We start from the raw sequence: 57,671 nt of genomic DNA, 5'->3' as shown, positions 1-57,671 counted from the left end.
TATGTCACACAAATCATTTGATTATCTGATTCAGAAGTATCAGTTAAAATCGGAAGACAGATTTATTATCTATACAAAAGATTTAAAATATCAGGACGGAATTATGTATATACCAATTTATATGACGATGTTACTGTAGGATTCGCAGGAGGACTTTCATGGAACCATTCTATTATACCAAAATGACGAAACAGCAGCAGGCAGCATACCATGTAATCATGCAGGGAGCAAATGCACTTGCGGATGAATTTCAGATACCGCGCATAGAAAGTGCGGAGCTTTATGATGTCTTTTTCAGGCTTCGGCTGGATCATCCGGAGATTTTCTGGATGACAGGATATAAGTATAAATACTATCAGGACTCTCCGAATCTGATCTTTGTACCGGAGTATCTGTTTGACAAAAATAAAATCCGGGAGCATCAGAGGGCAATGTCCTCCAGAGTAGAAAAACTTGCGCGGGCGGCAAAAGATTTGTCTGAATGGGAAAAGGAGAAATATATTCATGATTTTATCTGTGATAATGTGACTTATGATAAGCTGAAAAAGGCGTATTCCCATGAGATCATCGGTCCACTTGGACATGGAGTTGGCGTATGTGAAGGGATTGCAAAATCTGTGAAAATACTCTGTGATGCGCTTGGAATCTGGTGCATGATCGCAGTCTGTGGTAACAATCCGGAAAAAGGGATCAAGTACCGTCATACTTGGAATATCGTAAAAATTGGTGGTACATATTATCATCTGGATGCAACTTTTGACAATACGCTTGGTAAACACAGTGCGGCAGGACAGGAGATCCGCTATGATTATTTCAATCTGGACGACAAGAAGATTTTCCGGGATCATGAACCGCTGATCGCACCGGCACCGGTCTGTACGAATGGGGATCATTTTTATTATCGGGAGAAGAAACTTTCCTTTACAAAAGAAGAAGATGTCTATAAACGGTCGCTGCAGGCGGCTAAGAAGGGCAGGATATTGACCTTTCAGTGGAGAGGCGGCTATCTGACAAGAGAAGTTTTGGAGAAACTTTTGGATCTGCTCCGGAAAGCCGGAGAAGAGAAGCAGAAGGCTGCCAGGATCAGCCTCAACTGGTCGCAGGCAGTGATCCGTGTCAGTTATGTGGAGGACAGAGGACTTGCCTGTGTGGATATGGAAGAGGCAAATGAAGGAGAAAAGGAATAGATGAGTGAACTGGAAATACAGGAAAATATGTCAGCAGAGGAAGCGTTCATGGATACAGAAAATGCATATGAAGAAATTCCGGAGGCCTTCCAGAAGCTTGCCCAGTTACTCGGTCAGGATCAGTTTGAACTTCTGTTTCCAGACAAAGATGTGGAAAACCAGGATGAAATGCGTCTGGTGTATCTGATGAATGATGCAGTGGAAAGCTTTCTGGTATTCTCTGGTGCAAGAATGACCGGACATTATCAGAAAGATTATGAAGGAGAGCTGGACGCAACTTTAAGCCAGGAGGATGGAGAATATGTACTTGTCGTATATCAGGGCGAAACGGTTGTGACCATTTTTTTCCAGGATCTTTCGTTGGAGGTGAACCTTTATAATTACGGAGATGTGGGACATTTCTGGGTGAAAGGGTATGAGTATCTGCGGATTCTGGAATATCGTCTGGCGATTCTGAGCGATAAATGTGAATACCTTGGAGAAAAGGCAACAAGTGATACAGAACGGAAACTTGCAAAACTGGTACATTTTCCTCCGCTGAACTATACCTGTTATCCGGCAGTTCCGGCAAAATATATTGTCCCGATGGAAGATCCGTGGAATCCGACCGAAGAGGCAATGGATGTAATGGAAGAGCTTGTTAAAGAAGCAGGGGATAAAAGTCTGTTGTGGTGGCTGCAAAGATACCGGAGATATCATGGAAAAAGAATGAGCAGATGGATTGCCCGACTATTACATCGGGAGAAACATGCGGCGGTTGTAGACTTGCTAAATAAAAAACTTGCCAAAGAAGCGGAAAATTATCCACGGAGGGATTTTGGGGAGAAATTTAATCAGAAATATCAGAACATTTTGAAAAAAGCCGAAAAAAGAAAAGCAGAACTGGAGTCGAACGGACAGAAAGTTACACTTGTACGTGAGGAGCCATTTGCTGCGGCGAGAGATTCGGTAGATTTCAAAGTGTACCTGATGATTTGGAAAGAAAAACAGGGGAACCGTGTTGCTGAAATAGAGGAATTTTAGCAATGGATGATATGAGAACTTAGAAAATAGAAACAGGTCAACGGAGTGAGACTCAATTGATATTCAAAGAGAGGAACAAATACAAATGATCAACCGAGAAGATATGCTGGAATTGACGCGGCGGATGACGCCTGCGAGAACATCATTCACAAGAATAGCAGGCTGTTATGTAGATGCAGACGGAGATTTTGACGGAAGCTTTAACATCAACTTCCTCAAACTCTCTGCGTCAGAAAAAACAAAAAATCTCGCAATCGCCAAAACAATTCCATTTGCAGAGACAAACACAAAACTGAAAAAATACGAGATCCAGCCGGAAAATCAGAAAGCCGGAAGTATGTGGCAGCTTTTGATGGCGCTCAGAGACTGTGAACTTAAAAACGATGCCCTAATGGATACTCTTTATGATATCATCATGGAAAACATCCGGATCACCACCCCTTACGCGATCTATGTTTTCCATGATAACTACGATATCCCAGCCAAAGCCACCGACAAAGAACGCCTCGGAGAATCCGAAGAGATGTTCCCTTACCTCATCTGCGCCATCTGTCCCCTTGTCGGCGAATACGAACCCGGATCCCCAACATCCGGCTTCCTCTTCCCCGCCTTTACAGACCGCAGCGGTGACCTGAACCATATAAATATCTATGGCATAACTGAAAAGAAACGTGAAGAACTTGGTAGACTTATATCTTTATAATAATGTGTTGTTGGAAATATTTTAAAGATACAAATTTTTAAAAACTAAAACAAATCATTATACTCAAATTTATTTATCCGTTTTTTCGTCCCCCTCCAACACCTTAAAACCTACCTTATTCATCCATCAGCAAGCTCCGGAACTCCGTAAAGAAACGTCCCTGCTCTTCTTTGGTCATCTTAACCAGCATCTCCAGGCTTTCCATACTGATCCGCCCAGCTGAGAACAGCAGTTCCGTATAATCCCATTTCGTATATCCATACTCTTTTTCCCAGTCGCAGATTTTCTTCATTCCATAATAATAGCAGGTGAAATATCCCGGCGCATTCTGGTGTGCCTGTACCTGGGCGCGGGCAGTTACGCGGTCAAAGCCAAGCTCTTCTTCGTAGATTTTTACAGCATCTTCCAGTGTCGCTCCAAAATAATACAGCTGCAGATCAACCAGGATACGGACAGAGGCATGATGACGGCGGAATGCAACGAACAGAGGGAAGAACGGGTCTTCCGCAAAGATAAAGGTAAATGCGCGTTCAGTCCGAATACAGGTTCCCTCTTCCAGAGGTACACTTTTTGCTCCTATTTTTACAGTTTCCGGTGTTGGATCGATCGCTGCACGGATAAACTGGACATGGTGTCCCGGATAAGTTTCGTGCATGGTATTCATCTTGATCCAGCCATCGGTAATGTTCTGATAATTATATTGATTCAGGAACATCTGGCCGCGGAGCGGTTTGACACGGAAATCACCACCCTCATAACCGCCCCAGGGGTAAGAATCCTTATAGCAAGGCGGAAGAGGAACGCACAGACAGGTTTCATCTTCCGGAAGACGTACATATTCATGAGCGACAGCACGGGTACGTTTCAGATAATTTCTGGCACGTGTATACATTTCCTCGGCACTGTCACAAGGACCAGCATAGCGGAAAAGCACATCACTGACTTCTTTCATTGTCTTCGGAGTTCCTTCCGGAAGCTCTAATTTGGAGGCGATTTCGAATACTTCAGCACGGGTCTTTTCAATTTCTTCTTTATGCCATGCAAGCAGTTCGTCGAGAGATACACCAAGACGGTTTTTCAGAAGGCTGCGGTAAGCTTCCGGATCCATCTTGATGGTCTTTGAGAGATCATCCTTTAATAATTCTTCAGAGTCAGACTGGCAGTCTGAACCGAGTAAATCTGCCATTTCCTGAAGCTGATCGATAAAAATCCGGAAGGACTGTGATAAAGACGCAATCTGTTCTTCTGTGAAATCCGGGAAATATTCATTTAACAGTTTCAGGTCGCGCTGCATATCCAGCCTTGCGCGGGCAAAGGCAGAAGAAAGGGAAGCTTCATTTTCTCCGTATTGTGTATGGATCAGATTAAGGATCAAATCCTGATTTTCATGGAATGTCTGTAATTTTCTGGTCAGGACATCGAGACGTACTTCATTAGAACGCCTGTCACAGCGTGCGATTTCCTGAAGATAATAAACAAAATTCAGGAAAGGTGCTTCCGGACTGTGTTCTTTTTCTTCGATAGTAAATTTGAGAGAATCCAGGAAGTCTTTCAGATGATGCTTCACCAGACGATAGACATTGTCCGGTGCATCCAGGTTTTCAACCTGTGTTTTTAAATCGTTCCATTTTTCGCGGACCGACCTGATCTTTTCGGGAGTCGGGAGAAAAAGGATATTTTCAAAAGAACGGTGGCTTTCGAGTTGGTCATGCAAAATGGCAAGTTCTCTGTCAAGTTCGCGGTAAGTATTGGTTAAGTCAGTATTTTTCATGAGTAAATGGCACTCTCCTTTTTTAGAAATTTGTTCTAATTGTATCTTACCGCAGAAAATGTCAAATGAAAAGCAGGACAGATAAAAAGATTCGCGTGTCGACTTATGCCCCTTTCTGTGATATGATAATCAAGAGATTATTATGAGCAGAAAGGGGCATTTTTTCGATGGCAGCAACATCTGAAAATAAGCCAAAACAATATATATCTGTCGGGATCCTGGCACATGTGGATGCTGGAAAGACGACGCTTTCGGAAGGAATCCTTTATCTTACCGGTCAGATCAGGAAGCTTGGAAGAGTTGACCACGGAGATGCGTTTCTGGACACGTATACGCTGGAGAGAAGCCGGGGGATTACCATTTTTTCCAAGCAGGCGAATTTTGCGCTTGGAGACAAGCAGGTGACTCTTCTTGATACACCGGGGCATGTGGACTTTTCAGCAGAAATGGAGCGTACCCTGCAGGTTCTTGATTATGCAATCCTGGTTGTCAGCGGAGCGGACGGTGTGCAGGGACATACACGAACCCTGTGGAATCTTCTTGCAAGGTATCAGGTTCCGACCTTTATTTTCATAAATAAGATGGATCAGGACGGTACGAACAGACAGGACAGACTTGCTGAATTAAAGCGGAAGCTCAGCGGAGAGTGTGTGGACTTTACAGAAGCGGGTGAAGAATTTCTGGAAGAGCTGTCTATGTGCGATGAGACGGTAATGGAAAGCTATCTGGAAAATGGAAAGATCACGACAGGTCAGATTCAGACGCTGATCCGGGAACGAAAGGTATTTCCATGCTATTTCGGTTCTGCACTGAAGCTGGAAGGTGTGCAGGAATTACTGGACGGACTGGAAAAATACATGGACGGACCGGTAAGCGGGACGCATGCTGAAGAAGCTTTTGGAGCGAAGGTATATAAGATATCCAGAGATTCACAGGGCAGCCGCCTGACACATATGAAGATCACAAACGGAGTACTGAAGGTCAAAGAGATCCTGGAATATATGGCAGAGGAAGAACTTTTGCAGGAGAAAGTCAACCAGATCCGGATTTATTCCGGGGACAAGTACGAGATGGTGCAGGAAGCAGAAAAAGGCTGTATCTGTGCTGTGACAGGACTTACCCGGACTTATCCGGGACAGGGGCTTGGGATGCAGCAAAGTTCTTCGGCACCGATACTGGAGCCGGTTCTGAATTACCGGGTGGAGCTGCCGGAAGGCTGTGATGTCCACCGGATGCTGCAGAATTTCAGACAACTGGAGGAAGAAGATCCGATGCTCCGTGTAGTCTGGAATGAAGAGGCAGGAGAGATTCAGGTCCAGCTGATGGGCGAAGTGCAGACGGAGATTCTGCAAAGTCTTGTAAAAGAACGGTTTGACGTGGATATTTCTTTTGGAAGTGGGAATATTGTTTACAAAGAAACGATTAAAAATACAGTTGAAGGAGTAGGGCATTTTGAGCCGCTGCGTCATTATGCAGAAGTGCATCTGATACTGGAACCGGGAGAGCCGGGAAGTGGAATCACGATCGATACGATCTGCAGTGAGGATGTGCTGGACAAGAACTGGCAGCGACTGATCCTGACACATGTGCTGGAAAGAGAGCACCGGGGCGTTCTGACGGGATCGGTGCTCACTGATGTGAAGATCACACTTGCCAGTGGACGTGCACATCTGAAGCATACAGAGGGCGGAGACTTCCGCCAGGCGGTGTATCGTGCGATCCGCCAGGGACTGATGCAGGCAGAGAATGTACTGCTTGAACCGTATTATGCATTTCGTCTGGAAATTCCGTCAGAGATGACAGGTCGTGCACTTACGGATATTCAGCGGATGAATGGAGAATTTGACGGACCGGAGACGGAAGATGATATGGCTGTGGTCACCGGAAGTGCACCGGTGTCTGAAATGCAGGATTATCAGAGAGAAGTAACCACATACAGCAGAGGAAGAGGGAAACTGTTCTGTACGCTGAAGGGATATTTTCCATGCCATAACCAGGACGAGGTTGTAGAGGCGATTGGTTACGATCCGGAGCGGGATGTGGAGAATCCGACGGGCTCTGTATTCTGTGCTCATGGAGCAGGATATAATGTACCGTGGCAGGAAGTGCCGGAACATATGCATATTGAGGCACAGCTTCCGAAGATCCTGGAAGAGCGGAAAAGGCTGGCAGGAGAGACAGAAAAAAGTCTGGATGAGACTGTACCGGTAAATTTACGCAAGGAGAAAAGCGGATCAGCAGAAGCAGCAGCCAGAGGCGGCAGGCATTATGCGCGTAATGCCAGAGAAGACAGGGAACTGGAAGAGATTTTTATCCGGACTTACGGACGGGTAGAGAGAAAAGCCGATCGTCTTCCAAAGACTGTGACTGCAGGGAAAACGCCAAAAGCAAAGAAAGATGAAGAAGGCGTACAGGAATATTTGCTGGTAGATGGTTATAATGTTATTTTCGCATGGGATGATCTGAAAGAACTGGCAAAAGAGAATATTGAAGCAGCAAGAAATAAACTGATGGATGTGCTTTGCAATTATCAGGGGTTCAAGAATTATCCTCTGATCCTGGTATTTGATGCCTACAAGGTTGAAGGCGAAGCAATGGAAATCTTCAAATACCACAACATTCATGTTGTGTATACAAAAGAAGCTGAGACGGCGGATATGTACATTGAAAAGGTAGTACATGAAGTCGGAAGAAAGTATCATGTGACGGTAGTTACATCAGATGGTGTGGAACAGGTGATCACACAGGGACAGGGAGGTACGATCATATCTTCCCGGGAGTTCCTGGAAGAGGTGAAGATCGTGAACCGGCAGATTCAGGAAGAATGGGAGCTGCACAAAGAGAGTGCGAAAAATTATCTGTTCGATCATATGGACAGAGAGCTTGCCGGTCATATGGAAGAGGTCCGCATGGGCCGGAAAGAATTGGGTGAGAGAGCAAATGATCAATAAAGAGGAATTTCTGAAAACCTGTAATCTGACAGAGGATGACCTTACGGCTGCCCGGATTTCCTGGGAGGAGCTGACAGAGATCTATGAAGATTATATGTCAAAAACGAAATTGTTCCGTCATCTGGGAAAAGAATTTGTAGATGAATATATTTATGATATTGAGCGGGCAGGGATCCATTCCTATCGTTACAGAACCAAGAATCCAATGCACCTTCTGGAAAAGATCATCCGGAAGCGGAAAGAAAATTATGCAAAATTTGAACATATCAACAAATCGAATTACCACAAATACATCACAGATTTGATTGGTATCAGGGTTTTCTTCCTTTACCGGGAGGACTGGATCCATTTTCATAAGTTCATCACTTCGATGTTTGAAAATGATCCGAACAATTATGTAGAGGACAGGCTGCGGGATTTTGATGAGGATCCGGAGCACTGCTATATCGCAGAACGTCCAAAAGTATACAAGCGTTCCGGGGATACGAGGATTTATGACAGTACGCAGATTGAAGTGCGGACAGGCGGGTATTACCGTTCACTGCATTATATCATCAAGTATCACGGATACTATCTGGAAATCCAGGGCAGAACGCTTTTTGAAGAAGGATGGAGCGAGATTGACCATGATATTGTGTATCCGTATTACAAGGATGATGAGATGCTGACGGAGTTTTCCGGACTGCTGAACAGGCTTTCGGGAGTGGCAGATGAGATGAGTTCGTATTTCAGAAAGATGAAAAAACTCAGAGAAGAAGAACCGGATAAAAAATAAAGGATCTCTTATAAAAAATTAAAAATAAAAAGCAAAAGACGTTTAAAACAAAAGGAAATAAAGTATTGTAAAATTTGTTTGACAAATAAAAATTGTCTAATTATAATTACATCCTATTAAACGCGACGGGGCATAACAAAAAGTTATGTTCCGTTTGTTTTATATATTGGGAAATTGCATTTTAAAGTATATAAGAACAGAAAGGTCAAATGCCAAGAGGCATAGCTGCAGAAAATTGCGGTTATGCTTTTTTTGTTAGGTTAAGGGCCTGTTTTCATTGTGGAGTTTTTCGTTGATCCGAAAAACGGAACTTTGAAAACCAAAAAACCACCTGCAAGGTGAGTCAGCATTGCTTTAGCTTACAGAAAAATCTCCTGTGATACAATAATGATGGTTCGCCAACCACATGAAAGTACAAGGAGGTATCCAAATGGATATAAATAGTTTATCACATACGAAATGGAATTGTAAATATCACATAGTTTTGCACCGAAATTTAGAAGAAAAATAATATATGGACAATTAAAAAGAGACATAGCAGGTATTTTAAGCATGTTATGCAAAAGAAAAAGGGTCAGGATAGTAGAAGCAGAGATGTGTCCAGATCATGTACATATGTTAGTAGAATTACCATCAAGTATAAGTGTATCAAGTTTTGTAGGGTATTTAAAGGGGAAGAGTACGTTAATAATCTTCGAAAGACATGCAAATTTGAAATATAAATTTGGGAACAGACATTTCTGGTGCCGAGGATATTATGTAGATACAGTAGGAAAAATGCGAAGAAAATACAGGAATATATTCAAAATCAATTAAAAGAAGATTATGAATATGACCAGATGACGTTGCGGCTGACGAACCATTTCGATGAGTCTTTAGACTCCAGCGCCGGGAAAAAGCCCTTATAGGGCGTGAACAAACCACCGGCTAAGCCGGTGGTTCTGATTAAAACTTTTTGTCAGAATGAAAAATTGAATCATTTAGTATAAAACAGGCAATAGTTGACAACCCCGCAAAAATCAGTGTAATAACAGCAAGTCCCAAAAAGAAAAATCCAAGAGAAATCTGATCAAATACCTTTCCCATAATTCCATAGCACAAAGCAGTGGTGCAAGTGCGCAGCATAGAAACAACGGACAAGATAGTGGCACGATATTTGGAGTCTATATAATCCTGGATAATACTGTCAGAAACAGCAAAAAGTATTTCCGGTATAAAACAGGCAATAATTGTAAAAATCAGGAAAACAGAAGGATTTTTCATGCGCATCAATAGCAGAAACAGAAATCCCTGTATGAATAAACCATATATAAATATCTGTTTCCGATTTAATATTTTCAAAATAAATCCAACTAACAGGTAGGCTGCTGAATTGATAAAATACGATGCGGAAAAGAAAAGTCCGATTGTTGCAACAGTAATGTGAATTCGATCTAAAAACAATTGATTCATATTATAATATCCGCAAAATATACCATCTGTTATGCTGGAAATGAGAATGAAAAAGCATAAGATTGTTCCAGGTCTGTATTTTTTGAAATCGGTTTTGAGATGAACTGTTTTGGAATTATGTTCCGGTTCATCAATATTTTTTAAAAATACAATTGCAAAGAGCATGGTAATTATCTGAATACCATAAACAAGATTCCATGAATATGCAGCCAGTTCTCCACCGATAAAGATTGAAATACCAATTGTCAGTGATTCAAGTGAAAGAACTTTTGAATTTATTTTCAAATAGTCATTTTCAGTATGCTCTCTTTTTAAAATATCATATAATAATGCACTGTTACTACCGGTGACAAATGTGTAGGCAAATCCTTCCAATCCTGCCAGAATCATAAAAGCAACCGGTTTTTTGGAGATTATCATTGTAAATGAATGAAGTGCGAGTAAAAAGCATCCGAGCATCAGGGAGTTCCGTTTTCCGAATTTATCACCAAAATAGCCGGTAGGTATTTCAAAAATGGTGATGGAAATATTTAACACAATGGAATAAAGTGCCACTTCGGAAACGCTTAAACCTTTGTGGGTTAAAAACAGCAGAAAAATTCCGCGGGTCAGGGCGATGGAAGTTAGTACCGTATATAGTGTGTAAAAAAGTAAGTTTTTGCTTTTATAAAATGGTTTCATGAGTGTACCTTTTTGTGATAATATTTGTGAATGAAATACAGTTATTCTTTAGTATATCATGCATGAATTTATAAAGAAAGAAATATATAGGGAAGTGGGAAGCGAGCGTTGCTTACTTCCCACTTCCCGGTTATAATTGGAATAACAGAAATTAAGTCAGAAAGGATGGATTCAATGGAATATATAACATCTCTACAGGCAGCAGATAAATGGAATCTTTCAAAACGTCAGGTAAATGCGCTGTGCAAAAGCGGATAAATATATGGTGCAGTAAAAAAAAGGACAGCGTTGGATGATACCGGAGGATGCAACTTTTGAAAAATATCTCAATCATTACGATGTGATTTATCTGGATATTACCTTGTAGGAATTAATTACAAAAAAGCAACGAAAGAACATACCTGTAAAATAGAAGTGATTATTCTTTAATCAGGCATTTATGGAGGAAGAAAACCATGCGATTTCTTCATTTATCAGACCTGCACCTCGGTAAGCGTGTGAATGAATTTTCCATGCTGGAGGATCAGGCATATATTTTAAAAGAGATACTGAACATTATCGATGCGCAGAAGGTGGAAGCGGTTCTGATCGCGGGCGACATTTACGACAAGGTGATTCCGTCCGCAGAGGCGGTGAGGCTTCTGGATGATTTCCTGACAAGGATCGCCGCGAGGGAGCTGCCGGTGTTTCTGATCAGTGGAAACCATGATTCTGCAGAAAGAATTGCTTTCGGTTCAAGACTGATGAGCAGCAGACAGATCTATCTTTCACCGGTATTTGAGTCGGATGTAGAACCGATAACGATAAGTGACCGGCACGGTGAGATCAATATTTACATGCTTCCATTTGTGAAGCCGTCTTTGGTAAAAAGAGTGTATCCGGAGGAAGAAATCATCACCTATCAGGATGCTGTAAATGCGGCAGTGCAGCATATGCAGATCGACACAGACAAACGAAATATCCTGCTTGCGCATCAGTTCGTGACCGGTGCGGCAAGATGTGATTCAGAAGAACTGTCTGTAGGCGGTGTGGATGATGTGGACGCATCTGTCTTTGACGGATTTGATTATGTGGCGCTTGGACATCTCCATGGCCCGCAGAAGATCGGGAAAGAGACAGTGCGGTATTCGGGAACGCCGCTCAAATATTCTTTTTCTGAAACCAATCATAAAAAAGCAGCAGTCATCGTTGATGTAGAAGAAAAAGGCAAAATAAATATTCAGCAGATTCCATTTTTGCCGAAACATGATATGCGGGAGATCAGAGGAACTTACATGGAAGTGACTGCACTGGATTTTTACAAGGATATGAACACGGACGATTATCTTCACATTACGCTGACTGATGAAGAGGATATACCGGATGCAATCGGGAAGCTCAGAACGATTTATCCGAATATCATGAAGCTGTCTTATGACAATCTGCGGACGAGAGCGGCAGGGACAGTGAGAGGAACGGCAGAAGTAGAGGAGAAATCCCCGATGGAGCTTTTAAGAGAGTTCTATGAGCTTCAGAACAACCAGCCCATGACGGATGAACAGGAAGAGATTGCCAGAGGAATGATGGAAGAAATATGGGAGGATGAGAGATGAGACCGATAAAACTTACGATTTCTGCATTCGGACCGTATGCAAAAGAGACAGAGATCATTCTGGATGAACTTGGTGAGCGGGGACTTTATCTGATAACCGGCGATACCGGTGCCGGAAAGACCACAATTTTTGATGCAATCGCATTTGCACTTTACGGAGAAGCGAGTGGAAATGAAAGAGAGCCGGGGATGCTTCGGAGTAAATATGCGGATCCGAAGACGCCGACCTTTGTGGAATTGGAGTTCTTCTATCAGGGGCAGAACTACCATATCCGGAGAAATCCGGAGTACATGCGTCCAAAGGACAGGGGCGAGGGCATGACGCTGCAAAGAGCGGATGCGGTACTGGAATTTCCGGATGACAGGCTTCCGGTCACAAAGGCAAAAGAGGTCACAAAAGCAGTGACAGAACTGATCGGGCTCGACCGCGGACAATTTACTCAGATTGCAATGCTGGCGCAGGGAGATTTTATGAAGCTTCTGTTTTCAAAAACTGAGGAGCGGAGCAAAATTTTCCGGGAAATTTTCCATACCAGACCGTATCTTGCGTTTCAGGAGAAAATGAAAAATGCAAGCGGCAGACTGCAGGAACAGTATGAGGATGTCAGCAAAAGCATTTTGCAGTACATGAAGGATATCAGCTGTGATGAGGATGACGTGCTTGCTGCGGATGTGAAAAAGATCCGTGAGAGCAAAGCGGTGGTTCATGCGGACAAGGTTCTGGAACTTTTGGAAACTCTGACAAATCAGGATGCAGATTCGGTGAAAGAAAAGAAGAAGAATTTAACAAAGATCGAGAAAGATCTGGAAGAGCTGAACCAGAGAATCGGAAAGGCAGAGGCAGTGATCCGTGCAAAAAAGGAACTGGAAAAAGCAGAGCAGACGATAGCAGAGAAGACACCAACGCTGAAAGAACTGGAGATGGCACTGAAGAAAGAACAGGGAAAAGTGCCGGAAAGAGAGCAGTTAACAGAAGAGATCGGAAAGAGGCAGGAAAAGCTTGCAGAGTATGACGAATTAAAAAAACTTCAGAAGCAGATTAAAGAGCTTGAAAAACAGATTGAGATATTAAAGGGCCGGGAAAGCCGGTATCAGGAAAAGAAAGCGCAGATGCAGGCGCAGCTGGAACAGAAAAGGAATTTACTGGAACAGCTGAAGGATGCGGAAATTAAAGTTCTGAAAGTTACAGCAGAACAAAAAGAGGTTTCAGTAAGAAAAGAAACGGCAGAAGACATTCTTATTCAATATAAAAGATACCAAAGACAGAAGAAAAGTGTGGAAGAGGCGCAGAAAGCATACCTTGTCATGCAGGAGGAATGTACAGAGCGAAAGACACAGCTTGCCTGGATGGAGAGGGCATTTCTGGATGAGCAGGCGGGGATTCTTGCAAAGGTTCTGAAAACGGGAGCGCCGTGCCCGGTGTGCGGATCGGTCCACCATCCATGTCCGGCACAGATGACGGAGGGTGCACCGGAAAAAGAAGAGCTTGAAAAATACCGGAAAGAGACTGCCGATGTGGAGAAAAAGACGAATGATGCAAGCTTTAAGGCAAATGAAAAGCTGGTCCAGTTAAAAGCGCTGGAAGAAGAAATCCAAAAGAGTGTGAAAAACTTTGACAGCAGCATACAGGAAGAAGAGATTGAAAAATCGCTGGCGTTGATCGGTCAACAGATGGATGCCCTCGAAAAGTCAGAAAAGGAATTACAGAAAAAGCTGGAAGTAGCTAAAGAAGCAGTGGCAGAAAAGCAGAAGCTGGAAGCTGAGATCCCGGAACTGGAGCAGATGCAGAAAAAGCTTCAGGAGGAAGAACAGGAGCGAAAGGATCAGCTCCTTGTGTCTGAGAGAGATAAAGCAAATGCAGAAGAGCAGGCTGTGAAGGTGCGTGGCAAACTGGAATTTCCGGAGAAAGCAGAAGCAGAACAGAAGATCAAAGAGCTGGATAAGCAGAAAAAAGAAATCGATAAGAATCTGAATGCTGCCCAGAAGGCATTCCAGGACTGCAGTCAGTCGGTAGAAGCGGCAAAGACGAAGAAGAAAACGCTGGAGAAGCAGATTGCGGGTAATAAAGAAACCGATATGGAAGAACTTGTCCAGGCACGACAGGAAGTATCAGGTGCGAAAAAAGAGCTTCAAAAACAGATGGAAGAGATCAGGATCCGTTATGAAAACAATCTGAAAATCAGGAATGCGATCGACAAGCAGAGTGCAAAGCTTCTGGAGCTTGAGCGGAACTGGACACAGGTGCGTGAGATTTCCGATACGGTAAACGGAAAAATCAAAGGAGGTTCCAAAGAAAAGATCAAATTTGAAACCTACATCCAGACCAATTATTTTGACCGGATCATTGCCCGTGCAAATACGCGGTTTATGGTGATGAGTGGAGGACAATATGAGCTGAAACGCCAGACTGATACGGATGACCGGAAGAGTCAGAGTGGTCTGGAACTGAACGTAATCGATCACTACAATGGTTCTGAGCGAAGTGTGAAGACGCTTTCCGGCGGGGAATCCTTTAAAGCTTCTCTTTCGCTGGCACTCGGACTTTCTGATGAGATCCAGGCATCGGCAGGCGGAATCCAGCTGGATACCATGTTTGTCGATGAAGGATTTGGTTCACTGGATGAAGAGTCACTGGAACAGGCGATGAAAGCACTGAATGGTCTTACGGAGGGCAACCGTCTGGTGGGAATCATTTCCCATGTACAGGAATTAAAAGCAAGGATTGAGAAACAGATTGTGGTGACAAAGGAAAAAGCAGGCGGAAGCAGAGTGGAACTTAAGATTGACTGATCTGTACCGGAGAAGAATTTCATGCTGAGATGAAGCGGAGCACCAATGGAGGTGGGGAAAATTCACCGAAACTGGAAGGAGAAGATGATTTTTATGAGCTGTTTTTTGCAGGACTGGAGCAGAAGGAAAATAAAAATCTAAATGAATAAAAATACTATGAAGAAATGGTTTTGACTTTCAGATATGCAACAAGTGTGTTAAGATAGGTACAGACTATTCATAAAATGTGCAAGAATATACAATTTGAAAAGAGCGAATATAAAAGGAAAAAGGAGCAAAAATCATGCCAGTTTTTGATTTTAAACACACACCAGATGAAAAAAAGACCCAGGAATGTACTTATACAACATTCCGCTCGAATGAGACAGAAGCGACAGCGGAGAAACCGATGCTGGTTCTGGATAACAGCAACCGGAAATGGAAGCATCATTCCTGTGGTGTTTTCACCAACCCGATTAAGAAGACATCCTTTGAATTTGATGAGGAAGATGGAATTGTAAGTGCGGACATTCTCCAGATCGATGCGAGATTTGTAAGCCTGATCAAATGGCTGGGCGAGAATCATATCAATGTCCGTCTTTCCGGTGAAAACCGTGCAGACGGCTATGCAGTATACAAGATCCGGGAGATCGCATTCGGTGGGGCAACCAAGCTTTCAGCTGAAGATGGTTTCCTGCAGTTCATGATCGAGCGTCTTTTCGCAAGCAGTGCACCGACAGAAGAAGCAGTGGATGAGGAAATGGAAGAGGACGGCGACAGCATGAAGCTGACAAGCCTGCAGAGTATCACCGATTTTATGAACTGTGCAGGAAGAACCCTTCCGGACAATATCCGTCTGTGGGCAAGAAGAAACCTTGCTGTTGCAAGATCACATGAAGTGTCACCGGAAGAAAGAAGACATGCGCAGAGAGCTCTTTCAATCATGATGAATATTCAGTGGAAGAGCAATTATTTTGAATCCATTGATCCAGATGAGGCAAGAAGAATCCTGGATGAAGAACTTTACGGAATGGAACGTGTCAAACAGAGAATCATAGAGACGATCATCCAGATCAACAGAACGCACACTCTTCCAGCGTATGGAATCCTTCTGATCGGACCAGCCGGAACCGGTAAATCGCAGATCGCTTATGCAATTGCACGTATCCTGAAGCTTCCGTGGACAACTCTGGATATGAGTTCCATTAACGATCCGGAACAGCTTACAGGAAGTTCCCGTGTATACGCCAATGCGAAACCGGGAATTATTATGGAAGCATTTGCGGCAGCAGGAGAATCCAACCTGGTATTTATCATCAATGAGCTGGACAAAGCAGCATCCGGAAAAGGAAATGGGAATCCGGCGGATGTACTTTTGACACTCCTTGATAACCTTGGATTTACGGATAACTATATTGAGTGTAACGTTCCGACAGTTGGCGTATATCCGATTGCAACTGCCAATGAAAAAGATCAGATCAGTGCACCGATCATGTCCCGTTTTGCAGTTATCGATATCCCGGATTATACACCGGAAGAGAAGAAGATCATCTTCTCCAGATTTGCACTTCCGAAGATCCTGAAGAGAATGAGCCTTCGTCGGGACGAGTGTACGGTGACAGATGAAGGTCTTGATGTGATAATTGAACTTTATTCCAATACATCAGGAATCCGTGATCTGGAGCAGGCAGCCGAACATATTGCGGCAAATGCACTGTATCAGATTGAGGTTAATCATGTAAAAGAAGTTGTGTTTGATGGAGAAGCAGTGAGAGCATTGCTTTCATAAGAAAATTAAAATATGAAAATGTAAATGATGATACCAAGGTCAAAAGATTCTATTTCTGTTAATATTTATAGATGCAGTAAAATTGCAGAAGGAGCCGGAAAAGAAAAATAGGGTACGGGTGACTTTGCACTATAGAGATGAGATCCAGTCAATTGTGGAAGCCATTGCTGACACAATTGACGGTTTCGGGAGCTCATCGGAATGCCCAGTGCAACGGAACCCGTACCCTATTTTTCTTTTCAGGTGGTGCCTGTCATTTTACTACCCCTGTCTATAATAACTCAGGAAATCAGAAATTTTCCCCACTGCTTCTTTCAGAACTTCAATTCGTGGCAGATATACTACCCGGAAATGATCCGGCTGTTTCCAGTTAAATCCACTTCCCTGTACGATCAGGATTTTCTTATCCTGCAACAGATCCAGTGCAAACTTTTCATCATTTATAATGTTGAACTTCTTCACATCGATCTTCGGGAACATATAAAATGCAGCCTGCGGTTTAATGGCAGTGATTCCCGGAATGTCAGTTAGTGCTTTGTAAATATATTCGCGCTGTTCGTAAATACGTCCGCCCGGAACGAGGTAGTCGTTGACGCTTTGATTGCCCCAGAGAGCGGTCTGAACGACAGACTGTGCCGGAACATTGGAGCAGAGACGCATATTGGAAAGCATCTTGATTCCTTCGATATAATCTTTTGCGATTGCTTTATTTCCGCTGAGAACCATCCAGCCAATACGGAATCCGGCGATCATATGGGATTTTGAAAGGCCGCTGAAGGTGACGCAGAACAGATCCGGTGCCAGTGAAGCAATGGAAATATGTTCTTTTCCGTCCATAACAAGGCGGTCATAAATTTCATCTGAGAAAATGATCAGGTGATGTTCCCTTGCGAGATCAACAATCTTCTGCAGAACCTCTTTCGGATAAAGTGCTCCGGTCGGGTTGTTCGGATTGATGATTACAAGAGCTTTGGTACGGTCTGTGATCTTACGGCGCATATCTTCGATGTCCGGATACCAGTCAGACTGTTCATCGCAGATATAATGAACGGCTTTGCCGCCGGCAAGTGTGGCACAGGCAGTCCACAGAGGATAGTCTGGTGACGGAATCAGGATTTCATCTCCGTTGTCAAGAAGAGCTGACATACACAGGTTGATCAGTTCGCTGACACCATTTCCGGTATAAATATCATTGATTGTGACATTCGGCAACTTTTTGATCTGGGAGTACTGCATGATTGCCTTCCGTGCAGAGAAAAGTCCCTGAGAAGGAGAGTATCCTTCACAGTCGGAAAGCTGCTGACTCATATCATAGATGACTTCGTCCGGTGTGCGGAAACCAAATGGAGCCGGATTACCGATATTGAGCTTCAGTACGTGGGTACCGCGTTCTTCCATACGGGCAGCTTCTTCAACAACCGGTCCACGGACATCGTATAATACATTATCGAGTTTTGATGATTTTTTGAATATATGCATGGCAGAACTTCCTGCATTATCATTTTTGTCGGTTATTGTCTTTTTCATCGGTGTAGTTCCCCTTTTTGAAGAGTTTGAAGTTCCGACAGAACCAGAAGTCTTAGTGGTAGACGGAGCTTTTGGGGCAACGGAGTTGTTTTCCCGAGCAGTAAAGTTTTCCTGACTGTCACCGAGCAGCCAATCGGCATCTACGTGAAGCGTATCTGCCAGAAAATGGAGGATATCATTTCTCGGAACAGTTTTTCCGCTCACGTACTGGCTTACATGGCTTTTACCTAATTTTACATTATTTTCTGCGGCGATATGAACCAGATCAATCTGTTTCAGGTTCTGTGCATACATCGCCTCTTTAAGTCTATCTGAGAAAGTTGTCATTTGAAAATCTCCTTTCAAACTAAAAAAGTTCAATTTAAAAATAAAATAGTGAAGTTCAAAACTTAAATTGATTATAGCACTTCGAATGATTTGGTTCAATAACAAATATTATTTTTGGTTCAAAAAGTTTGATTCTGGCAACGGCACCCTGAAAAAAGGCGGTATCCCGCCAAAATTCAGATGCTCTGGTAACTTAGTTGCCGAGTAGTTTACAAATAATGATAAGTATTACGTTTCAGGACGATAAAAGTTCCGGTAACGCATAAAGTTAAAAGTTCAGCAATTGCAACCGAGCACCAGACTCCGTTGATCCCGAGAAGCAGTGGAAGTAGCAGAACCACTGCCATCTGAAAGACCAGTGTTCTGAGAAACGAGATCAGCGCAGAGAGCAGACCGTTGTTCAATGCGGTAAAAAATGCAGAGCCATAAATATTGAACCCGTTGATCAGGAACGCAAAGCTGTACAGACGGAAGCCACTGCGTGTCAGTTCAAAAAGCCCCTGGTCATAACCGACAAACAATGTGGCGAGTGGTGTTGCAATGAGCTGCGCGATGATAAATAAGGAAACAGCCCAGGTTCCAATCAGCCTGATACTCTTGTGAAAAAGATTCTTTAGTTCATTCTGATTGTTGGCACCGTAGTGATAGCTGACGATCGGGGCACTTCCAATCGCATAACCAAAGAAGATCGAAACAAAGATAAAATTGACATACATGATCGTTCCGTAAGCTGCAACGCCGTCTTCACCGGCAAATTTCATGAGCTGCATATTATAAAGAGCATTTACAACAGAGCTGGAAAGATTGGTCATAAGCTCGGACGAGCCATTGGTACAGGTCTTTAATAAGATTCTGCCATGAAAATGTGTTTTTTCAAGCTTTAATAAGCTGGAATTTTTCCGTCCAAAGTAGAATAACGGGAAAAGTCCTCCGATAAACTCTCCGCATACAGTCGCAAACCCGGCACCGGGAAGCCCAAGGTGGAGTACAGCTACAAATAAAAAGTCGAGAACCATATTTGTCACGCCGGCGATCACAATTACGCGAAGTCCCAGATGTGGCTTTTCGGCAGTTACAAAAAAACTCTGAAATACATTCTGGAGCATAAAAGCAGGCAATGAAATACAAAGAATACGTCCATATAAAATACAGTTGTCAAGAAGTGCACCATTTGCACCGAATAAAATGGCAACAGGTTTTACAAGGAACATACTCAGGATTGCGATAATGATTCCCCCGATAGCAGTGATATAGACGAGCATGGAAAAATACTCATTGGCTTTTTCTGTCTTTCCTTCACCAAGCGTCTTTGCAACGATGGCACTACCACCGGTTCCGATCATGAAGCCGAGAGCGCTGATGCCCATCAGGAAGGGCATGATCAGATTCACCGCTGCAAAAGCGCTTTTTCCAACAAAGTTGGAGACAAAGAGTCCGTCAACCACACTGTAAATGGATGTGAAAATCATCATTATAATAGATGGAAAAACAAATTGCAGAAGTTTTTTATAAGTAAAATGTTCGGATAATTGAATTTTCATAGTTTATAGATCCTCCTCAAGTTTAGAAAGCCTAGAACGTAAGGTCTGATTATATTTGGCATTCAGGCGCAGAAGCTGTTCACATTCTTCGGGGCTGAAAGAAGCTAAAGTATCATTTTCAATCTGGATGAGAGGAAGCAGCTTTTCCTGAATAAGTTTCTTGCCGGAATCTGTAAGATGGATATGCATACTCCGTCCTTTTCCGGGAGAAAGAGTGAGATATCCGTCGGCCTGCAGTTTCCGGATGGATGAATTGATCGTCTGCTTTGGCAGGCAGGAAGATTTGCAGATATCACGCTGCAGACAGTTATCACCCATATCAAAAAGTGCATAGAAAATCTCAAAAGCGCTGTCAGACAGATGCAGTCTGCGGGCAGCTTCGTGGTAAATTTCATTTGCTTCTTTATATAAGCAATTGTATTCTTTTAAATATTTGCTGATCAGTGTAGTAGAATCCATAATTTTCTCCATTTATACAATTATATAGACGAATGAATTTTCGATCATACAAAGTAAGTCCGAAATCATACTTACAAGAGTATAGTCTGAAATCGGACTTATGTCAAGCGCTGATTTTGCAGGTGAAGGATGAGGAAGTTGTGGATAATGCATAGAAGGTGTAGCTTTACATAAAAGAATAAGAACTGCTTTTGCATAATATTAAAGAAGATAACAGGTATACAACTGTGTGTATTGTATACATTTACAATACAAGTAATGTATAAATCAAAGTTGTACTGTCAGTTCATAAAAATTTTACACATAACACACAAAAAACTGGTTTTTATCGAAAAAAATCGGTTCAAATAATGGCATAATGCACAAAATAGATAAAAAACACTAGTTTTTGATGGGTGAAACATATAGTTACAATACAACTTTGGAAGAAAACTTTCTTGTATTTTCTTGAAAAAACCATAGTCAAATAATATAATCAAATCATCAAGAAAACGGAGATGGAGGAGAAGATATGAAAAAAGTTTTCAAAAAAGTAACAGCAGCTACAATGGCAGCTACAATGGTAGTCGGACTTGCTGCATGTGGTGGCAGCGGAAGTGGAGCTTCTGACAAGAGTGCTTCAAAATCAGGCAAGATCAAAATTGGTGTTTCTATTTGGTCTTCAACAGACGTACTTGGATCACAGTGTAAGAAGATCCTTGATGAAGCAGCAAAAGCTCTTGATGTCGAAGTACAGTATGTTGACCAGGGACATGTTTCTGAAAAAGTTACAGCATCTGTAGAACAGCTTGCAGCAGCAGGATGCCAGGGAATCATCATCTGTAACTCATCTGATACAGAAATGACATCTGCTATCAAGACATGTAATGACAACAAAGTTTATCTTGCACAGTTCTTCCGTGTAATCAGTGAAAAGAACAGCGCAGATATTTATCAGGCAGCTAAAGATTCTGATTACTACATCGGAGCTGTACATGAAGATGAACCGGCAAACGGTGAAGAACTTGTAAACATCCTTCTTGAAAAAGGAGATCGTAACATCGGTCTTATTGGCTGGGAGCAGGGAGATGCTACATGGCTTGGAAGATGGGAAGGTTACAAAGCAGGCGTTGAAAAATGGAATAAAGAAAACCCGAACGATAAGGCAACTCTTTCTGAACCACAGTATGCAGGTACAACTTCAGAAGGTGGATCAAAAGCAGCAGAAGCTTTAATGGCAGCAGATCCAGATCTTGATGCACTGATCCCAGCTGGTGGTGGTGGAGATCCACTTCAGGGAGCAATCGCAGCAGTTGAACGTGCAGGCAAGACAAGTGATATTGATATCGTTTCTACAGACTTCCTCCCAGACCTTGGAGAAAGACTTGAAAATGGATCTATGGCTGGTGAATCTGGCGGACATTACTGTGACCCGCTGATTTCCTTCATGATGGTTTACAATGCAATCAAAGGAAACTACAAAGACTTCGGTGGCAAATTCGAAGATGTTCCATTCCCATATCTGTATGTATCATCACCAGATGACTACAAAGCATATGAGAAATATTTCGTAGACCAGCTTCCATACACAGATGAAGAACTGGTTGATATGTCTAAACTCAGCATGGAAGACTTAAAGGCAACAGCTGCTAAGTTATCTATTGAAGATGCAGCATCACGTGCAGGTAACTAGGATAGACAAATAGTAACGACTATTAACTCAGAAAGGGTGACGTCGCAAAGGCGATGCCACCTTTTCTAAATCAGAAATGACAATTATGAAGAGGTAGATAATATGGGCACTAGTAAAAAACTTTCAGGGAAAGTGATGGGATATCTGATCTTAATCGGTCTGGTCGTACTTTCCTGGCTGATCTTTAAAATCTTGACACCACATAACTTCGGTTCCTTTTCCAATATGCTCAATTACTTTCAGGCGAGCCTGATTGCTACCGTAGGTGCAGTTGGTTTTTATTTTGTAATGGTAATGGGAATGTTCGATTTCTCAATTGGTGCAAACATCATGCTTTCCGCAATCGTTGGATGTGTATTTGCAACCAGATTTAACATGGGCTATTTGGGACTTATTATTGGATGCGTTCTTACAGGCGCAATCGTTGGAATACTGAACGGTATCTTCTATGTAAAGCTTCGTATTCCATCAATGATCGTAACAACCGGTCTGGCTCTTATTTATGAGTCAATCGCAAACTATATTGCAGGCGGTGTTGAGCAGACACTTCCGGCAAACATTCGTGCATTTGGTCAGATGCCATGGGATATCATCCTTGCATTAGCGGCTTGTGCAGTAGCTTACATATTCTTAAACTACACTAAAATCGGAACTTATACCTATGCAATCGGAAGTGATGAATTCGTTGCAAAGAATATGGGTATTAACGTAAATAAATATAAAGTACTTGCATTTATCTTAAGTGGTGCGTTCCTTGGGGTTATGGCAATCCTGACAATCAGCTATGGTTCATCTATGGTAGCTGTTACCGGAATGGCATCTATGAGCCGAAACTTCGTTCCGACAATGGGATGTTTCTTCGGCCTTGCATTTAAGAAATACGGAATGCCGCTTCCGGCAATCATCATCGGTGAGTTCGTAATCAACATCATTTTCTTTGGTTTCATTGCTCTCGGAGCACCGACTGCAATTCAGGATGTTATCACAGGACTTGCACTGCTTATTATCATTACTGTGACAACAAAGGCTACTAAGGGCGAAATCGTCAAGTAATGAAGGGAGGAAGACAGCAATGAGTGAAGTAAGATTACAGGTAAAAAATCTTTGTAAAAACTTCGGTATTACAAAAGCAGTTCAGAATGTATCCTTCAATGTAAATAAAGGAGAGGTTCATGCACTGATCGGAGAAAATGGTTCTGGTAAATCCACTCTGACCAACATGCTGACCGGTATCTACAGCATTGGAAGCGGACAGTTCATTCTGGACGGAAAAGAAATCCATCCGAAGAATCAGGTAGAAGCAAATAATGAAGGTGTATCTATCATCGTACAGGAACTTGGAACTCTGTCAGGGCTTACAGTTGCAGAGAATATTTTCCTTGGACATGAGGATCAGTTCGTACATTTTGGAATTAAAAATACAAATGCTATGAACAAGAAAGCAACAGAGCTTTTAAAGAAATATGGTTTTGACAGAATCAAAGCAGCTGATATGATCGATCATTACAATTTTGAAGACCGTAAGCTGGTTGAGATTGTAAAGGCTACATACTTTGATCCGAAGATTGTTGTTATTGATGAGACAACAACTGCTCTTTCACAGGAAGGACGTGAAGAGCTTTACAAACATATGGAAAGAATCAAAAAGAGTGGAAATACAGTTATTTTCATTTCTCATGACCTTCCGGAAATTCTTGACAAGTCTGATACAATCACAATTCTTCGGGATGGTGTTTACATCGATACCGTTAAGAGTAAAGATGTAACAGAAGATGATCTGAAGAAGCTGATGGTAGGACGTGAAGTAACAGGTGATTATTATCGTGCAGATTATGGTGAAAAAGTATCTGACGAAGTTGTATTATCAGTAAAGAATGTTACTGTTCCTGGATTGATCGAAGATGTAACATTTGATCTTCATAAAGGTGAAATCCTTGGATTCGGTGGACTTTCAGAATCTGGTATGCATGAAATCGGAAAAGCTATTTTCGGTGCATCTTATGACCGTACAGGTAGCGTAACACTGGCAGATGGAACACAGATTAATGATATTCCGACTGCGATCAAACACAGCATTGCGTACACATCAAAAGACCGTGATAATGAATCTGTTGTTCTGAATCAGAGTATCGGAGACAATATCTGCCTCCCATCACTGGATGAACTGGCAGGAAAGTCACATCTTTTAAGTGATAAGAAGCGTAAAGAATTTGCAGACAAATATGCAAAACAGATGTCTGTAAAGATGGTAGATGTAAACCAGTTTGTATCAAATCTTTCAGGTGGTAACAAACAGAAAGTCGTTCTTGCAAGATGGATCGGAAAAGATTCTGACATTGTTGTACTGGACAGCCCGACACGTGGTATTGATATCAAAGTTAAACAGGATATTTACCAGTTAATGAATCAGATGAGAAAGAATGGAAAATCCATTATCATGATTTCGGAAGAGCTGATGGAGCTGATTGGTATGTGCGACCGTATCGTAATTATGAAAGATGGAAAAATCAGTGGTCAGCTGGATAGAGATAAGAACCTTGATGAAAACGGTCTTATTTCTATGATGGTATAAGGAGGCAGCTATGGGAAGTCAAGTAAGTGCAAAAACAAATGATAAAGAGCAGCAGCTGAAAAAGGCATCTAAAATGGCCTTAATTCGTTCGCTCCTGCCAATCGTAGGATTGGTTGTTATTTTCCTGTTATTCAATGTCCTGACAGATTTCCGTATGATGGGAAATATGTCACTGGTACTTTCACAGGTATATGTAACTATGATTGCAGCTATGGGTGTTTTCTTCATTATGACAATGGGAGGTCTGGATTTCTCTCAGGGATCTATCCTCGGTATTTCATCCATCGTTGTATGTATTCTTTCACAGAAAAGCATTCCACTCGCAATTATCGGTGGCATTGCATCTGGTGCGGCAATTGGAGCTCTGAATGGTTACTTCTATGTATTCCGTAAGATTAAATCCTTCATTGTTACAATTTGTACCATGTTCTTATTCCGTGGATTTATCAAATACCTTACAACAAATGCACCTGTTGCAGGTTCTGCAAAACTGATCAACTATGACAGTACAGGACTTAAGGTTGCATGTACGGTAGTTATTTTGATTATTGGATTCATTGCATTCCGTTATACAAAGTTCGGAACTTATCTGAAAGCAATCGGAGCCGGTGAAAAAGCAGCAATGTTCTCTGGTATCCGTACAGATAAGATGAAATTCCTCATCTATGTACTTGCAGGTGCAATTACAGGATTTGCGGCATTTATCAATGTAATCAAAGTCGGATCGGTTACATCTTCAGGTGGTAACCAGCTGGAAACACAGATTCTGATCGCGCTGGTATTAGGTGGTATGCCGATTTCCGGTGGCGCAAAGGTTCGTTTTGAAAATATTGTTGTTGGATCTTTACTGTACATCGTACTGAACAGTGGACTGACAATGATGGGATTCACAACACAGATGATGCAGCTCATTCAGGGTATTGTATTCCTGATCTTCGTGGCAGTATTCGCAGACAGAGAATCTATCCAGGTAATCAAATAATAATTTACATATTGGGGAACTGACAGCTCTCGTTTACGAGAAGAATTTTCCGGATGTATACAGATCGAAAGTCAGGATTTGCAGTCCAAATAAGATTGCGGATCCTGATTTTTGGTCTATGTGGCAGAAATGGAGAGTTTATGCATAAGACAGAACAGGAAGGACTTAAATACCAAAAATTATATAATTGGGCACACACACTGATCACCAGTGGTGTGATTAAAAATATGGATAAATTTCCGTCAGAGACAAGCCTTCAGAAGAAGTTTGGATATTCCAGGCAGACGGTAAGGACTGCATTGCGGCAACTGGAGGAAGAAGGTCTGATTACCCGTGTGAGGGGAAGCGGAACCTATGTTTCTTATGACAGCAGTGGAGTAAATGGAGAAAGACCACAAATAGGTCTTCTTTTGAGCTATTATTCTGATTATCTGTTTCCGCGGGTATACGATGGGATTGAAGCTTCGCTGACAGAAAAAGGATATGGAATTGAGGTTGCGGTAACGAAGAACCGCCTGAATGATGAGGCGATTTATCTGGAAGGTCTGCTCAAAGGAAATGTCAGTGGTCTGATCATTGAAGGATCGAGATCGGCATTTCCAAATCCAAACATTCGTCTTTATAAAGAAATCAAAAGAAGAAATATTCCGACACTGTTTATCCACAATCATTATGAAAATATGCCATTTGACAGTGTAGAAATGTCGGATTCCAGATCAGCTTACGAGTTGACCAGGATTCTGATCGAGAACGGGCACCGAAGGATTGGCGGAATCTTCAAGTATGATGACAGGCAGGGGATTGAGCGGTACAAAGGATTTGTTCAGTGCCTGTCAGATTACGGTGTGAAATTTGATGATGACTGTATTCGTTGGTATTCGACGAAGGATATGGAGGAGAAACTGAGCAAAAAGGGACTGCTTAGGATGTACAGACGGACGAAGGATTGTACGGCGATGATGGTCTACAATGATGAGGTGGCGGATTATTACATGGAGTTCCTGGAAGAGAGAGGGCTGCATGTGCCGGAGGACATTTCGCTGGTATCTTTTGATGATGCAGAGCTTCAGGATTCGAGTACCAGTATCCAGCTGGTGACAGCGGTGCATCCAAAGTATCAGCTCGGACGTATCACAGCAAAACATCTTCTGCGGATGATGGAGGATCCGGAATGGCAGCAGAAAAATTATTCGTACCGGTTTCCTGTAAAGATTAGAGATGGAAATTCAGTGCGGAAAATATAGAAAGAGTGAAATGTAGATGACGAAGGATGATATATCCCTAAGTGCATAAAAGTGATGAGTAAAAGAAAACTGATTTTAAAGATATGACATGAGGATTGCGAGAGTGCAAAGCACGTAGCAATCTGGTATCAAAGGGGTCAAAATACCTTTTGACTCCAACATCATGACATTTGTGATATCTTCAAAATCAGTTTTTTTACATTAATGATCTAATAATTTGAATTTCATATACACCGGATCATGATCCGAGTAGCTATATCCGGTATTTACATTTTCATATTCTGTGCATTCAATATTATCGGAAGTAATAAATCCGTCCAGCGTCACCGTGTAGGTCACACCAGGTACATATTCCATATCTGCATTCCGTGCACTGTCCCAGAGAGCATCCTTTTCACTATCAGAAAGATTGTCCAGGCAGAATGAAAAGTGTTCCGGAAGCTCTTCGCGTGGGAATGGATAAGCCCAGGACTCACAATTTTCTGCATCTTTTTCGGATGCCTTAAGGTCATGGTTGAAATCACCACCGCAAAGTACATAATTACCGGCTTCGTATTCCTTTTCCATATCTGCACTCAGCATACGGATCTGTGCTTCGCGAATCGCATCACTGTTGCCGTAAGCAGACATGTGAAGCAGGAAGATAACCAGTTCCTTCCCGTTATCTACAGGGACTCTGGAAATGCTGTAACAGCGGTCAAGGTCAAAGAACTTGCTGAAGCTTGTCGATATCGGAAAGCTTCTTCTCAGAGAATCCGTAACCGGATATTTGGAGAAAAGAGCAAGTCCGGAACGGCTGCGACCATGCGGCTGTGTGAATGGATAAAAAAGGAATGCGGAATCGTAATTCTGTGCAAATACCGTATTGTAACTTGGAATCGTATCCTTTAAAATTGAATATTCATCTACATGGTAGCTTCGTGTAGAGTTCAGATCAACTTCCTGGATCAGTGCGAAATCCGGATCTTTGGAAGCAACCAGTTCTCCGGCACCCTGAATATCAGATTCGACACTCTCCTTACTTTTTGCCCAGGAAGATTTTCCGCCGTCCATAAAGAAGCTGAAGTCCGGTGTGTAGGCTCCGAAACCAACATTGTAGGTCAGAGCGGAATATTCTTTCTCGGTTGTCAGTGTGTCAGCTGCGGCTGTTCCATCGGAAGTTTTCTCGATCTTCAAAGCCTGATTATCCGGAATGCGGTGATAGCTTGCAAAGAGATAGATCAGATATGCAATCAGCGCAACCAGAATGATAAGCAGGAAGATTCCGAGAACTTTTAATATCTTTTTTATGTTCTTTTTCATAATATCCCCTTTTTGTTTGTTAAATTATAGATAAATCTATGTAAAATATAAGTTTACTATAGCATGTCTAAAAGATTATTTCTATAGAATTGAGAAAAGAAAACAGGTATAGTAAACTATAAAATAAAGCGAAATATCTCATTGAAGTTCTTCTTGCATCTCGTTATAATAGGAAATGGAGAAATGAAATCACAATAATATTGGGGAAATAATATGTGATTAGATCCGAGTATTTATTTAATGTTTGGGAGGTTTACCATGAACGAAAAGAATTACAGCAAAGTACCAGTATTTGAGAACGGACTTGCACAGCCGGTATTTCCACTTACAGATGGAAAGACAGGAGAAAAGTATGATCCGGCAACATCCAGTATCGTAAGATATTGTGTTTATGTGGAAACGGATTACGATGTGGACGGAGATGGAAAAAGAGATCTTGTGAAAGCTGTTGTCCAGGTACCAAGAAGTGCAGTAGAGGGGAATTATAAGGCTGCAACTTTATATGAGGCACGTCCATATGCGGCGGGAGTCCAGGAAGATGGATATCCGCATATGAAAGAAGTGGCAGAAAAAGAATATCATCCGGTTAATTTTGCAGATCTTGACAAAAAAGTGGATGCGCATGTTCCGCAGGGATGTATCAGTGCAATGGATCTTTCTTTAAAAGCAGATCCGGCAGACTGGTATTATCCGGATAAAGGAAATAATAACGTTATGGTTTTTGAAAATATCGACACCTTTGATTATTATCTTGTACGTGGATTTGCAGTTGTTTTAAGTGCAGGATTTGGTTCAAAAGGATCTGACGGATTCAACTATGTTGGTTCAGACTATGAAAGAGACGCTTTCAAAGCAATTGTAGAATGGCTGCATGGAGACCGTATCGGATATGCAGACCGCGAAGGAACAGTTGAGACAAAGGCGGACTGGTCCAATGGAAAGGTTGCCATGACAGGAAGATCTTACGCCGGAACCATGCCGTTTGCAGTGGCAACAACAGGAGTAGAAGGACTGGAGACAATCGTACCGATCGCAGGAATCGCGGACTGGTACAGCCAGCAGAACATGCAGGGCGCACAGCGGTACTGGCCGAAAGAAATGCTGAACAGCTTCCTTGCTTATTTTTGTTCCAGCCGTTACAATGATGAGACATTAACCGAGAAGCAGCGGGATGACATGGGAGCGTTCCATCATGAGATGAGCCTTCAGCAGATCAAGGGTGGATTTGACTATAATCCGGAATTCTGGGGTATGGGAAATTATCGCCTTCATGCAGACCGGATCAAATGCAGTGCGCTCATCGTACAGGGATTGAATGACGAGAACGTGTCTACCAAGCAGTATGAGATGATGTACAAATCTTTCCAGAAGGCAGGAAAGAATGTAAAAGCAATCCTTCATCAGGGTGCACATATCACACCAACTATGCCGAAACGATATGGAATCCTTGTAGATGGTAAATTCTATGATGATATTATCAATGAATGGATTTCTCATTATTTATACGGAGTTGAAAATGGTGCAGAGAACAGACCGGCAATCCTGGTGCAGATGAACTATGACCAGAGAAAATGGGAGACAGCAGATTCCTGGGAGACAGCATATAAGATGACTCTTACATGCGAAGAACAGGGAACAACTGTAATCGATACAGACTGGGAAGCAGCGGGTGTCAGTGCAGAGAACTTCGATGATGTGATGGGTGTGAGATCAAGCAATATGGCACAGCGTTATGTGACGGAGCCGTTTAAAGAGGCAGTGACATTACAGGGAACAACTTGCGTAAGATTAAGAGCAGCGTTAAAAGATGGAGATGCAGAAGCAGATTTCAATCCGGTAAACAGTAATGATGCAGATACTCTGACGATGAAGCTTGGAATGCATGAAATGTCAGGACGTATGGATGATGTGAAGCTTACTCTTCTTCTTTGTGACGTGTGCGATGAAGAATTTGACAGCATTCAGTCTGTAGATCCGCAGAGAAATACAATTCCGGTCAATGTGGTAAAAGAAGGCGGAATTATCAGCGGAGGAGAGGTTCCGGCATGGAATGAAGCGGAGTTTGCTACTGTACATAAGAAATACCGTGTGATCACACGGGCATTTGCAGATCTGTGCAATCCGGAAGCAGGATATGAACCGGAGACAGCACAGAACAGTATCGAACTGAAAAAGGGTGAATACCATGATTACCATATTTATCTGAATGCGACAAGATATACGGTAGAGCCTGGACATAGTCTGGCACTGGTCATCACGACAGAAGATCCGATCAACTGTCTGATCCACAAGACCTATTCTGTGGAAATCGAGAATGCATCAGTAACAGCGGAAGTTCCGATGACTGCAGCGGTAGAAAATCGTGTGATGACGAGAAAATAAATTACATAAAAGAATAGTTATATAAGTATTTCATGAAGGATCACCATTCCTGGAAACAGGCTTTGGTGGTCCTTTTTTACAGTAATGCAGATGTATCCTATGCTTCAGAAAAAAATCTTAAGATATATCGGGATAATTCTTTTTATTTTTTGGTAAATATTGTAAAATAATTAGAAATGAAAATAACAGGAAACTGCGTAGTAGAAGTCTGGAGGAAAAGACATGAACGCGGAAGAACGAATGACAAAAGAACAATTAGAAGAAGAAATCCGACATTTTCGGAAGATCTTTCAGGAGATCCGTCTTTTCCCGATTGGAAATATATCAGATATCGATGAAGAATGGAGAAAAATCAATGAGCGGCAGAGATGCTATCATTATTGGAAACGGGAAACACCCTGTGATAACTGTGTAGCGATGCGTGCAGCGACCACGAAAGAAGAAAAAGGAAAGCTGGAGATTGTAAATGGCAAGATTTATCAGGTGATCGCACGTTATATAGAAGTAGATGAGAAGCCATATGTACTCGAGCTGATCCGTTGCCTGGATGGTGACTGGTCGATTGGAGAGATCAATCATGAGCGTTTGATAGATATGTTTGTACATTACAATGACAGGTTATACAGAGATGCAGTGACAGATGCATACAACCGGCGGTATTATGAGGATGAGATGAAGAACAAGAAGAAAAATGCCGGGGTTGCACTGATCGATCTAGATGATTTTAAACTGCATAATGATACCTACGGACATCAGGCAGGGGATATGGCACTCTATACGGTTGTAGATATTATCCGGAAAAATATCCGTAAGACGGATAAGCTGATCCGTTTTGGCGGGGATGAATTCCTTCTTGTGATGCCGGAAGTTACGGAAGAAGTTTTTAGCCAGAAACTGCAATTGATACAGGAGCGTATCTATAATGCAAATGTTCCGGGATACCTGAATTTGCGGCTTTCTATCAGTGCCGGTGGCGTGCTGACGGAAGGAGACAGTATTGAGGAAGCCGTGAACAGAGCGGACAAGCTGATGTATCAGGCGAAGGCTACGAAGAATAAAGTGGTTACACAGAAAGATGAAAGAGAGCAGTACGAGAAGCATAACCAGATTAAACAGCGGATTCTGGTTGTCGATGATTCAGAGATGAACCGTGCGATTCTCTGTGAGATGCTGAAAGATGATTTTGAGATCATTGAAGCAACGAACGGACAGGAATGCGTTTCGCTAATAGAACAATACGGGAAAGAGATATCACTGGTACTGCTTGATATCGTGATGCCGGTTATGGACGGTTTTGAAATTCTGATGTATATGAACCGGAATCACTGGATTGAAGATGTGCCGGTAATTATGATATCCAGCGAGGAATCTGAGAACTATATCCGGAAAGCGTTCAAGTTTGGAGTATCCGATTACATCAGCAGACCTTTTGACAGCAAGGTTGTATACCAGCGTGTATTTAATACGATCAAGCTGTATGCAAAACAGAGAAGGCTGATTTCCATGGTATCCGATCAGATGCATGAAAAGGAAAAGAACAATCAGATGATGGTAGAAGTTCTAAGCCAGATTATGGAATTTCGTAATGGAGAGAGCGGCCTTCATGTTGTCCACATCAATACATTGACGAGACTTTTTCTGGAAAGACTTGTTGAGAATACGGATGCATATAATTTGACGCCGGATGACTGCTATCTGATTTCAACAGCATCCGCGTTTCATGATATCGGTAAGGTTGGAATTGATGAGTCGATTCTGAATAAGCCTGGAAAGCTGACTGAAGAAGAATTTGAGACCATGAAAAAGCATACGCTGATTGGTGCTTCTATGCTGGATAAGCTGGAGCATTATAAGGATGAGAAGATGATCAAGATCGCGTACCAGATCTGCAGATGGCATCATGAACGTTATGATGGTAAAGGGTATCCGGATGGTCTGACCGGAGAACAGATTCCAATTGCGGCACAGGTTGTATCTGTGGCAGATGTTTATGATGCACTGGTGAGTAAGCGTGTATATAAAGATGCGTATTCACATGAACAGGCGATGAAGATGATCCTGAACGGAGAGTGCGGAGCGTTCAATCCGCTTTTAATGGAAGTTCTTGTGGAAATCCAGGATAAAATAAAAGAAGAAATACGTTACGAGGCATAAAAAAGAAGAAACGTCCGCCATGAAAAAGCAGTTGTATTTCCCTGACGAATTGTGTATAATAAATAAAATATTCATTTTATATACCAAAAATAAGAAAATGAAAGATGAAGAGGAAAATCTTTCAATCCTGGAGGGGAATAAGGGATGTTATCTACAATTGAGTCGGTCAATAATGTAGTCAATAATTTTATCTGGGGTGTGCCGGCAATGATCTGTATCATCGGAGTAGGACTTCTGCTCAGTGTCAGAACCGGATTTATCCAGATCAGAAAATTTCCATACGCTATGAAGGTGACGATTGGGCGCATGCTTCGGAAAAAAGATGCCACAGATGGTGCAATGACACCATTTCAGGCGGTCTGTACCGCGCTTGCGGCGACGGTTGGAACCGGGAATATTGCAGGAGTTGCAGGAGCGATCGCAATCGGCGGACCGGGAGCAGTCTTCTGGATGTGGATCTCCGCACTTCTTGGAATGTGTACTAAATTTTCAGAAGTAACACTTGCCGTACATTTCCGTGAAAAGAATGCAGAAGGGGATCTGGTCGGTGGGCCAATGTATTATATTAAGAATGGTCTGAATAAAAACTGGCACTGGCTTGCATATTTGTTTGCTGCATTCGGTGTGCTGACAGTATTTGGAACTGGAAATGCGACACAGGTCAATACGATTACGACAGCAATTGATTCCGCATTATTCAATTACGGGGTGATTGGAGTGGATGCAGCAAAGACGGTCAATCTTGTGATCGGAATTGTGCTTGCGGTGTTGATTGCACTGATCCTTCTCGGTGGAATCAAGAGAATCGGACAGGTAACGGAAAAGCTTGTACCGTTCATGGCGGTTATCTATGTTCTGTTAGCTGCCGGAGTGGTTCTGTTGAATTTAAAAAATATACCACATGTATTTGTTTCAATTTTTGAAGGTGCATTTACACCGACATCTGTTACCGGAGGGGCAGTCGGAAGCTTCTTTATTAGTATGAAAAAAGGTGTGTCCAGAGGAATTTTCTCTAATGAGGCAGGTCTTGGTACCGGATCGATTGCACATGCATGTGCAGATACAAAAAAACCGGTGAAACAGGGATTCTTCGGAATCTTTGAGGTATTTATAGATACGATCGTAATCTGTACACTGACCGCACTGGTAATCCTGTGCAGCGGAGTTCCGATTGGTTACGGGGAGGCAGCAGGTGCGGAGCTTACGATTCTTGGATTTACTTCTACATATGGGAGCTGGGTATCGATCTTTACCGCGGTTGCAATGTGCTGCTTTGCATTTTCAACGATTATCGGATGGGGACTTTATGGAACCAGATGTATTGAATTTTTATTTGGAACGAAGATCAACAAACCGTTTATGGTGCTGTATTCACTGGTTGCGATCGTCGGAGCAACGATGGATCTTGGACTGATGTGGAATATTGCAGAGACATTTAACGGACTGATGGCAATCCCGAACTTAATTGCAGTATTCCTGTTATCAGGAGTTGTGGTAAAGCATGTAAAAGAATATTTTGCAGGGGAAGGGAAAGGCGTATAAAGAAATACCTGACAGAAGGATAGAAGGCTTTCTGTCAGGTATTTTTTAATTTCCAAAATCAACGCCATACATTTTAAAATGTGTCTCAATACGCTGTTTGGCTTCCCAAAGAATCTGGACAGCTTCTTTTTCTTTAGACTCGGAAATACGGAAGGTTGGGATGGATATACTTAAAGCAGCGATTGGTGCATTATTGTAATCAAGCGAAACGGCGATACAATTTACCATTAAATTCGTTTCTTCATGTTCCACGGCATATCCCCGTTGACGGGTAAGTTCTAGCTCTTTAAGTAGATCATTTATGGTAGCGATTGTGTGTGGTGTATATGCAGTGAGAACTTCTGGAAACAGGCTACGAATTTCTTCTTCGGATTTATAAGCAAGAAGTGCTCGCCCCAAACCAGTACAGTACAAAGGAAGCTGCTTTCCTACGGAAGACATCAGGCGGATTGGCTGAGGTGAATCCTTTTTTGCGATATAAAATACCATGTTTCGAGATTGGATACCAAGTTGGCATGTTTCGTTACTTAATGCAGTAATGTTATTCATCTCCTGTTGAATGAATTGTAAAGAAGTCTTGCGGTTATTATAGGCTACACCAACAGAATATGTAGCAACTCCGATACGATAGCGAAGCGTATCCTTTTGCATATAAATAAAATTACGGGCAGTCATCGTATGAACAAGCGGCATAATGCTGCTTTTTGGGGCATTCAGTGCTTTGGCAAGTTCGGTAAGAGTCATTCCTTCCTCAGAGTTGGAAAGAAGCTCCAGTATATCGAGCACCCGTTCAGTAGGGCGGTGTTCAGTTGTTGCCATTGGTTTAAATCTCCTTTATTAACATTGAAATAATCTAAAGTTCAATCAAGTATATAAAAATTATATCAGATATTTGTATGGAATTCCAGAGCTGTTTGACGTATATGTAGAAATTTATATAGAATAATTGTGCAAAATGATAAAAATAATGAATTCATTTAATGATATATTGACAATATAATACATAAGTGCTATTTTAAAAGCATGAAGTATGTAAATGCATACGGAGTACGTATATACGCACAAATGAAACGAAAGGAAAAAAGGTAAAGAGGAGGCAAAAAACTATGATTATGAACTTTTTGAAGAAAGTACCGGCTGGGATGATGATTGTTCCGCTTTTGATTGGAGCAATTTTAAATACGTTCTGTTCGTCGATACTTCAGGTAGGTTCACTTACAACAGCAACTTTTTCAAATGCAGGTGCGGCAACAGCGATGGGAATTCAGCTGGTATGTCTTGGAACAACGTTAAGATTTAATGAACTCGGAAGTGTGTTAAAAAGGGGCGGAGTCCTTTTGATTTCCAAATTTGTGGCTGGAGCAGTAATTGGTATTGTTGTTGGTAAAGTGTTCGGTACAGATGGATTTCTTGGATTATCTGCATTAGCAATTATCTGTGCGGTAACAAACAGCAATGGTTCCGTATATCTTTCCCTGATGCAGTCTTATGGTGATGAAGTGGATAGTGGCGCAATGGCATTACTCTCATTGAATGATGGTCCATTTTTTACACTGGTCGCAATGGGAGCTTCAGGACTTGCAAATATTCCGATTCTTTCAATCCTTGCAGCAATTACACCGATCATTGTTGGTATGATCCTTGGAAATCTTGATAAATCATTTTCTGATTTCCTTGCACCGGCAGGACCGATTTTAATTCCTTTTGTAGGACTTACACTTGGAGCAGGAATTGATCTTTCCGCAGTTATAAAGGGAGGACCGTCAGGAGTTCTGCTTGGATTTATGACTACTTTTATTGGTGGAGCATTTATTGTATTATGTGATCGGAAGATTTCAAAACGACCGGGTTATGCCGGATGGGCAGTAGCGACAACAGCAGGAAATGCAGTAGCTGTACCGGCAGTTGTAGGACTGGCAGATAAGAGTCTGGAAGCATATGTACCACAGGCAACTGCTCAGGTAGCAGCATCCGTAGTTATCACAGCGATTATTGTCCCAATTGTTACAAACTGGTGGGCACATAAATACGGATGTCCGAAGTTCCCACTTGAGGATAAGAAAGCAGCAACAAAGTAGTATTTGTAAATATCACATATTAAAAAATGAAAACAGGAGATGAGCAAAATGGCAGTAACAGTTAATGCAGCAATTATTGATGAAAAAGATACCGTCGTTGTAGCAATTGAAAAGATCAATGCAGGAGATGAAGTGATCTGGAGAGATAGAAATGGAGATGTACAGAAGATTAAAGCTATAACAGATGTACCAATGTACCATAAAGTAGCGATCAAAGAAATGCCAAAAGGAACAGAAGTAGTAAAATATGGGGAACATATTGGTCTTGCTGCCTGTGATATCCATGTCGGAGAGCATGTACATGTACATAATGTTCAGAATCACAGAGAAAATCTTTAAAATACGGAATATAAGAAGACAGGAGGAAGTTTAAAATGGAAAAAATGACTTTTTGGGGATATAGAAGACCAGATGGAAGAGTTGGAATCAGAAATAAAATTTTAATTTTACCGGCAAGTGTCTGTGCATCAGATACAACAAGAATTATCGCGTCCCAGGTAGAATCTGCAGTTACATTCAATAACCAGAATGGATGTTCCCAGGTTCCGTCAGATCAGCAGTTCACGATGGATGTAATGGCAGGATATGCAGCAAACCCGAACGTATATGGAACGGTTGTTGTATCACTTGGATGTGAAAACTGTCAGATGGATCTTGTGTTAGATGCAATTAAAGAGAGAACGAATAAACCAATCCGCCATTTCATTATCCAGGAAAACGGAGGAACGATTTCTACAGTAGAAAAAGCTGTCCGTGCAGCAAAAGAGATGGCACAGGAAGCTTCTCTACTGCAGAAAGAAGAATTTGATTTTTCTGAACTGATCATTGGAACTGAATGTGGTGGTTCTGACCCGACTTCAGGACTTGCTGCAAATGTTCTGATCGGAGAGATGAGTGATCGTATGGTAGAACTTGGAGGCACCTCAATTCTTTCTGAGACAACAGAATTTATTGGTGCAGAACATATTCTGGCAAGACGCGGAAAGACAAAAGAAATCAGTGACAGAATTTACCAGATCGTTCATGACTATGAGCATGCAATCAAGTTAGTAGGACATGATATCCGTGAAGGAAATCCTTCTCCGGGAAACAAAGAAGGAGGACTTACAACACTGGAAGAAAAATCATTGGGATGTATCCATAAAGGCGGTCATTCAGAAGTAACAGCAGTATATGACTATGCAAAACAGGTAGAACCAAAACAGGGACTTGTTATTATGGACACTCCGGGAAATGACCCGTCATCAGTAGCGGCAATGGTAGCCGGTGGATGTCAGATTGTTGTATTTTCTACCGGACGTGGTACACCGACAGGAAATCCGCTTGCGCCGGTAATTAAGATCACCGGTAATAAAGTTACTTTTGCAAATATGTCTGATAATATTGATATCGATGCAAGCCCGTATATTTATGGAACAAAGACAATGACAGAACTTGGCGATGAGCTGATGACAGAAATTAAGGAAGTTGCTGATGGCAAGCTGACAAAAGCAGAAGCTCTTGGATATACCGAGATGGCAATAGCAAGAGTTTGTAACTATATGTAAAAATGGGGTGGAAAAATTGCGTTATACCAGAGTAAAAGATAAAAATGGAGAAATTCATCTGGCTGCTTTTGAGAAGGAAGATAAAGTGTTCTTTTTAGATGAATTATTCCCGGAATTAAAAGGGAAATCTTTGATAGATTTTGTTCATATGGTAAATGGCGATCCGCAAAAAGCAGCACAGATGATCTGTGCTGCAGATGGATTGGTACATAGAATAGAAGAACAGGAAATGCTTACACCGATTGAACGCCCGGTTCATGATATTCTTTGCGTTGGAGTAAATTATACAGATCATCTGGAAGAGACAAAGAAACATCTGGCAGGAGCTGTGTCGGATGAAGTATCCGGTACCGTGTATTTTGCAAAAAGAACAAACCGTATTCTTGGGGCAAATGAAGAGATCCAGGGACGGTTTGATATCGATGAAAAAGTGGATTATGAAACAGAATTAGCGGTCATTATAGGAAAAGAAGGAAAAGGAATCACGGAAGAAAGAGCAGAAGAATATGTATTTGGATATTCCGTATTTAATGATCTTTCTTCAAGAGATCTTCAGACCAGACATGGACAGTGGCTGATGGGAAAAAGTCTGGATAATTATACGATCATGGGACCTGTGATCGTAGATCGTACAGAGCTTCCGATGCCGTTAGAACTGGATATTAAGAGTTATGTGAATGGTGAACTCAGACAGAATTCAAATACAAAATATCTGATTAAAAAAATTCCGGGGCTGATTGCAGAATTGTCCAAAGGAATTACTCTGGAGGCTGGTGACATTATTGCAACCGGTACACCAGCAGGTGTTGGAATGGGATTTACGCCACCAAGGTTTCTAAAGAAAGGTGATAAAGTTACATGTGAAATAGACAGGATTGGTCAGCTGACGAATTATATTGTCTGATTTTTACAAGAAAGTGAATTAGGATAAAGATAGGAAGAGAGGTAGAAAATATGTGTAAAATCGTTACACCAGTTGTTACAGTTTTTGATGAAAATGAAAAACCGGATTATGAAGGGAATAAAAAGGTAATTGATTTCCTGATTGAAGGAGGCGTTGATGGAATTCTTGTGTTGGGATCGTCCGGTGAATTTACAGGACTTACGAAACAGGAGAAACATGATTTCTTCAAATTCTATGCAGATTATACTGCAGGGCGCACAAAGCTTTATGCTGGAACCGGAAGCCTTAATTTTGAAGATACGGTGGCGTTGTCAAATGAAGTGAATGAAATGGGCTATGAAGGAGCAATGGTTATCGGACCATGTTATTATGCACTGGATCAGGAAAAGATTTTTGTATATTATGATACGCTTGCAAAGTCAATAAAAGGAAATCTTTATATCTATAATTTCCCGGCAAGAAGTGGACATTCCATCGCTCCGGAAACCTTGAAAAAGCTGGTGGAAAATAATGCTAATATTAAAGGTTTAAAGGACTCCGTGTCAGAACCAAATCATACAAATGAACTGATGTTGGCTGTAGAAGGACATGAGTTTGAGATGTTCTCAGGATTTGACGATCAGTTCCTTTATAATCTTACATCCGGAGGAGTAGGATGCATAGGAGCGCTTTCTAATATTGTGCCTGAAATCTGGAGTGATCTTGTAAAATCAACAAAGGAAAAAGATTTTGACAGAGTTATGAAGTTATCAGCACTGACACATGAACTGATGCCACTCTATGACATGGATTCAAATTTCTCGCTCTTGTTCAAAAAACTAATGCAACATAGAGGAGTAGAAGTTTCGGATCGTGCAATTTTCCCATACAATCAGATGGATGAAGAAGTGTATAAAAAAGCAGAAAGCTTGATGGATAAGGTGATTGAGGAGTATCAGAACCTGAAATAAGAAGAAACAAACAAAGCAGACATTCTGAAATGGAGAATCATCCGCTCCGGTATCAGCCGGGGACTGGGAGAGATTCTCCATTTTTATTTAATCATGATTTATTCATTTACTTCAAAACGCCAGTGCTGTCTGACACCTGGATATTTCTGGTGATCGACTTCGCTCATAAACATATCATATGGTCTTGCACAGATTTTGAATGGTGCATACATGGCCTGGTATACAACCAGCTTTTCACCTGTTTCGGTATGTTCAGCAAAAGCCAGTACCTTGTAGAGGTATTTGGTGCTCTCTTCTGATACCCATTCTCTTTTGAAATGGCGCACAATATCTCCGACATGGATTTCACGGAGAGGTTCTGTGTCATTTTTTCTGGTGTCGGCAGAAAGCGTAAGAGCAGACTGTGCTTCTGGGATAACCGTACTGGTTTGTGTTGAGGCAGACGATTCCGGGTGGGAAATTACAGACGTAGAAGCTGCTTTATTTTCCGGATTGGCATCCAGATAAATATATTCATCTTTATCAAGAGAAACCGGTGCGCCGGTCTTTCCGATAATATGGACACCACCGTACCAGGTGCCTTCAATTTCAAAAGTATCTCCAATCTGATATTCGGAAGAATATTCATCGTTCTTTTTTATGATTTTGATTTTATCCATAGATAGTACACTCCTGTTTGGTTTGAAAATTGGTGATAGGGAAAGTTTTCCCGCGAATTGTATGGAATTATTTTATCATATCAAAATATAGAAAGAAAGTATCCATAATAGTGTAAATCGTGTATACTGGAAAGTACTACGGAAAGGGGAGAAGTAAAATGGTAAAACCGATTATGAGAGATCTCTTTTTTCTGCGCCAGAGGGCAGAAAAAGCAACGAAAGGAGACCGGCAGACTGCGATAGATTTACTGGATACCCTAAAAGCACATGAGGATGGCTGTGTGGGAATGGCTGCAAATATGATCGGGGTAAATAAAGCAATCATTGCAGTCAATATGGGATTTATGAATGTTGCGATGTTCAATCCGAAGATTGTAAAGAGAAACGGAAAGTATGAGACAGAAGAAGGATGCCTGTCTCTGGATGGTGTAAGAAAATGTGTGCGCTATCAGGAAATCGAAGTAGAATATGAAGATATCAATTTTAAACGGCAGAGACAGAAATACAGCGGATGGACGGCGCAGATTATTCAGCATGAGTGCGATCATCTGAATGGGATTATTATTTGATGGTATCCCAAAATCAAAGGTCTGGCATTATGGTTTCGCGTTTTATGGAAAGAAAGTCCTGATTGGAACAGATAAATCGGAATAATGTTGTTATTACAACAGAAATGAAAATCCAGAAACCGTATACTTATCCATACAAAAAAAGAAGGTATGAGGAATGAAAATATGAGTAATACAGCGACGATTTTGCAGGGACAGGAGATTTTAGCACTCCAGGATGAACTGACCGGTGCCCTGATCGGTCTTGTCAGATCCTGTGGTAATAATACGAAGACAGAAAATACAGATGAGATCATCATTGAAGGTCTTGTGCATACAATCACGAACAGTAACATTGGTGTAGCAGCTTTAAAAGCGATGATTGAAAAAGTAAGAGAAGAGAAAAATACCGTCGCACCGGATTGCGCAGTCTGTGCAGCACCGTGTGGCAATACCTCCGAATATGATGTGAGCAATATCTGGAAGCATGAAGCAGACGTGCGTGGCGTGGAGACCGCGATCCTTTTCGGAATCCGCGAGATGGCAGCCATTATTTACCCGGCGGTCGTTATGGGGAAAATGGATGCAGAAGTGAACGAATTTTTCTACAAGGCACTCTGCATGATCAGCTATGGAATGAGTAAAGAGGATCTGTTTCCGGTTGTACTGGAACTGGGGGCGATGAATCAGAAGTGCAGAAGGCTTTTGGAACAGGTATAGTATAGAAGGATAAAGAGGTTTATGGCTTAAGGGATTTCTTGACAGAAAACAGGGGATTTGGTATTGTTTAAAAGATGGAAATATCTGACAGACAAAAATGAACCGACAGAAAAAGAAATGAAATAATAAGAAGCGGGTTGTGTCGGACAATCCGCTTCTCTTGTGTTAAAAGGAAAAGAGGATAAAAATGGAACTAAGTATACTTTTGATGGAACAGATTGCAAAACTGTTTATTATGATTTTTATGGGATATGTGGTAGTCAAAATGGGATTGCTGAAAGATGAAGACAGTAAGGTACTGTCAACACTGGTACTGTATCTGATCGTACCGTGTGTGATTTTGAATGCGTTTCAGGTGGATTACACACCGGAAAAAGTGAGTGGACTTGAGCTTGCCTGTATCGCATCGTTATTGCTCCTTTTTATTTTACTTCCGGTTGTGAATCTGATCGGGAAAGTTCTCAAACTGAATGAAGTAGAAACGATGTCCATTTATTATTCCAATTCAGGGAATCTGATCGTACCACTTGTGGCATTTATGCTTGGAGATAAATGGGTATTTTATGCGTGTGTATTTATGGGACTTCAGACTATCTTTTTCTGGACACACTGTAAAAAAGTACTTAGTCATGAAAAAGGATTTAATCTGAAGAAAATATTCTTTAATATCAATATCATTACGATTATCATTGCGATTACTTTGTTTTTTGCAAAAATACGTCTGCCGGAAATCATTACAGGAACGCTTAGTTCAGTCGGAGCAATGATTGGACCGGCAAGTATGTTTGTAATTGGGATGCTGATCGGTGGAATGGATTTAAAGAAAGTATTGACGAATAAGAAAGCATATTTTATTTCGTTTATGCGACTGATCGTGATTCCGCTTATTGCGTTGCTTATCCTGAAGGTAAGTGGTCTTGTGGGATGGAATAAAGAAGGAGAAGAAATCCTTTTGATCGTATTTATGGCGGTAATTTCGCCGGTTGCTTCAACTGTTACACAAATGTGTCAGGTATATGACAATGATTCCAGATATGCCAGTGCGATCAGTGTGCTGACTACACTTGGAGCGATTGTGACGATGCCGTTGATGGTACTGGTGTTCCAGATGGTGATGTAAATAGAGAAGAGAAAAGAATGTTCTTGGAAACAGGGGCGTTCTTTTTTTGTGTCAGGAAATAGTTATTAGTAGAAAATGTAGAAAACCTTTTGCTGAATATAATACAAGAGACTTTGTGATAAATGCACAAAAAAATAAAGGGAAAATTGCTAAATACAACAAAAATAAATAATAGTATTTACATTTCATAGGCAAGGTTGTATATTATAGAAAAAGGAACTGGTCATGACGACATGACATCATAACAAAGGAGGAAGAAAAATGAAAAAAAGAGTAGTACAGGCATTGGGATGCTTACTTGCAATGACAATGGTAGCAGGAAGCCTGACAGCATGTGGAGGAAAATCTGAGAAAAAAGCGGAAAAAAAGGAAGGAAGCGATGTAAAGGTTGCAATTATTTGTTCGGCTGCCGGACAGAATGATAATGGATATAATCAGTCTGCTGTGGAAGGAGCAAAAAAAGCTGCCGATGAATTTGGAATTGAATATAAGGTTGTCGAGCCTACAACAGGTGTACCACAGGCGCTGGAATCACTGGCTGATGATGGATACAATGTAATTTTCAATCTGGAATATGATTTTGAAGCGTTGATTCAGGGAACAGGTGGAGCACAGCCAATTGCAGAGATGTATCCAGATACAACATTTGTATGTGTAAATGATAATCCAAACCAGGATAAAGATGGAAAGACAATCCATGATAACGTAATCAGTGTATTGTTTGATGTACATCAGGCATCTTTCGTAGCAGGTGCACTTACTACATTGGTAAATGAAAATGCAGAAACTTTATTTGGTACAGATGGTTATAATTTCACACCTGCAGATAATGGCGGACGATCCGTAGGATTTATCGGAGGAACTAATTCAAATGGTATCACGGTATTCTCTTATGGATATATCGAAGGTATCAACTATGAAGCTGAAAAGCTGGGTGTAAATTATGATTACTATGCAAAATATGATGCAGGATTTGCTGATTCTGCAACAGGAAGTACAGTAGCAGGAACATATTATAATCAGGGAGCAAATATTGTATTCTCAGTAGCTGGTTCTGTAGGTGATGGTGTTGCATCAAAGGCAAAAGAAGAAGGAAAGCTTGCAATTCAGGTAGATGCTAACAAAGATGATCAGCAGCCAGGATATGTTCTGACAAGTGTTATTAAAAATACAGAAGTACCTGTATATGACATTGTAAAAGAAGCAGTAAATGGAAAGATTGATAAGATGGATCGTGCACAGACATATTCATTAGCATCAGGCGCAGCTTCTATTACAGATCTTTCAGAAATCAGCAAACATATACAGGATAGCGGAAAAGACAAATGGGAAGAAATCAAAACTGAAATCAAAGATATAGAAGACAAGATTTCAGATGGAACAATTGTAGTAACGGATGCGCAGAGTGGAGAAGAATTCGATGCTTCTAAATGCCCGAATGTTACAGTAAAATAGTTGTTTTGACAGAAAGGAAGCAGCAATATGAACAGCATGATACAGACGGTTGATCTGACCAAAAAGTTTAACGATTTTGTCGCAAATGATCATATTAATCTGGATGTAAAAGAACAGGAGATTAAATGTATTGTAGGTGAAAACGGTGCAGGAAAATCTACAATGATGAATATGCTCTACGGATTGCTGCAGCCAACAAGCGGAAAAATCCTGATCCGGGGGAAAGAAGTTACACTGAACAGCCCGGTTGATGCGATTGCAAACGGGATAGGGATGGTGCACCAGCATTTTAAGCTGGTGCCGTCTCTTACCGTATATGAAAATATACTGTTGGGTGCGGAAATTACACAGAAAAAAGGCGGAATGAAAACTCCGTTTATCGATCAGAAAGAGGAAATTAAAAGAGTTGAGAAACTGATTCAGGAAAATCATCTGGAATTAAATGCAACAGATAAGATTGAAGATATATCTGTCGGTGGACGTCAGAGAGTAGAAATTCTGAAGATGTTATACAGAAATGTAGACATATTGATTCTGGATGAGCCGACAGCCGTACTTACACCACAGGAAGTTGATGAATTGATTGCAACGCTCAAAAATCTAAAAGAGCAAGGAAAAACAATCATTGTTATTACACACAAATTAAGGGAAGTAATGGAACTGGCAGACAGTATTACTGTAATAAAACAGGGAAAAGTTGTTGGAAATGTATTAAAGAAGGACACAAGTGAACGAGAACTGGCACAGATGATGGTCGGAAGAGATGTTGTTCTTACTGTAAATAATGAACGAAAACAACAAGTTGAATCAGAGATTATGTACAAAGCAGAAAATCTTACGACTGTGAATGACTATGGAAAAGAAGTTGTATCAGATATGTCATTTGAAGTGCATAAAGGTGAGATCCTTGGAATAGCCGGTGTTGAAGGAAACGGACAGTCAGAGCTTGTAAAGCTTATGACTGGTTTGATGGAATCGACGAGAGGAACAGTATTTTTTGACGGTAAAGATATTACAAACTGGTGGCCGGAAAAATTAAGAAAAGCAGGAATTGGAATTATTCCTGAGGACAGATATGCACAGGGATTGTGCCGGGAAATGACGGTTTCCGATAACTGTATAGCAGGATATCACGGAGAAAAAGATGTTTGTAAACACGGACTTTTTAATAAGAAAATAATCAATGCCAAAAGAGATAAATATATTAAAGAATTTGATATCCGTCTTGGTGATGTGAATGGCAATATAGGCAATTTGTCAGGAGGAAATGCACAGAAAGTTATCATTGCAAGAGAGCTTTCTGCAAATCCCAAACTTCTGATTGCCTGCCAGCCAACGCGAGGCGTTGATATCGGATCTATTGAATTCATACATAAACAGATTCTGAAATTCAGGGATGCAGGAAATACTGTTATCCTTATTTCAAGTGAGCTGTCAGAAATTATGAGTTTATCTGATCGGGTAATTGTTATGTATAAAGGTAAGATTTCAGGTGAAGTATCACCGAAAGAAGTGTCTATGGCTGCCATGGGACTTTTGATGGCTGGAATTGGAAAGGAGGAACAGGATCATGAAAAAGAAAGATAGTATTATAAAAGGAATCGTCAATTCTGTACTTCCGGTAATTCTTGCATTTGCATTTGGAGCAATTGTTATTGCAGCGATCGGAGAAAGTCCACTGGAAACTTACGGGGTATTGATCAGGAAATCACTTTTGACAGAAAAAGGCTTTATGAATACGCTGCATTATGCATCGCCGCTTATTTTGACAGGACTTGCGATTGCAATTACATTCAAAGCTAATCTGTACAACATGGGTGTAGAAGGACAAATGCTTTTGGGAGGATTCTTTGCAGGAATCACTGGAGCATATCTTAACATTTCCAATCCATTTATAAGTAAACTGATTTGCTTTTTAGTTGCAATTATTTGTGGAATGTTATTTGCATTGATTCCGGCAATTTTGAAAGCAAAATGTAATGTAAATGAGATGGTTGTAACTTTGATGTTAAACTATGCAGTTTCAAAGACTTTGGAATTTTTAACCACCGGTGTATTCAAAGATAAGAGTGCAGGGTATGTGGCTACACCAACGATTAAAGAGGATGTAATGTTCAAAAGATTCGGAGCATCAAGAATGACTATGTTTTTTGTAATTGCAATGATTATTCTGGTGATTATGTATTTTGTTATGAAAAAATCAAAACTGGGATATGAAATTACAGCAATCGGAAAAAATCCGGAATTCGCAGAAGCAACAGGTATGAATGTCGGCAAGAAAATCATTATCATGATGCTGATCAGTGGCGCACTTTCCGGTATAGCAGGAGCAGGATGGATGTTAAGTGATCAGTTTAAATATACGCTGACATTTTCTGCAAATCCTGGCCTTGGATGGGATGGTATGTTGATTGCTCTGCTCGGTGGACATTCGCCAATTGGAATTTTGATCGCGGCAATCTTTTATGCTGCATTAAAAACCGGTAGTGACAGCATCAATATGTATACTGCAGTTCCGAAAGAAATCGTTGCAATTATTCAGGGAATGATCATTCTGTTCCTGGCAGTTAAGTTTATTGGTGATAAAACAAGCGTATTTGGTCGTTTTAAAAAGGCGAAAAAGGAGGATGCATAATGGAATTATTAAATAGTATTTTGTATGACACAGTATACCATAGTGCTCCTATTATTCTATGCGTGATCGGTGGAATATTTGCATATAAAGCAAATGTATTGAATATCGCACTGGAAGGAATGATGCTGAATGGAGCATTTATTTCAGTGTTAGTCGAGTATCTGACAGGAAGTGTGGCTCTGGCAGTGATTGCCGCAATCGTAACGACTTTATTGTGGGGACTTGTATTTTCATTCTTAGGAATTACTTGTAATGGTAATGTTATTGTTATCGGTCTTGGAATTAACTTGATTGTTCCAGCGATTGCAAAATTTGTACTGAAAGTTATGGAGCTTGCTAATATCAGTCTTCAAGATGTAGGAGTTGCAGATTTTAAGATCAATATACCGGGCATCAAGAGTATTCCGCTGATTGGTGGAATCGTAAGTGGTCATCCGGTCATTACATATCTGGCATTTATTGGAATTGCGGCAGCAGCTATTCTGATGTACAAAACAAAATTTGGAATCTATGTCAGAGTTGTTGGTGAAAATGAAGATTCAGCGATCAGTCTTGGACTGAAAACACAGAAATACAAATATATTGCTGTTCTGATTGGAGCATTTTGCTGTGCATTAGCCGGAATCAATTTATCAATGGAGAGAATGGCAATGTTTACAAGTGATATGACAGCAGGACGAGGCTTTATCGCAATTGCAGCAATTTATTGTGGACAGGGGAAACCGGTACAGTCTTCACTCTATGCAATCTTATTCGGTGTTGCAAGATCACTTGCAGTCAATTTAAGTGTATATGCAGGACCGGCAGCAGGAATGTTTGATACAATTCCATATATCATCATGGTAGCGGTGCTTGCAGTTGTTTCATTTATGAAATTTAAGGATGTTAAGGTAAGAGGATACAAGTTCGACTAAGGGGGAGGAAAATGGCAAAGACAGCATTGATTATTGTGGACATGGTTCGCGATTTTACGGATCCGGAAGGTCTGGTATTTTATCCTGAGAATCAAAAGATTCTTCCACGGATTAAAAAGGTTCTGGATGAAAGCCGGAAACATGAACTGCTGATTGTTTTTTTACAGCACTGTAACAGAAAAGATAAAGTAGATAAAAAAGCACAGTCCATGAGACCAAATTGTATAGAAGGGACTTTTGGAATTGAAATTGATCCAATGTTGGAAGTTGATGAAAAGAAAGATTATGTCATCCGAAAGAGAAGGTACAGTGGATTCTTCGGCACAGACCTGGATCTGGTATTGCGGGAAAATGAAGTGGAAAATGTAGTCGTTGTTGGAACGAAAACAAACTGCTGCATTCGGGCAACGGTGACAGATGCATTTTATCTGAATTACAACCCATATGTTATCCGGGAATGTGTGGCAACGAATTCAGAAACAGTTAATGAAGTTCATCTGACAGATATTGATAAGTATCTGGGAAAAGTCATCGATATGAATACATTCAGCAAGATGCTGGAAGAGGGACAGTTGTAGGAGGCACGGATAATGAAAGTAGATGTTTTGACAAGCGGCTATGTAAGTATGGATCACATTATAAAAATAGCAACACCTGCCAAAGTGGGATTTACATCACTGGTTACAAATAAATCCAATTCAAAAATTTTTTACGGAGGCTGTTCTGTAAATATTGCCTATGCACTTTGCCGGCTTGGAATGAAGGCAATGCCAGTTTTAAGAGTAGGCGGAGATTATGAAAGTAATGGTTTTAAAAAGTTTCTGGAAGAAGGAAATGTACCACAGGATGGGATTACACAAATAGCAGAGGAAGCAACTAGTGTATGTTATTTGTTACAGGATAATAATAACGATCATATTACCATATTTTATCCTGGAGCAATGGATGGAAGATATGCACAGAAAATGAAAGACAGCTTGTTTGAAACGGCAAAGCTGGGAGTGATAACCGTTGCATCAAGACCAGACAATGAAGAGTTTTTTGCAAAATGTAAAAAGCATCATGTACCGGTAGTTTTTGGAATGAAAGATGATTTTGATGCATTTCCAGAACCATTTTTGAAACAGTTGTTAACAGAAAGCAAAATCATTTTCACAAATGAAGTAGAATGTGAAATTATTGAAAAGCTTTTCGGACTAAATACGATTACAGAGCTGTTTAAAATTGGAAAAGCAGATATTATTGTGACAACTCTGGGAAAAGACGGAAGCATTTGTTATGTGCGGGAAGACGGAAAAATACGGAAAGAAGAGATTGGAATTTGTCAAGTGGAACAGGTAATAGATGCAACTGGATCGGGAGATGCTTACATGGCAGGATTTGTTTATGGATATTTACATGGATATTCTCCGGCAGACTGCTGTAGGCTTGGAAGTGTATTATCTTACTTTGTTTTACAGGCAGAAGGGTGCTGTACAAATGCGCCAACAGAACAGGAATTATTACAGAAATTTGAAACATTACGCTGAAAGGGGAAATGCAGATGAGTACATTATATATGGGAGCAAGCGAAGAAACGGTTGCGAAATATGTACTTTTTTCGGGAGATCCATGGAGAGTAGAAGTTGTAAAAAAGTATTTGGATAACCCCAAAAAAGTTGCATTCATGAGAGAGTTCAATACATATACAGGAACCTATAAAGGAGTAGAGATTACAGTAACGTCGACGGGAATCGGGGCACCGTCCGCAGCGATTGCGATGGAAGAGATGTATGAGTCTGGAATGCAGGTCGCTGTAAGAATGGGGACAGTAATGTCTATGCAGGATGATATGCTGGGACATTTTATGATTCCGATTGCCGCAATGAGGCGAGAAGGAACCAGTCAGAGTTATGTAGATTTGAGTTATCCTGCAGTCGCAGATGTTGAGCTTGTTAATGTGATGAATGAAACAGTTCAGCAGATGGGAAAACGTTATCTGAATGGATTGAACTGTACGATGGATGGTTTCTACAGTTGCATGCATGATTCCAAGTTTTCTCTGGAATGTGGACGGGATATGTCAAAGACATTTGAAGAGGTTAAGAAACTTGGAGTAACAGGAATTGACATGGAATCCTCCTGTATTTTGACGCTGGGACGTTTGATGGGAGTTAAGACCTGTATTTTAACAGTTGTTACAGTGCTTGAAAATTTGAAGAAAACTTTAAAAGGACAGGATCGGGTGGATGCAGAGGATCTGCTTTGCAGAACAGCATTGGAAGGAATTTATAATTATCATATAAAAAGAGAGGATGGTAAAAATGAGTAAAGAAATACTTACCTTAAATTCACAGACAGTAATCGGAATGGTACATTGTCTTCCTCTTCCGACGACAGCAGGATTTGATGGAGATTATCAGCGAATTATTGATCGTGCAGTTCAGGATGCAGTTACGCTTGAAAAAGCAGGGGTAGATGCTGTTATTGTAGAAAATATGGGGGATACACCTTTTTCCGCTTTTTTAAATAAAGCACAGGTAGCGGCGCTTACAGCTGCAGCATATGCTGTGAAACAGGCAGTTCAGATTCCAGTAGGACTTGACGCAGCGTTTAATGACTGTGAAGCAGATATTGCGATTGCTGCAATGGTAGGAGCATCCTTTATCAGAGTTCCAGTATTTGTGGATACAGTATTGTTTACAGATGGAATTATTCAGCCATGTGCAAAGAAATGTATGGAATATCGCAAGATGATGGGACAGGAAAATGTTAAAATTCTTGCCGATGTGCAGGTAAAACATGCGCATATGTTAAGAGAACATATTACGATTGAGCAGTCAGCAAAAGATGCTGCATCAAACGGAGCAGACGGAATTATTGTTACAGGTACACAGGTTGGAGAAGAGACACCACTGGATCTGATTAAGAGAGTGAAAAATGTTGTAAATCTTCCGGTGTTTGCAGGAAGTGGTGTAAATGCAGAAAATATTCATGATCAGCTTCAGACAGCAGATGGTGCGATTATCGGTTCCAGCTTGAAAGAGGGAGGAATTTTAACAAATCCAATCTCTTATGAACTGGTTAAGAAAGTATTAGACGGATTGAAATAGAGAAAGGCAGGAAGATAAAAATGATGCGACCAATGAAACTTGCAGGATCAGAATTGATGTTTGGAGAAGGAAGTCTTGCATATATTAAGACAATTAAAGCAAAAAAAGTCAGTATTGTTATTGGCGGACATAGCATGGAAAAGAGTGGAATGCTGGCAAAGGTAGAAGGATATTTTAAAGAAACCGGTGCTGAAACAATGGTTATCAGAGGCGTAGAACCAGATCCGTCTTTTGAAACTGTACTCAGAGGAAGAAATGAAATGCTGGAATTTGAACCAGATCTGATTGTCGGACTTGGCGGTGGATCAGCAATGGATGCTGCAAAAGCAATGTGGATCTTTTATGAACATCCGGAACTGACTCAGATGGAAGATATTCTTCCGCCGAATGAATTTCCAAAATTACGTGGTAAAGCAAGAATGTGTTGTATTCCTTCAACAAGTGGAACAGCAAGTGAAGTTTCACGTTCTATCGTAATTTCAGATAATGAAAAAGGATTAAAGCATGGTGTTGGAAATATGGAAATGATGCCGGATATCGCAATCTGTGATCCGGAAGTAACAATGTCTATGCCGGCTAAGATTACCGCAGAGACAGGAATGGATGCGCTTACCCATGCACTGGAAGCACTTGCTTCAAACCGTGCAAATTATCTGTCAGATATTCTTGCAAGCCAGGCAGCCCAGGATATTATGGAAACTTTACCGACTGCATATGAGAATGGCAATGATATAAAAGCAAGAGAGACTATGGTACAGGCATCTATGGTAGCTGGAATTGCATTTACCAATGTATCGCTTGGAATTGTACATTCTATGGCGCATACAATCGGTGGTATTTTCCATGTATCACATGGTCTGGCAGACGCCATTATTTTGCCGTACATCATCAGATATAATGAGCAGAATGAAACTGCGAAAGAAGTTTATGCAAAATTTGCAAAGAGAATCGGAGCAGAAAATCTTCATGAAGCAGTAGAAGCGTTAAATGAAAAGTTAAATATTCCAAAATGCTTTAAAGAGATCATTCCGGATGAAGAAAAATATATGGCAAAACTGGATGAGATGGCTCCGCTTGCAAAAGCTGATGGATGCACAAAAACAAATCCGGTTATTCCGGAAATTGACGAATTTAAAGAATTATTTATCAAGGTGTACAGAGGAGAATAAAAATGGAGATTATTTGTTATTTATCAAATGGATATCCTACAATTGAAGCAAGTTATAATATGGCAGTAGAATATGCAGATGCAGGATGCAGAATGATGGAAGTGGATTTTCCATCCAGAAATCCATACCTGGAGAGTGATTATATTGCAGGAAGAATGAAAAAAGCACTGGAGGCTTGCGATGATTATGAAAAATATATGGATTCAATTGTTGCCATTCAGAAGAGACTTCCAGATGTGAAGATTCTGGTTCTGGCATATGAAAATACAGTTGAAGAGATTGGTGTAGACAGATTTATTGAGTTCTGCCTGACAAATAATTTAAAAGATATTTTGCTTGTTGGCTTAAAAGATGATATTATTAAAAATAAGATAATTGCAGCGGGGCTTCAGGTATCTTGTTATGTACAGTTCCATTTACCGAAAGAAGAAGTGGAAATGGCAAAACAATCAAATGGATTTGTATATTTACAGGCGAAGCCGTATGATACACAGCAAAAAAATGAGGAATATCCTACATTAAAAGATTGTGTAGAGTATTTAAGAAGCTGTGGAATTGAAAGACCTATTTATTGTGGGGTAGGCGTTCATGCACCAGAAGATGTAAGACTAGTAAGAGAGGCAGGCGGGGATGCAGCGTTCGTTGGCAGTACAATTCTAAAACTTCATGAAAATATTCCTGCAATGAAAGAAAAGATCAGGGAATTTAAAGCTATGTGTTAACACTTGGAATATTCTGTGATCAAAAAAGGTGAGATGGGGTGAAGGAGATGTTCGACGAAAAGTTACCTAAATATTATCTTGTGAAGAAGGCAATCGTAGAGAATATTGATAATGAAGTTTACGATTCAAAGGAGCCGATTCCGAGCGAAAGAGAATTGATGGAGACTTATCAGGTCAGCAGAATTACGATCCGGAAAGCGATTGATGAATTGGTCACAGAAGGATATTTGTACAAAGTCCAGGGAAAAGGAACCTATGTAAAGACGGATGAAGGAAGTAACAATCTTTTTTCAATTACGAGTTGTACAGAGGATGTATTAAAACTGGGGATGATACCAAGTAAAAAAGTTGTTGTTTCAGAGTTGGTCAATGCAAATGTAAAGAGAGCAAAAGCACTTGAGATTACAAGCAGTGATAATGTTTATATGATAGGAAGAATCTTATATGCAGATAAGGAACCTTTAAACTATACACTGACTTTTGTGCCAGAGAAGATTTTTCCGGGATTATCAAAGTATGATTTGAAAGAGGAATCTCTTTATCGGATTATAACAGAAGTTTATGGTGTTAAGATAACGAAGGCCAGAAGAACGATTGAAGCGATTGGTGCGCAGGACGAAATTGCTGAGTATCTGGATATCGAGGAAGGGACACCTATTATTCTGTTCCGTTGTATTACATATGGTATTGTGAATGGAAGAGAAATTCCGATCGAGAATTTTAAATGCTATTATCGAACAGATAAATTTAAATTTTATATTGATCAGGTGAGATAAAAAATCAGGGAAATAGTAAAATTGAGCACATCGAGCTCTTCGAAAAGTCGTCAGCAGAAATGTTGGCGACTTTTCAATTTTTGGAAAAATGTTACAAATCTAATACAAAAAACAAAGAAAAAAGTGGCAAACAGGTGTGAATATAGATGGAAAAATGTTACAATACTAATAATGGAGGTGCAAAAGCATGCTGGAAAGAAAGATATACAGAAAATTAGATGAGTGGAAGCGGACATCAGATAAAAAAGCACTGTGCATTATTGGAGCCAGACAGATAGGGAAAACTACCATTATAAGAGAATTTGCAAAGAAAAATTATGAGCATTATGTTGAAGTTAATTTTATCTTAGATAAAGAGGCGGGGAAAATATTTGATGGTAATTTGGATGCAGATACAATCATTACGAATCTGACTGCGTTTAAAATGCAGGAATTTGTACCTGGAAAAACTTTGATTTTTTTAGATGAGATTCAGGAATGTCCAAATGCCAGATGTGCAATTAAGTTTCTGGTTGAGGATGGAAGATTTGATTATATTGAATCAGGATCGCTTTTAGGAGTACGATACAAAGAAGTACCATCTTATGCAGTTGGCTATGAAGAAATCTGCTATATGTATCCGATGGATTTTGAGGAATATATAAGAGCAAATGGAGTTCAGGACTCTACAATTGAATTATTGAAAACATGTTATTCTGAACACAGTGAGGTCCCGGAAGTGGTTCATCAGACTATGTTGAAATTATTTTACACGTATATTGTTGTCGGAGGAATGCCTGCAGTTGTCCAGATTTATGTGAATACGCATGATATAGGAAAAGTCGTTGCACTTCAGAGAGAGATTTTAGAATTGTATCGTCTGGATATTGGAAAATATGCAGAAGGGTCAGACAAAATTAAAATCAGGGCAATTTTTGACAGTATTCCGGCACAGCTTAACAGCAAAAATCGGAGATTTATTTTAAATAAAATAGATGATAAAGGAAGGATGAACCGTTATGAAAATGCATTTTTATGGCTGAGTGATGCAGGAGTTGCACTTCCTTCTTACAATATTGAAGAACCTCAGCCGCCATTGCGTCTGAATGAAAAAAGAAATCTGTTTAAACTATTTATGGGAGATACAGGGCTTCTGTGTGCAGCATGTATGGAAAATATTCAATTTGCGCTGTTGAATGGTAATATGGAAGTGAACATGGGAAGCATTTTGGAAAATGTATTTGCACAGATTATTAAAAGCAACGGTTTTAGTTTGAATTATTTTGAATCGAAAAAATATGGAGAATTAGATTTTGTGATTCAAAACGGAATGGAAGTAGATTTGCTGGAAATAAAATCCGGAAAAGATTACAAAAAACATTTTGCATTATCAAAAGTGTCGGCAGTAGAAAACTGGGAGTTTGGAAGAAAAATCATATTCTGTTCCGGAAATGTAGAGGAAGAAGAAGGAATGGAATATCTTCCGTGGTATCTGGCAATGTTTTACCAGGTGAATAAAGAACCAAAAGAATATAAATATGAAGTGGATTTGTCGGGATTGTTATAAAAAGAGAGTGCTCTTTGATGCAAAAAGGGTATTTTTTACATCTGCTTATTTTTCACTACTCATTTTCCACTTGACATTCCCCCACTTTCATCATACCATTTTGTAGAATGTTTATTGTCAATGAAAAATGGACTTACAGAAAAGGGGAAAATCACAGATGAAAAATTGGAATCAGGTTAAGCTGGTGCCGGAATTTAATGAACAGGGTGTAGCTTGTTATAAACTGGCCGGTGGAAACTATGTAAATGAATATTATGTTGTATCGGAAGCAGAGACAAGAAAGCTTCTGAATACACCGGAGATCGTCGGATATGAGGTATATGACTGCCTGATTCCTTCTACATCTCAGATGCTTTACTATTTTAAGGAACAGAAGAAAGTGACAACTGCAAATATTCTTTCTATCTTGAGAGGAGCGTTGAACTATCCGTTGGAGGAAAGCTGCTACAGAGAGCACATCCGTGTACACGATATCAGTTTCTTATCCAGTGAGCGTGTATTTGCGGATGAAGAGATTGCAGGGCTTGAAATCAAATATAGTAAGCTTACCATGGTTCCGGACAGCACACTGATGATCGGAGATATCATTGCAAGTGGGGAGACTCTGATCCACTGCCTGCGCTATGTGACAGATTTTTACAGGAAGAACGGAGCAAAGCTTCGCAATATTATCATTTTCACAATTGGTGGAACAAAGGGAATTGAGATTCTTGAGAATCTTACCAGAGAGATCCGTGAGTTCTGGCCGGAATTTGAAGGGTTCATTACCGTGTATTATGAAGGAATTTTCAGTACTTATCAGGATAAAGGTGTGTCAGGAATCAACCTTCCGGATGTGGACTTCTACTGGAAGGACGGAATCATCGCGCCGGAGTTCAGAAGAGAGACACTTTCCATGTGCAGTCCGCTTTTTGAAAAATGTATCATCTACGATGGCGGGGCAAGACGCTATGAGATTCATGAGCATGTAGAGGAAGTTCTGGAATTCTGGGAAGGAATCAAAGAGAGAGCAGATAAGATCGATTTTAAAAAACTGCTTGATGAAAAGATTGGATACCCGACACCGATCAGTTATGAGGACTGGATCGAGAAGAACCACTATGAGAAGATCCGTCCGGCAGACACCAAGTGGCTGTACCGTCAGGAACAGGGATATATCGAGAGTATGAAAAATATTACATTAAAAGAACTGGCAGATCAGAGAATTACCGAATTTACCGATTCTTTGAAGAAATATATGCTATAAAAAGAATGAACTTGTTGATCACAGAGAATGGAATGAGGTAAAAAATGAGCAAAAACACGAAAGATACAACTGTTGATATTGACTATGCGGACCAGGCAGTCCCGAAAGAGGGCAGAAAAGGTTTCCTGACCATGTTTATGATTATGCTGGGATTTACATTTTTCTCGGCAAGTATGTGGGTTGGGCAGCAGATGGCAGCAGGACTTGATTTCTGGGGATTTATCAAGTCCCTTCTCCTTGGAGGAGCGATCCTTGGTGTGTACACAGGACTTCTGGGATATGTAGGTGCAAAGACCGGACTTAGCATGGATCTTCTGGCAAAAAGAGCGTTTGGAGAAAAAGGATCTTATCTTTCTTCTGCAATGATCAGCTTCACTCAGATCGGATGGTTCGGTGTAGGTGTTGCGATGTTTGCAATCCCGGTATCAGGAGAGCTTCTCGGTGGAAGTAAGGCTGCGATGTGGGCTCTGGTATTGGTTGCAGGAGGCTGTATGACCGCTTCTGCATATTTCGGAATTGATTCCCTTACGGTGGTAAGCTATATTGCAGTTCCGCTCGTTGCGATTCTTGGAACGGTAGCAATGGTGATGGCAGTTCGGCAGGGAAATGGAACGATCGTTGACCAGTTTGCAGTATCCAGTGGATCTGTGACCGTGATCGGTGGAGCGGGTATGGTAGTCGGTTCCTTCGTATCAGGCGGAACGGCAACTCCGAACTTTGCAAGATTTGCAAAGGATGCCAAATCAGGTACAATTGCAACGGTTGTAGCATTCTTTATCGGGAATTCACTGATGTTCTTTTTTGGGGCGATTGCCTATATTTTCGTTGGCGGAAATGATATCTTTGAGGTTATGATCCGTCTGAATCTGTTCTATATGGCGATTCTGGTTCTGGGACTCAATATCTGGACAACCAACGACAATGCGCTGTATTCAGCAGGTCTTGGACTGGCAAATATTTTCCGGCAGAAGAAGAAACCGATGGTTCTGATTTCAGGAATTATCGGAACACTTCTTTCTGTATGGCTGTATTACAATTTCTGTAACTGGCTGAATGTACTGAACTGTACCCTTCCGCCGGTAGGGATTATCCTGGTACTCTCGTACTTCATAAATAAGAAGGAGTACGACAGTGATAAAGTAGAAATCAAAACTGTGAACTGGTTTGCCGTGATCGGTGTGATTGCAGGTGCAG

The 57,671-nt window shown here is 40.9% G+C and carries 47 protein-coding genes and 1 pseudogene (2 of these 48 cut by a window edge); 40 read left to right on the top strand and 8 right to left on the bottom strand.

The features are described 5' to 3' along the window. The 4 genes from PGQ33_RS05665 to PGQ33_RS05650 form a co-directional block, all read left to right on the top strand. Positions 1-139, top strand: the 3' end of a protein-coding gene (locus tag PGQ33_RS05665) for an ATP-binding protein (protein ID WP_117557319.1). 1,214 nt of this gene lie to the left of the window's left edge; the window shows 139 of its 1,353 coding nt (coding positions 1,215-1,353); its start codon lies beyond the left edge, outside the window; it ends in the stop codon at positions 137-139. Between the two features lie 19 nt (positions 140-158). Continuing rightward, the gene (locus PGQ33_RS05660) at positions 159-1,187 is read left to right on the top strand and encodes a transglutaminase domain-containing protein (RefSeq protein ID WP_270205415.1); all 1,029 of its coding nucleotides are present in this window, start codon (positions 159-161) and stop codon (positions 1,185-1,187) included. Beyond that, complete coding sequence (locus tag PGQ33_RS05655) at positions 1,188-2,210, top strand: DUF3878 family protein (RefSeq protein ID WP_270205414.1); 1,023 nt, start codon at positions 1,188-1,190, stop codon at positions 2,208-2,210. An 85-nt stretch (positions 2,211-2,295) separates the two neighbouring features. Then, a complete protein-coding gene (locus PGQ33_RS05650; protein WP_195253493.1) occupies positions 2,296-2,913 on the top strand; it encodes a DUF4317 family protein in 618 nt (205 codons plus the stop codon). A gap of 115 nt (positions 2,914-3,028) precedes the next feature. On the opposite strand, the gene PGQ33_RS05645 is transcribed toward PGQ33_RS05650, so the two are convergent. Further along, complete coding sequence (locus tag PGQ33_RS05645; protein WP_270205413.1) at positions 3,029-4,684, bottom strand: DUF885 family protein; 1,656 nt, start codon at positions 4,682-4,684, stop codon at positions 3,029-3,031. 167 nt (positions 4,685-4,851) lie between these two features. On the opposite strand from PGQ33_RS05645, the gene PGQ33_RS05640 reads away from it, so the two are divergent. From PGQ33_RS05640 to tnpA, 3 genes and pseudogenes are all read left to right on the top strand, one after another. Then, complete coding sequence (locus tag PGQ33_RS05640; protein ID WP_270205412.1) at positions 4,852-7,635, top strand: translation factor GTPase family protein; 2,784 nt, start codon at positions 4,852-4,854, stop codon at positions 7,633-7,635. Continuing rightward, positions 7,625-8,410 (top strand): GTP pyrophosphokinase, encoded by a 786-nt coding sequence (locus PGQ33_RS05635; RefSeq protein ID WP_270205411.1) that lies wholly within the window; start codon positions 7,625-7,627, stop codon positions 8,408-8,410. The genes PGQ33_RS05640 and PGQ33_RS05635 overlap by 11 nt, the downstream gene beginning before the upstream one ends. A 430-nt stretch (positions 8,411-8,840) precedes the next feature. Beyond that, positions 8,841-9,318, top strand: a pseudogene (gene tnpA / locus PGQ33_RS05630) (IS200/IS605 family transposase). Between the two features lie 37 nt (positions 9,319-9,355). Here tnpA and PGQ33_RS05625 read toward each other — a convergent pair. Next, a complete protein-coding gene (locus tag PGQ33_RS05625) occupies positions 9,356-10,543 on the bottom strand; it encodes an MFS transporter (protein ID WP_270205410.1) in 1,188 nt (395 codons plus the stop codon). A gap of 455 nt (positions 10,544-10,998) precedes the next feature. Between PGQ33_RS05625 and PGQ33_RS05620 the strand changes: the two genes are divergently transcribed. The 3 genes from PGQ33_RS05620 to PGQ33_RS05610 all read left to right on the top strand — a co-directional run bounded on the left by PGQ33_RS05620 (position 10,999) and on the right by PGQ33_RS05610 (position 16,692). Beyond that, complete coding sequence (locus PGQ33_RS05620; RefSeq protein ID WP_270205409.1) at positions 10,999-12,135, top strand: exonuclease SbcCD subunit D; 1,137 nt, start codon at positions 10,999-11,001, stop codon at positions 12,133-12,135. Then, on the top strand, positions 12,132-14,924 hold the full coding sequence (locus tag PGQ33_RS05615; RefSeq protein WP_270205408.1) for an SbcC/MukB-like Walker B domain-containing protein: 2,793 nt from the start codon (positions 12,132-12,134) through the stop codon (positions 14,922-14,924). The genes PGQ33_RS05620 and PGQ33_RS05615 overlap by 4 nt, the downstream gene beginning before the upstream one ends. Before the next feature lie 283 nt (positions 14,925-15,207). Next, complete coding sequence (locus PGQ33_RS05610) at positions 15,208-16,692, top strand: AAA family ATPase (RefSeq protein WP_270205407.1); 1,485 nt, start codon at positions 15,208-15,210, stop codon at positions 16,690-16,692. Between the two features lie 261 nt (positions 16,693-16,953). Here the strand turns inward: PGQ33_RS05610 and PGQ33_RS05605 are convergent, their stop codons facing one another. The 3 genes from PGQ33_RS05605 to PGQ33_RS05595 form a co-directional block, all read right to left on the bottom strand. Further along, positions 16,954-18,546, bottom strand: a complete 1,593-nt coding sequence (locus PGQ33_RS05605; RefSeq protein ID WP_270205406.1) for an aminotransferase class I/II-fold pyridoxal phosphate-dependent enzyme — start codon at positions 18,544-18,546, stop codon at positions 16,954-16,956. A gap of 209 nt (positions 18,547-18,755) precedes the next feature. Next, entirely contained in the window at positions 18,756-20,087 is a 1,332-nt protein-coding gene (locus PGQ33_RS05600; protein ID WP_270205405.1) for an MATE family efflux transporter, read from the bottom strand. A gap of 3 nt (positions 20,088-20,090) precedes the next feature. After that, positions 20,091-20,546, bottom strand: coding sequence for a MarR family winged helix-turn-helix transcriptional regulator (locus tag PGQ33_RS05595; RefSeq protein WP_270205404.1), 456 nt, complete (start codon positions 20,544-20,546; stop codon positions 20,091-20,093). A gap of 511 nt (positions 20,547-21,057) precedes the next feature. On the opposite strand from PGQ33_RS05595, the gene PGQ33_RS05590 reads away from it, so the two are divergent. The 5 genes from PGQ33_RS05590 to PGQ33_RS05570 all read left to right on the top strand — a co-directional run bounded on the left by PGQ33_RS05590 (position 21,058) and on the right by PGQ33_RS05570 (position 27,016). Beyond that, complete coding sequence (locus PGQ33_RS05590; protein WP_195250541.1) at positions 21,058-22,218, top strand: sugar ABC transporter substrate-binding protein; 1,161 nt, start codon at positions 21,058-21,060, stop codon at positions 22,216-22,218. Between the two features lie 102 nt (positions 22,219-22,320). Then, the gene (locus tag PGQ33_RS05585) at positions 22,321-23,271 is read left to right on the top strand and encodes an ABC transporter permease (protein ID WP_117834588.1); all 951 of its coding nucleotides are present in this window, start codon (positions 22,321-22,323) and stop codon (positions 23,269-23,271) included. A 19-nt stretch (positions 23,272-23,290) separates the two neighbouring features. Then, positions 23,291-24,790: a sugar ABC transporter ATP-binding protein gene (locus PGQ33_RS05580; RefSeq protein ID WP_008373376.1), complete on the top strand. Its 1,500-nt coding sequence runs from the start codon at positions 23,291-23,293 to the stop codon at positions 24,788-24,790. A 10-nt stretch (positions 24,791-24,800) separates the two neighbouring features. After that, on the top strand, positions 24,801-25,772 hold the full coding sequence (locus PGQ33_RS05575; protein ID WP_117834589.1) for an ABC transporter permease: 972 nt from the start codon (positions 24,801-24,803) through the stop codon (positions 25,770-25,772). Between the two features lie 140 nt (positions 25,773-25,912). After that, positions 25,913-27,016, top strand: a complete 1,104-nt coding sequence (locus PGQ33_RS05570; protein WP_055260448.1) for a GntR family transcriptional regulator — start codon at positions 25,913-25,915, stop codon at positions 27,014-27,016. A gap of 201 nt (positions 27,017-27,217) precedes the next feature. On the opposite strand, the gene PGQ33_RS05565 is transcribed toward PGQ33_RS05570, so the two are convergent. Next, positions 27,218-28,318, bottom strand: coding sequence for an endonuclease/exonuclease/phosphatase family protein (locus PGQ33_RS05565; protein ID WP_270205403.1), 1,101 nt, complete (start codon positions 28,316-28,318; stop codon positions 27,218-27,220). Between the two features lie 258 nt (positions 28,319-28,576). Between PGQ33_RS05565 and PGQ33_RS05560 the strand changes: the two genes are divergently transcribed. From PGQ33_RS05560 to PGQ33_RS05550, 3 genes are all read left to right on the top strand, one after another. After that, positions 28,577-30,700: a CocE/NonD family hydrolase gene (locus PGQ33_RS05560; protein WP_270205402.1), complete on the top strand. Its 2,124-nt coding sequence runs from the start codon at positions 28,577-28,579 to the stop codon at positions 30,698-30,700. Positions 30,701-30,922: 222 nt separating this feature from the next. After that, the gene (locus PGQ33_RS05555) at positions 30,923-32,854 is read left to right on the top strand and encodes a diguanylate cyclase domain-containing protein (protein WP_270205401.1); all 1,932 of its coding nucleotides are present in this window, start codon (positions 30,923-30,925) and stop codon (positions 32,852-32,854) included. 144 nt (positions 32,855-32,998) lie between these two features. Then, positions 32,999-34,396, top strand: coding sequence for an alanine/glycine:cation symporter family protein (locus PGQ33_RS05550; RefSeq protein ID WP_173825261.1), 1,398 nt, complete (start codon positions 32,999-33,001; stop codon positions 34,394-34,396). Between the two features lie 45 nt (positions 34,397-34,441). On the opposite strand, the gene PGQ33_RS05545 is transcribed toward PGQ33_RS05550, so the two are convergent. Continuing rightward, complete coding sequence (locus PGQ33_RS05545) at positions 34,442-35,215, bottom strand: IclR family transcriptional regulator (RefSeq protein ID WP_117834594.1); 774 nt, start codon at positions 35,213-35,215, stop codon at positions 34,442-34,444. 287 nt (positions 35,216-35,502) lie between these two features. Between PGQ33_RS05545 and PGQ33_RS05540 the strand changes: the two genes are divergently transcribed. Genes PGQ33_RS05540 through PGQ33_RS05520 form a run of 5 tightly spaced genes read left to right on the top strand, consistent with a single transcriptional unit; the run spans position 35,503 to position 39,875 of the window. Next, the gene (locus tag PGQ33_RS05540) at positions 35,503-36,474 is read left to right on the top strand and encodes a 2-keto-3-deoxygluconate permease (RefSeq protein WP_117834595.1); all 972 of its coding nucleotides are present in this window, start codon (positions 35,503-35,505) and stop codon (positions 36,472-36,474) included. Positions 36,475-36,522: 48 nt separating this feature from the next. Then, complete coding sequence (locus PGQ33_RS05535; RefSeq protein ID WP_242999954.1) at positions 36,523-36,813, top strand: UxaA family hydrolase; 291 nt, start codon at positions 36,523-36,525, stop codon at positions 36,811-36,813. A 35-nt stretch (positions 36,814-36,848) separates the two neighbouring features. Continuing rightward, the gene (locus tag PGQ33_RS05530) at positions 36,849-38,021 is read left to right on the top strand and encodes a UxaA family hydrolase (RefSeq protein ID WP_330376213.1); all 1,173 of its coding nucleotides are present in this window, start codon (positions 36,849-36,851) and stop codon (positions 38,019-38,021) included. Between the two features lie 16 nt (positions 38,022-38,037). After that, positions 38,038-38,925: a fumarylacetoacetate hydrolase family protein gene (locus tag PGQ33_RS05525; RefSeq protein WP_270205400.1), complete on the top strand. Its 888-nt coding sequence runs from the start codon at positions 38,038-38,040 to the stop codon at positions 38,923-38,925. A 50-nt stretch (positions 38,926-38,975) separates the two neighbouring features. Next, the gene (locus PGQ33_RS05520) at positions 38,976-39,875 is read left to right on the top strand and encodes a dihydrodipicolinate synthase family protein (RefSeq protein ID WP_195488899.1); all 900 of its coding nucleotides are present in this window, start codon (positions 38,976-38,978) and stop codon (positions 39,873-39,875) included. A gap of 98 nt (positions 39,876-39,973) precedes the next feature. On the opposite strand, the gene PGQ33_RS05515 is transcribed toward PGQ33_RS05520, so the two are convergent. Next, entirely contained in the window at positions 39,974-40,534 is a 561-nt protein-coding gene (locus PGQ33_RS05515) for a DUF1653 domain-containing protein (RefSeq protein ID WP_270205399.1), read from the bottom strand. A 158-nt stretch (positions 40,535-40,692) separates the two neighbouring features. On the opposite strand from PGQ33_RS05515, the gene PGQ33_RS05510 reads away from it, so the two are divergent. The 17 genes from PGQ33_RS05510 to codB form a co-directional block, all read left to right on the top strand. Further along, positions 40,693-41,103 carry a peptide deformylase gene (locus PGQ33_RS05510; protein WP_270205398.1) on the top strand — a complete coding sequence of 137 codons (411 nt, stop codon included), beginning with the start codon at positions 40,693-40,695 and terminating at the stop codon, positions 41,101-41,103. 165 nt (positions 41,104-41,268) lie between these two features. After that, positions 41,269-41,802, top strand: a complete 534-nt coding sequence (locus PGQ33_RS05505; RefSeq protein ID WP_270205397.1) for a hypothetical protein — start codon at positions 41,269-41,271, stop codon at positions 41,800-41,802. Positions 41,803-41,989: 187 nt separating this feature from the next. Then, a complete protein-coding gene (locus PGQ33_RS05500) occupies positions 41,990-42,922 on the top strand; it encodes an AEC family transporter (protein WP_195250532.1) in 933 nt (310 codons plus the stop codon). 261 nt (positions 42,923-43,183) lie between these two features. Beyond that, positions 43,184-44,377 (top strand): BMP family lipoprotein, encoded by a 1,194-nt coding sequence (locus PGQ33_RS05495; RefSeq protein ID WP_270205396.1) that lies wholly within the window; start codon positions 43,184-43,186, stop codon positions 44,375-44,377. 27 nt (positions 44,378-44,404) lie between these two features. Next, the gene (locus PGQ33_RS05490) at positions 44,405-45,964 is read left to right on the top strand and encodes an ABC transporter ATP-binding protein (protein WP_117824478.1); all 1,560 of its coding nucleotides are present in this window, start codon (positions 44,405-44,407) and stop codon (positions 45,962-45,964) included. Next, positions 45,948-47,012 (top strand): ABC transporter permease, encoded by a 1,065-nt coding sequence (locus tag PGQ33_RS05485; protein ID WP_181988907.1) that lies wholly within the window; start codon positions 45,948-45,950, stop codon positions 47,010-47,012. Before PGQ33_RS05490 ends, PGQ33_RS05485 begins: the two co-directional genes overlap by 17 nt. After that, a complete protein-coding gene (locus tag PGQ33_RS05480) occupies positions 47,012-47,926 on the top strand; it encodes an ABC transporter permease (RefSeq protein ID WP_008373427.1) in 915 nt (304 codons plus the stop codon). The genes PGQ33_RS05485 and PGQ33_RS05480 overlap by 1 nt, the downstream gene beginning before the upstream one ends. An 11-nt stretch (positions 47,927-47,937) precedes the next feature. Next, positions 47,938-48,504 (top strand): cysteine hydrolase family protein, encoded by a 567-nt coding sequence (locus PGQ33_RS05475; RefSeq protein WP_022219927.1) that lies wholly within the window; start codon positions 47,938-47,940, stop codon positions 48,502-48,504. A gap of 12 nt (positions 48,505-48,516) precedes the next feature. Continuing rightward, a complete protein-coding gene (locus PGQ33_RS05470; RefSeq protein ID WP_270205395.1) occupies positions 48,517-49,455 on the top strand; it encodes a carbohydrate kinase family protein in 939 nt (312 codons plus the stop codon). A gap of 14 nt (positions 49,456-49,469) precedes the next feature. After that, complete coding sequence (locus tag PGQ33_RS05465) at positions 49,470-50,237, top strand: nucleoside phosphorylase (RefSeq protein ID WP_270205394.1); 768 nt, start codon at positions 49,470-49,472, stop codon at positions 50,235-50,237. Next, a complete protein-coding gene (locus tag PGQ33_RS05460) occupies positions 50,230-51,018 on the top strand; it encodes a BtpA/SgcQ family protein (protein WP_022219925.1) in 789 nt (262 codons plus the stop codon). The genes PGQ33_RS05465 and PGQ33_RS05460 overlap by 8 nt, the downstream gene beginning before the upstream one ends. A gap of 20 nt (positions 51,019-51,038) precedes the next feature. Continuing rightward, positions 51,039-52,187, top strand: coding sequence for an iron-containing alcohol dehydrogenase (locus PGQ33_RS05455; protein WP_055247497.1), 1,149 nt, complete (start codon positions 51,039-51,041; stop codon positions 52,185-52,187). 2 nt (positions 52,188-52,189) lie between these two features. Beyond that, positions 52,190-52,909: a tryptophan synthase subunit alpha gene (locus PGQ33_RS05450; protein ID WP_022219924.1), complete on the top strand. Its 720-nt coding sequence runs from the start codon at positions 52,190-52,192 to the stop codon at positions 52,907-52,909. 47 nt (positions 52,910-52,956) lie between these two features. Beyond that, positions 52,957-53,685 carry a GntR family transcriptional regulator gene (locus PGQ33_RS05445; protein ID WP_118198673.1) on the top strand — a complete coding sequence of 243 codons (729 nt, stop codon included), beginning with the start codon at positions 52,957-52,959 and terminating at the stop codon, positions 53,683-53,685. Positions 53,686-53,872: 187 nt separating this feature from the next. After that, a complete protein-coding gene (locus tag PGQ33_RS05440; protein WP_117557398.1) occupies positions 53,873-55,231 on the top strand; it encodes an ATP-binding protein in 1,359 nt (452 codons plus the stop codon). 157 nt (positions 55,232-55,388) lie between these two features. Then, a complete protein-coding gene (locus PGQ33_RS05435; RefSeq protein WP_270205393.1) occupies positions 55,389-56,477 on the top strand; it encodes a hypothetical protein in 1,089 nt (362 codons plus the stop codon). Between the two features lie 44 nt (positions 56,478-56,521). Next, positions 56,522-57,671 carry the 5' portion of a cytosine permease gene (codB, locus tag PGQ33_RS05430; protein ID WP_195548864.1) on the top strand. It continues 122 nt past the right edge of the window, so the window shows 1,150 of its 1,272 coding nt (coding positions 1-1,150); its start codon is at positions 56,522-56,524; its stop codon lies beyond the right edge, outside the window.

Origin of the sequence: Coprococcus sp. AM100_B19A (assembly GCF_027662015.1) — a bacterium.
GTDB classification, from domain to species: domain Bacteria; phylum Bacillota; class Clostridia; order Lachnospirales; family Lachnospiraceae; genus Allocoprococcus; species Allocoprococcus comes.
This window is presented reverse-complemented; position numbering and strand designations above follow the sequence as displayed.

Bases quoted from the DNA above. Each gene is read 5' to 3' on its own strand.
- PGQ33_RS05545 (WP_117834594.1), bottom strand. From the start codon at position 35,215: ATGGCAACAACTGAACACCGCCCTACTGAACGGGTGCTCGATATACTG.
- PGQ33_RS05560 (WP_270205402.1), top strand. From the start codon at position 28,577: ATGAACGAAAAGAATTACAGCAAAGTACCAGTATTTGAGAACGGACTT.
- PGQ33_RS05625 (WP_270205410.1), bottom strand. From the start codon at position 10,543: ATGAAACCATTTTATAAAAGCAAAAACTTACTTTTTTACACACTATAT.
- PGQ33_RS05460 (WP_022219925.1), top strand. From the start codon at position 50,230: ATGAGTAAAGAAATACTTACCTTAAATTCACAGACAGTAATCGGAATG.
- PGQ33_RS05445 (WP_118198673.1), top strand. From the start codon at position 52,957: ATGTTCGACGAAAAGTTACCTAAATATTATCTTGTGAAGAAGGCAATC.
- PGQ33_RS05500 (WP_195250532.1), top strand. From the start codon at position 41,990: ATGGAACTAAGTATACTTTTGATGGAACAGATTGCAAAACTGTTTATT.
- PGQ33_RS05470 (WP_270205395.1), top strand. From the start codon at position 48,517: ATGAAAGTAGATGTTTTGACAAGCGGCTATGTAAGTATGGATCACATT.
- PGQ33_RS05510 (WP_270205398.1), top strand. From the start codon at position 40,693: ATGGTAAAACCGATTATGAGAGATCTCTTTTTTCTGCGCCAGAGGGCA.
- PGQ33_RS05600 (WP_270205405.1), bottom strand. From the start codon at position 20,087: ATGAAAATTCAATTATCCGAACATTTTACTTATAAAAAACTTCTGCAA.
- PGQ33_RS05480 (WP_008373427.1), top strand. From the start codon at position 47,012: ATGGAATTATTAAATAGTATTTTGTATGACACAGTATACCATAGTGCT.
- PGQ33_RS05515 (WP_270205399.1), bottom strand. From the start codon at position 40,534: ATGGATAAAATCAAAATCATAAAAAAGAACGATGAATATTCTTCCGAA.
- PGQ33_RS05615 (WP_270205408.1), top strand. From the start codon at position 12,132: ATGAGACCGATAAAACTTACGATTTCTGCATTCGGACCGTATGCAAAA.
- PGQ33_RS05485 (WP_181988907.1), top strand. From the start codon at position 45,948: ATGAAAAAGAAAGATAGTATTATAAAAGGAATCGTCAATTCTGTACTT.
- PGQ33_RS05540 (WP_117834595.1), top strand. From the start codon at position 35,503: ATGATTATGAACTTTTTGAAGAAAGTACCGGCTGGGATGATGATTGTT.
- PGQ33_RS05505 (WP_270205397.1), top strand. From the start codon at position 41,269: ATGAGTAATACAGCGACGATTTTGCAGGGACAGGAGATTTTAGCACTC.
- PGQ33_RS05650 (WP_195253493.1), top strand. From the start codon at position 2,296: ATGATCAACCGAGAAGATATGCTGGAATTGACGCGGCGGATGACGCCT.
- PGQ33_RS05465 (WP_270205394.1), top strand. From the start codon at position 49,470: ATGAGTACATTATATATGGGAGCAAGCGAAGAAACGGTTGCGAAATAT.
- PGQ33_RS05575 (WP_117834589.1), top strand. From the start codon at position 24,801: ATGGGAAGTCAAGTAAGTGCAAAAACAAATGATAAAGAGCAGCAGCTG.
- PGQ33_RS05550 (WP_173825261.1), top strand. From the start codon at position 32,999: ATGTTATCTACAATTGAGTCGGTCAATAATGTAGTCAATAATTTTATC.
- PGQ33_RS05455 (WP_055247497.1), top strand. From the start codon at position 51,039: ATGATGCGACCAATGAAACTTGCAGGATCAGAATTGATGTTTGGAGAA.
- PGQ33_RS05555 (WP_270205401.1), top strand. From the start codon at position 30,923: ATGAACGCGGAAGAACGAATGACAAAAGAACAATTAGAAGAAGAAATC.
- PGQ33_RS05565 (WP_270205403.1), bottom strand. From the start codon at position 28,318: ATGAAAAAGAACATAAAAAAGATATTAAAAGTTCTCGGAATCTTCCTG.
- PGQ33_RS05475 (WP_022219927.1), top strand. From the start codon at position 47,938: ATGGCAAAGACAGCATTGATTATTGTGGACATGGTTCGCGATTTTACG.
- PGQ33_RS05570 (WP_055260448.1), top strand. From the start codon at position 25,913: ATGCATAAGACAGAACAGGAAGGACTTAAATACCAAAAATTATATAAT.
- PGQ33_RS05635 (WP_270205411.1), top strand. From the start codon at position 7,625: ATGATCAATAAAGAGGAATTTCTGAAAACCTGTAATCTGACAGAGGAT.
- PGQ33_RS05580 (WP_008373376.1), top strand. From the start codon at position 23,291: ATGAGTGAAGTAAGATTACAGGTAAAAAATCTTTGTAAAAACTTCGGT.
- PGQ33_RS05610 (WP_270205407.1), top strand. From the start codon at position 15,208: ATGCCAGTTTTTGATTTTAAACACACACCAGATGAAAAAAAGACCCAG.
- PGQ33_RS05655 (WP_270205414.1), top strand. From the start codon at position 1,188: ATGAGTGAACTGGAAATACAGGAAAATATGTCAGCAGAGGAAGCGTTC.
- PGQ33_RS05640 (WP_270205412.1), top strand. From the start codon at position 4,852: ATGGCAGCAACATCTGAAAATAAGCCAAAACAATATATATCTGTCGGG.
- PGQ33_RS05590 (WP_195250541.1), top strand. From the start codon at position 21,058: ATGAAAAAAGTTTTCAAAAAAGTAACAGCAGCTACAATGGCAGCTACA.
- PGQ33_RS05530 (WP_330376213.1), top strand. From the start codon at position 36,849: ATGGAAAAAATGACTTTTTGGGGATATAGAAGACCAGATGGAAGAGTT.
- PGQ33_RS05645 (WP_270205413.1), bottom strand. From the start codon at position 4,684: ATGAAAAATACTGACTTAACCAATACTTACCGCGAACTTGACAGAGAA.
- PGQ33_RS05585 (WP_117834588.1), top strand. From the start codon at position 22,321: ATGGGCACTAGTAAAAAACTTTCAGGGAAAGTGATGGGATATCTGATC.
- PGQ33_RS05535 (WP_242999954.1), top strand. From the start codon at position 36,523: ATGGCAGTAACAGTTAATGCAGCAATTATTGATGAAAAAGATACCGTC.
- PGQ33_RS05660 (WP_270205415.1), top strand. From the start codon at position 159: ATGGAACCATTCTATTATACCAAAATGACGAAACAGCAGCAGGCAGCA.
- PGQ33_RS05595 (WP_270205404.1), bottom strand. From the start codon at position 20,546: ATGGATTCTACTACACTGATCAGCAAATATTTAAAAGAATACAATTGC.
- PGQ33_RS05450 (WP_022219924.1), top strand. From the start codon at position 52,190: ATGGAGATTATTTGTTATTTATCAAATGGATATCCTACAATTGAAGCA.
- PGQ33_RS05440 (WP_117557398.1), top strand. From the start codon at position 53,873: ATGCTGGAAAGAAAGATATACAGAAAATTAGATGAGTGGAAGCGGACA.
- PGQ33_RS05435 (WP_270205393.1), top strand. From the start codon at position 55,389: ATGAAAAATTGGAATCAGGTTAAGCTGGTGCCGGAATTTAATGAACAG.
- PGQ33_RS05490 (WP_117824478.1), top strand. From the start codon at position 44,405: ATGAACAGCATGATACAGACGGTTGATCTGACCAAAAAGTTTAACGAT.
- PGQ33_RS05620 (WP_270205409.1), top strand. From the start codon at position 10,999: ATGCGATTTCTTCATTTATCAGACCTGCACCTCGGTAAGCGTGTGAAT.
- PGQ33_RS05520 (WP_195488899.1), top strand. From the start codon at position 38,976: ATGTGTAAAATCGTTACACCAGTTGTTACAGTTTTTGATGAAAATGAA.
- PGQ33_RS05495 (WP_270205396.1), top strand. From the start codon at position 43,184: ATGAAAAAAAGAGTAGTACAGGCATTGGGATGCTTACTTGCAATGACA.
- PGQ33_RS05605 (WP_270205406.1), bottom strand. From the start codon at position 18,546: ATGACAACTTTCTCAGATAGACTTAAAGAGGCGATGTATGCACAGAAC.